The following is a 57671-nucleotide window of genomic DNA, read 5'->3' on the forward strand; positions in this document are numbered from 1 at the left end:
GCACGCCGACGTTTGGGGCATTGCGGGCGAATCCCGGGCCGGCCCGGCGGAAATCGAGGCAATGGGACCAAGCGGCTGAAATAGCTGACCTTTCTTTCGACTAAGGACGAAGGGGCCGGACCACGGCGTTAAGACGGCGTCCATCTTCATTCTGCATAGTTTTGCATCAATTTTATACGACCGCGCTCTCCGGCCACTGCCGGCCATTGGGGCCTCTGAAAAGCATGACAACCGACCGTTCTGGGAATGCCACGGGGGTGGCAGGCCGTTTCACGCTTGCGATCAAGCTCTACGCGATCTTCGCGCTGTTCGCGCTGCTCACGGCGGCGATCGCGCTGCTGTCCGACTACAACAGCCGCCGCAGCGCCGAGTTGACGAGCGCGATCGAGACGGCGAACGCCGCAGCGCTCAATGTCGAGCGGGTCAACTCGCTGGTCTACGCGGTCGTGATGGAATCGCGCGGCGTCTACATGTCGACCGAACCGGCCGTCGTGAAGAAATACGGCGAAGGCCTGCTCAAGTTCAACGCCCAGATCCTCGACGTCGTGAAGCGCTGGGAGACCATCGTCAAAGCCGACGATGCCGAGCAGTTCGCCACCTTCAAGAAGCGCATCGAGCAGTTCGTCGAATTCCGCAAGGAGTTGGTGCGCCGCGGCGTCGAGATCAATGCGGCCGCGGGCCGCGAATGGGGCGACAACGACGCCAATCGCGCCGTGCGCTCGGCGCTGAACAAGGATCTCGAGGCGCTGTCCAAGGTTTATGCCGAGCGCGCCAGGCAGATCGCGCACGAGACCGAGACCAATCGCACCCTCTCCTTCGTGCTGACCTGCCTCGGCGGCGTGGCGCTGGCCCTCGTCGTGATCGGCATCGTCATCATCGCCCGCTCGATCGCCCGCCCCCTCTCCGCCATCACCGCGACCATCGAGCAGGTCGCGGACGGCGCCGAGAATGTCGTGGTGCCGCACTCTGACCGCGCCGACGAGATCGGCGCGCTGGCACGCGCCATCCAGATCTTCCAGGACGCGATGGGCCGCAACCGCAATCTCGCCTCGCAGGTCTCGCAGGACTCCGCCGCGCGCGAGCAGCGCGCCCGCCACATCGAGCAATCCGTCGACGCGTTTCGCGAGGCGATCGGCGCGATCATGCGCGGCCTCAGCGACAACGCCTCCGTCATGCGCGAGACGGCACAGACCATCACCCGCGTCACAGCGGATGCCAACAGCCGCGCCGGCACCGCGGCGAACGCCACCGAGCAGGCCTCGCACAACGTCACGGCGGTGGCAGGCGCGGCCGAGGAGCTGTCCGCGTCGGTGGTGGAGATCGGCCGCCAGGTCCGGCAGTCCGCAGGCGCGGTCGAGCAGACCGGCCAGCGCACCGAAAAATCGATCTCCGAGATCGAAAGCCTCGCGGCCGCCACCCAGCGCATCGACGGCGTGCTCAACCTGATCCAGGCCATCGCCGAGCAGACCAATCTGCTCGCGCTCAACGCCACCATCGAAGCCGCGCGCGCCGGTGACGCCGGCCGCGGCTTTGCCGTCGTCGCGCACGAGGTGAAGGCGCTGGCGGGTCAGACCGCCAAGGCGACCGCCGAGATCGGCGAGAACGTCTCGATGATCCAGGCGTCCACCCGCAACGCGGTCGATGTCGTGCGCGAGATCGGCGGCGCCGTGCGCGAGATCAACGACGTCACCTCGGCAATCGCCGGCGCCATCGGCCAGCAGGACGCCGCCACGCGCGAGATCTCGTCCAACGCCCAATCGGCCGCGCAGGGCAACGAGACCCTGGTCGCCAACATCACCTCGCTGCGCGACGCCATCGGCGAGACGGACACGGCGGCAGCCTCCGTGCTGACGGCGGCGAGCAGCCTGACGGAGACGGCGGACACGCTGTCGCGGGAGGTGGAAAAGTTCTTCCAGAACCTGCGTTCGGGAGCGGCGGACAGCCGTATCGCCAAAGCGGGATGATGAAGGCGAAATGATCAGGCGCACCCCGGCGCCATGAGGCCGGCGGCGGGCCTGCCAGAACCAAAAACTGAAAAACAACCCCATGCACAGTAACCGGGGCCAGCGATATCAATGGCTTGGCTTCGCGCTCGGATGATTGCTGATTTTACGAAATCGCTTTGACTCGTCGGGCAAAACACTGGCATGATGTCATCGTGGCGGCGTCAGGCGTCATGGAAGCCGGACGCCTGGGTTACCTGCGCGGCTTCAATTGCGCACGCTAAAGTCGATCGTCAATTTGAATGGCCTGGAGCCGGCGAAACTCAACATGCGGAAGGCCCAAATTGTCGTTCTGATCATCCTGTTCTCGTGTTTTGCCTACCTAGGGATCACAGGAGAGGGACGAGCCAGGATCATCGCTGTTGTGACCGCAATCGTATTTGCGGCAGTGGCTTACGGCTCCTTCTTGCAGGAGCAAATGTACCGAAAGGCTCTCAGGCCCGGAGCGTCAATTTTCTCCCTGGAGACGATGTTTCGCGCGACGTTCACGCGAGAGTTTCTCTATTCCATTGTGTTGTTTCTGGGATTGCTTGCATTCGTTGGCTTCATCATCGCCATGGATGAGCTGGGTCAGCTTCAGTAGACTTGTGTTTGCGGAAGGAGGCGCCGGAAGCTGCTACCGACGGTAAAGCAGGCCGAGCGCTTCTTCCACGCACTCCTCGAGACTGCGCCGTGCTGTGTCGACCGTAAAATGATCGCGCTCCCACGGAGCGTAGGCTCGGCCGACGACCGCATTCCAGCCCGGCAACGACAGCCCGGCAATGTCGGTCGATCTCGTCTCAATCCTGCGTCGGTGCTCGTCGGCATCGCTGCACGCCACCTCGATCCAGACGATCTCGGCGCCAGCCTTTCGCGCGGCGATTTGCCAGCCTTCCCGCGCCTCCTCGCAATCATTGACGCAGTCGGCAATCACGTCCAGGCCGAGGGCGAGGTTGTCTGTCGCGACGGCCTGAGCGGCGCGATAGGTCCAGTCCAGCAGATCAGCCGGCGCGGTACCGGATGCCCAGATCGCTTGATCCATCGAATCGATCCGCAGCCAGACGGCTCCGGTACGCCGCGCCAGAACCCGGGCAATGCTTGACTTGCCGACCCCCGGCAAACCAGCAAGCGTGATGAGTCTCGCCATTGCACACCCGAATTGCGTTGGACCGGCCCCTTAGGGACGTGACGTCGGCCACCAAGCACTGCCATCGACAGCTCACATCGAGCGAGACGGGACTATCATTCCGAGCCGGATGGATCGACCAATATGCGAACGCGGCCGTCGGCATCCGCGACTTCACGATAACGGCTCAACTCCGCCTTGAGGTCGGGATCCGAATTGGCCCAGGCCAGCCAATCGAACGGCATTGAGCTCAGCAGATAGGTATCCACGAGAATCACATTCGGACGACCGGCTCGCAGGTCCGCCAACAGCAGCCGCCGCTCGAAATTGATGATGCCGTCCAGTTTCGCTCGCTCCCCCTCAGGCAGTTGCGAGCTCTTCTGTTGGAGCATTGAGCCGGCCGCCAACGCCTGCCCACACGTGTTGCCCGCCCAGGTCGCATTGATCTGACGGACGAGCGGATGCCCGAGAGCGACGTGATCGCCGATCGTGATCAGCCGCGGATGCTTTGCAAGGGCCAGGATACGCCCCTCCAGTGGCGGGAACGGCCGCACCTGAAGGGACAGACGGGAGCCGATGCACACAATCGCAGCAAGGGCGCAGATCATGACAGGCAGGCGCAACGTCTTCGTGCGAGCCTGCAGCAATGGCGCGGCACTCGCAAACATGCAAAGCGCAAATGCCGTGTAGGTCCAGCCCTTGCCCTGGATGATGAAACTCGCCGCTCCGCCAACCGCTGCGGCCAGCCACGGCGTTGCGCCGCCTTCCCATTTGAAGTCCTGCGGCGCCAACAGGCGCACGAGGCCGACGGAAGCGACCAGCATAACGGCCGGGAAAAAAAGCAGATCGCTGAAATCCATCCTCAATGGCACATAAGCGGCAGTGACCATCGGGGCGAAGGTCAACAGATAAGCCGGAAAGAAGATGGCGAGCACCGCTCCGTAGCCGATGACGACAGCAGCGGCCGCACACGCTTCGGGGGTGAACAAGGGTCTGATGGAGCGTTGACGGAGGACGCAGAGGATGATCGGCAGGCCGACCACGAGGGTAAGGTAGGGCTTGAGGCTCATGCCCAACCCGGCACCCAGTCCCGCCAGGATCGCAACCGGTCCGGGCGCAAGCCCGCGCCAGCGGATCGCAGCGATGGCGACGAAAGGCGTCATCGCAATGACGGCGATGTGTTCACGCTGTCCGAATACGGCGCTGGGAAAAATTGCGAACAGGAATGCGAGCACGCACGCCGTAATGCTCCTCTCGTCGGCTTCCAGCTTTGCCGCCGCAGCGGCGCGATCGATGATGACGAGTGCGGCAACGATCTCGATCATCACCAGGATGATCACGATGATCTCGGGGGCAATGCCGGTGATGCGCGCAAGCTGCAACGCCGGCATGTACAAATAGACCGACAGCGGCGGATTCAGTTCGAAGACGTCGACGCCGAGCTTTCCGCCATCGAGAACTTTCTCGCCTTCGGTCAGCAGGCAGCTCAAATCCGCGTTGAGAACGACAGGCATTTGAACGAGCAAGGCCATCAGCAGGATCGCCGACACGATGATCCAGCGGTAGCTCATGCTAACGTGCTTCCTGACATGGCCAGGGGCGTGACCGCCTCTTTTGACGCCGGCAAAGGCCCTCTCCTCGAACGGAAGCGGTCTGTTCTCTCTCACCCGTGCGCGAACCTGCCGCAGCGCGTACTCAGCGCCACTTTCAATCGAGAGTCGTTACTATTGTGCTACAATGATCTGAAACAATGCGGTAACGACCTGAAACAGTGCCGTTTCATGGTTAAATGTCAGGTCGAATGACGAGACGCCGGGGTTGCGCGCGGCATCCTGCGCGCCGCTATGAGCGTTCATCCCACATCAAGGTGCACGCGCTCCTGGAGAGGGTCAGGCCCTACCCCATCACTCCGCCGCGCTTGATCAGCTCCTTGCCGACCGCTGCAAGGTGCACCTGGTCGGGGCCGTCGCCGATGCGGATGAAGCGGGCGTAGACATAGGCGCGGGCGAGGAAGGTGTCCTGCGAGACGCCGGCGGCGCCGTGGATCTGGATGGCGCGGTCGATGACGCGGGCGGCCATGCTGGGCACCACGATCTTGGCGGCGGCGATCAGGTCGCGCGCTGACTTGTTGCCTTCGCGGTCCATCTTGTCGGCAGCTTGCAAAGTGAGCAGCCGCGCCTGCGCGATCTCGCAGAAGGAGTTGGCGATGTCCTCGCGCACCGAGCCCTGGTCTGCGAGCGGCTTGCCGAAGGCTGTGCGCGACACGGATCGCCGGCACATCAATTCGAGCGCGCGCTGGGCGCAGCCGATCAGGCGCATGCAGTGGTGGATGCGGCCGGGGCCGAGCCGGCCTTGCGCGATCTCGAAGCCGCGGCCCTCGCCGAGCAGGATGTTCTCGGCCGGCACACGGACATTCTCGTAGACGATCTCGGGATGGCCGACCGGCGCGTCGTCGTAGCCGTAGGTCAGCATATCGCGGACGATGCGTACGCCGGGCGTCGCCTTCGGCACCAGGATCATGGATTGCTGGCGATGGCGGTCGGGATCGTCGGGCGCGGTCTTGCCCATCACGATCAGGATCTCGCAATCCTCGTTCATCGCGCCTGACGTGAACCATTTGCGGCCGTTGATGACGTAGTCGCCGCCGTCGCGCTTGATCTCGCACTGGATGTTGGTGGCATCGCTGGAGGCGACCTGCGGCTCCGTCATCGAAAAGCCGGAGCGGATGCGCCCCTCCAGCAGCGGCTTCAGCCAACGCTCCTGCTGCGCCGGCGTGCCGTAATTTGCCAGCACCTCCATGTTGCCAACATCGGGCGCCGAACAGTTGAAGACTTCGGGCGCCCAGAGGATGCGGCCCATGATCTCTTTCACGGGGGCGTATTCGAGATTGGTCAGGCCTGGACCGTGCTCGCCGGAGAGGAACAGGTTCCAAAGCCCCTGCTCGCGCGCCAACCGCTTCAAGTCCTGCAGCACCTGCGGCGTCTTGTAACGCGCGGCTTCCGGCTTCACCTGCTCGTAATAGAGCTCCTCGACCGGCTCGACTTGCGTCCGCATGAACTGGCGAACGCGCTCCTGCAGCTCCAGCGAACGGGCAGAGTGTTGAAAGTCCATGGTGGTCTCCTATTCGCTGCGCTTAGCTCTTCCCTTCTCCCCTTGTGGGAGAGGTGGCGCGAAGCGCCGGATGAGGGGTTGTATCCGCGAGTTCAAATGTAGAGACGACTCGCGGAGAGAGACCCCTCACCCGGCTCGCCGCTCCGCGGCGATCCACCCWCTCCCGCAAGGGGAGAGGGTGCACCGTTCGTGCGGCCGGTCGACCAGTTACGCCTCACGTCCCGCGCAGCAGTTCGCTCGCCACGATCCAGTCGTTGCCGTCGAACTGGAGCATGTAGCCGTCCTTGATGGGGCGGAAATCCTGCGGCGTGGTGTTGAGCGTGATGCCGGGCATCAACAGCGACAGCGGCACGTTCTTGAGGTTCGCCGCCTGCGCCATGATGTTCTCTCGCGTCAAATTGTCCTTGCACTGCTTGAGCAGGACGACCAGCGCCTCGGCGACGGTGTAGCCGTAGAGGCCGGCGACGTTGTTGATATCGGCATTGGGCAGGCGCTTCTTCATGAACTCGATATAGGCCGTCATCGCCGGATCGTCCTTCGGCTGCTCGACAAACGGCTTGAGCGAGCCGAGCGACAGCACGCCCTTGCCGGCATCGAGGCCCGCAGGGACCATGACGGTTGCCTTGTTGGCGCAGCCGGAGGCGAGGAAGCGCGTCGGCTGCCAGCCGACTTCATGGGCCTTGCGGATCGCCTGCGCGCAGGCGCGCGGCGTCACCGAATAGATCATGAAGACGTCGGCCTTGGTGTTGGCCAGCGTCAGCACCTGGGAATCGACGGTGGGATCGGTGACCTCGAAGCTCGAGGCCATCGCGAGCGCCTTGTCGGCGTCGGCACCAAGCGCTTCCTTGACGCCGCGAAAATATTCCTTGCCGGCGTCGTCGTTCTGATAGAGCACCGCAAAGCGCGCGTTCGGGTTCTTGGCGCGGGCATAGGCGATGTCGATCGCGGCCTCGCTGGTGTAGTTCGGTGCCCAGGGCAGCGCCATCGACCACGGCATATTGGCGGGATCGTTCCACTTCGAGGCCGAGCTGATCAGGAACAGCTGCGGCACCTTGTTGCTGTTGAGGTATTTTGCGATCGCCGAGCTCGGCGCCGTGCCCATGGTCGCGAAGATGAAGGCGACGCCGTCGCCCTCGACCAAGCGTCGCGCGGCTTCCATGGTCTTCGGCGGCGAGAACGCGTCGTCGAGCGACAACAGGTTGAGCTTGCGGCCGTTGACGCCACCCTTCTCGTTGACCTCGTCGAAATAGGCCGAAATGACCCTGCCGGTGATGCCGAGCGGCGATGCGGGGCCGCTATAAGGCATGGTGTTGCCGATCTTGATCTCGGTGTCACTGACACCGGGACCGTAGGACTTTTGCGCGGAGACGGGCGTGGACAGGCAGGCGGCAGCCAGCGCTGCGGCCAGGACCAAAGCGGCTCTCATGGTTTCTCCCCGGTGATGATCGTCCACGCGAGGCGACCGCGCGGCGTGCTGCTTTTTGCCAGCACGTCAGATCAGCGGAGTTCCGCAAGATGGTCTTGCGTCGAGTTGCTGGTTCATTCGACGTCTCGTTTCGAACCTGCGTATGAACGCCGCAGCAGGGCGAACAGGCTGCCGCCGGTCGCGGCTCCAACGAGATAGACAACGAGGGTTTGGAGCGCGAGCGGCAGACTGAGATTCATCTTGAAGAAGGAGATCGTGACCGTGTCGAGATTCTGCACGGCGAAGACGATGGTCGCTGCGGCGAAAAACACGATCACGGCGAGATGAAACCAGCGCATGACAATCCCTCAGCGTCGCCCGACGCGCGATGAAATCTGGATGAACCGTCATCGCGCTCTTGGGCGACCACGGTCCTTCTCCGGATCAAGCCTTAATGGCGCCGCCGCAGGCTAAAGCCCAGACTGACCCAGCCGGCGCCGGCCATGATCAGGTCGATGCCGAGGAACAGGCCGAGGATATAGACGCTGTTGACCGGCCAGCGCGCCAGGATCAAGAGCCCGAGCAGCAGGGTGATGACCGCAGACAGCGCCACCCACACCCACGGGCTTTCCCTTTTCATGCTGAAGGCGAGAAACAGCCTGACGGCGCCCGAGGCCAGCAGCGACGCGCCGAGGAACAAGGTGAGCAGCACCGCGGCGAACAACGGGTTCTCGAAGGTCAGGAAGCCCGCAACGATATAGAGCACGCCGAGCAAGGCCCAGATCAGGAACTTGCCCCAGCTCTTCATCTGGAACGCGCCGATCACCTCGGTGACCCCGGCGATGATCATCATCACACCAACCACGAGCACGCTCGCCACCGTCGCCATCATCATGCTGCCGAGCGCGATGAAGCCGGTGATGAGATAGACGACGCCGAGGGCGACGATCCAGCCCCACTTGGCGTGCAGCGCAGCAATGCCGGACCCAAGACCCAAGTTTGGAGACGTATCCGAAGCACTTGTCATGACGGCTACTCCTGCATGCGAAGTCCCAAGGCACATCTCAGGATAGCACGAGCCGCGCCGGGACAACAGCCAGTAGAGCAGCCCCGCGGGAGCCCCCATTGACTTAAGTCAAGAGCGGACGGGGCGCCTCACGCGCGCGAGCGCTCCATGTCGAGCTCGGCCTTGAGACTATCGAGATCGCGATAGATCGAAGCAACCGCCAGCACGCGCCCGCCCTTGCGATACTTCAGCAGGCAGTCCCTGCCGTCGATGCTGCCGTCGATCGCGATGTCGTCGAAGCTCTCGGCATGGCCGACATAGTTGATCGGAACATCGTAGTGCTGCGACCAGAAGAACGGCACGGCGTCGAAACGTTCGCGCCTGCCGAGCATGTTGCGCGCGGCGGCCTGGCCCTGCCGCTCCGCTACCACCCAGTGCTCGACGCGAATGTTCTGGCCCGAATGCGGATCGGGCCAGCGCGCGATATCGCCCGCCGCGAAGATACCTGATGCGCTGGTCTCGAGATACTCGTTCACGCTGACGCCGCGATCGATGGCGAGCCCCGCCTGCTCCGCGAGCACAAGGCGCGGCCTGACGCCGATCCCGACCACGACCAGATCGGCCTCGATCACGCCGCCGCTCTTCAGTGTGGCGCGTTTGCCGTCGAGCTTTTCCACGGTGTCCTCGAGGTGAAAGTGGACGCCGCTCTCTTCATGCAGCGCGCGGACGAAATCGCCCATCTCGGGGCCGAGCACACGCTGCATCGGCCGCTCCTCGGGGGCAACCACATGCACCTCCAGCTTGCGCGCCCGCAAGGAGGCCGCGACTTCGAGGCCAATGAAGCTGGCGCCGATCACCAGCGCGCGCTTCGCGCTGCCCGCCGCCTTGATGATGGCACGGCTGTCGGCAACGGTCCGCAAGGTGTGCACGTGTGGCTGGTCCGCGCCCGGAATCTGCAATTTGACCGGCTCGGCGCCGGTCGCGAGCAGCAGCCGGTCGAACGGCAGCTTGTCGCCATTGCCGAGCGTGATGGTGCGCGCCTTCGGATCGATCGCTGCGACGTTCGTGTTGAGCCTGAGATCGATGCCCGCGTCCTGATAATAGTCCTCGCCCCGCAGCGGCAGCCAATCCTCGGGTGCACTGCCGGCGAGGTAATCCTTGGAGAGGTTCGGCCGGTCGACCGGCATCGCGGCGTCGTCGCTGAGCATGGTGATGGCGCCGGCAAAGCCCTCGCGCCGAAGCGTCTCGCCGGCCGCAAAGCCGGCCGCACCGCCGCCGACGATGACGAATTTTTCCGGCGTCGGCGCGCTGCGATGTGACGCTGCAGGCTGCGGCATCTCGCGCTTGCGCTGAACGGAGATCCTGTCCTGGTCGCGCGTGACCTCCCAGACCGCCAGCGCGTTCAGCGCGGGCGGGCGGGTGGCCTCGCCGGTGCGCAAGGAGAAGCAGGCGTGATGCCAGGGGCAGCGGATCGTGTCGCCGACGACCAGCCCTTCGGCGAGCGGGCCGTGGTAGTGGCTGCAGGACGGCTCGATCGCGAAGACCTCGCCGCCGGCTTGCACCAGCAAGACGTCTTCCTCGCCGACATGGCCGAGCAGCTTGCCGTCCTCGAACGCGGTCAGCAACACGCCCTTGGTGAGGTCGAGGTCCGGCCCGCTCGGCGTCTTGTGCTCGGTCATGGTGTCGTCTCCTTCAGCTCGGCCCGCGCGGATCACGCGTCCGAATTGGCCAGCCCCAACAGCTCCTGGCGCGTCAACGCGTTGTCACGGAACACGCCCAGCATGCGGCTGGTGACGAGATCGGTCCCGGGCTTGTGCGCGCCACGCGTGGTCATGCAGTGATGCGTCGCCTTGATGATGACGCCGACGCCTTCCGGCTTCAACACATCGTTGATCGTATTGGCGATCTGCGCGGTCATCTTCTCCTGGATCTGGAGGCGTTTTGCGTAGATGTCCACCACCCGCGCAAGCTTGCTGATGCCGACGACGCGACCCTGCGGGATATAGGCCACCCAGGCGCGGCCCACGATCGGCGCCATGTGGTGCTCGCAATGGCTTTCGAAGCGAACGCCGCGCAGGACGATCATCTCGTCATAGCCTTCGATCTCCTCAAAGGTCTTTTGCAGGATTTCGGTCGGATCCTGCGCATAGCCGGAAAAATACTCTGCGAAGGCGCGCGCAACCCGGTCCGGCGTGTCGTGCAGGCCGTCGCGGGCGGGATCGTCGCCCGCCCAGCGGATCATGGTCCGGACCGCCTGCTCGACCTCGGCCCTGCCAGGCCGTTCGCCCGGCAGCTGCGCCACCGCGACGCCCTCCAACCTGCGCGCATGTGAATTCATCAATAGCCTCCCTGCAATGAGCCGCGCACATCTGGCGGTCCCTCAGCTTGGACGGCTGCAATCGGAAAAGGTTCCCGAAGTCGCGAAAAATCGGGCGTCCGGGCGGCAGGGCGGGAAAGCCGGGCTTTACGAGGCAGCTTTCCGCACGTCGAGCACGGCGCGCGCCCATTCGGCAGGCCGCTCCTGCGGCAGGTTGTGGCCGGCTCCAGCGAAGACACGCCGTTCGAAGACGCCTTCGAACCTGGGCGCATGATGGGCGGTGCCGGGATTGACGCCGTCGCTGTCGCCGTCGACCGCGATCGTCGGGACACGGATCGGCGGCTGCGCGACGAGCTTGGCCTCGATCGCGGCGTAGGCGGGATCCCCTTCGACCAGCCCATAGCGGTGACGGTAGGAATGGATCACGACATCGACGAAGTCAGGATTGTCGAGCGACACCGCACTTGCCTCGAACGTGGCGTCGTCGAAGCCCCATTTCGGCGACCACATCGCCCAGAGCTGGCGCGCAAAGCCGCGCCTGTTGCGCTCCAGCGCGCGCCGGCCGCGCTCGTTGTGGAAGAGATATTGATACCAGAGCGCCGCCTCCTCCGGCGGCGAAGCCGGCTCCATCGCGCGCGCGATGTTCTGGATGTTGTAGGAATTGCCGGAGACCAGGGCGATCACGCGCTCAGGATGCAGCACCGAGACCACGCAGGCCGCGCGCCCGCCCCAATCGTAACCGCCGACGACCGCGCGTTCGATGCGAAGCGCATCCATGAAAGCCAGCAGGTCGGCGCCGAGCGCCGCCTGCTCGCCGGAGCGCAGCGTCGCGGCGGACCGGAACCGCGTCGGCCCGTAGCCGCGCAGCCAGGGCACAAGCACCCGCGCACCCGCTTCCGCGATCAGAGGCGCGGCCTCGGCATAGGCGTTCACATCATAGGGAAAGCCGTGACCCATGATGCAGGGCCAGCCATCCGGTGCGCCGTATTCGAGATAGGCGATGTCGAGGATATCCGTGGCGATGGTTTTTTGTTGCATGATTTGCTCACGGAGTTGAGAGGCCGTAGCCTGGATGGAGCGCAGCGCAATCCGGGATTCGCGGATGCAGGCGTCCCCGCATTCCGCTTCGCTCCATGCGGGCTACGGGGGCTATTTCTGCGGGCCAGACAGCGAGATCTCGCGTTCGGCGCGGAACACGTTGCTGTAGAGATTGGCGATCCACTGCCGGCCGATCTCGGTCTTGTTGAGATAGCCGATCTCGGTCTGGATGTGCGGTGCGACGCTGTTCCAGTAGAATTGTGGATAGCGGTTCACGATGTCGGCAGGCGAGTCGTAGCCGAGCTGGCGGTTGATGCCGACCTCTTCGAATTCGTAATAGAGCGCGTTGGCCTTGCGCAGATAGTTGGGATCGCCGAGCTGGCCGATGAAGTCCGCGGCGCGCAGGATCGAGGCTTCGTCGTCATACTCCTGGCCTTCACGGGCCGGGAAGCGGGTGCCCTCGATGGCGCGGGCGACGCGCTCACTGTCGATACCGCGGATCGGTGGCAGCCGCCGCCGCACGAAAAGCATCGAACGATCAACGTGATACATCATCAGACTGGCATCCGACGCGCCGCGCGGCAGCGACACCTTGGTGCCGGCCTCGTCGACCACGAAACCGTCTTCGTCGTCCTCCGGAAACAGCCCGCGAACATAGCCGATGTCGTGCGCAAGGCAGGCGATCAGGATATGGATGTAGTCCTCGGCATCTAGGTGCGTGTGCAGATTGCGGCCAAGCATGATCGCCTGGGCCGCCAGCGTCACCAGCATCGTATGCTCGATATTGTGATAGAGCGCATCGCTGTTGCCGATGCATTCCATCGCGGTGCGCGTCGAGGCCTCCACCACCCTGGCATAGGAATCGTCGTATCTGCGACGCATGAACGAGCCCAGCAACTTCTCCAGGGATTCAGCCGCCAGTCTCGGTAACGTCATCATGGATGCAGCCCCGCTTGTCGGTGGTGTCCCACGCCAGCTCCCGACCTCTCATTCGTGTCCTCGACGCAACGGCCAGCATAGCCCATCTTGGGCCAAGTGACCAAACGCCGGGACGAATTTACGGAAATATGTTGCTGTTGTGCCCTGCGACATCACGGTTGCGGTCGGGCCGCGACACAGCCTGGCCGGGCCCGTCAAGACCGCTTTTATTCCACCAGCAGCACGTCCACGGCGACGCCGAGCTTCTGTTTCGGCGAGCCGACGATGATGCCATCGACCGGCGAGACGTCGGAAAAGTCGCGGCCGACCGCGAGCACGATGTGATCGTTGGCGACCAGCAAATCATTGGTCGGATCGAAATCGACCCAGCCAAGCTCAGCCCCACACCACAGCGACACCCAGGCATGGGTGGCATCGGCGCCCTGCAAACGCGGCTGGCCCGGCGGCGGAATGGTACGGAGATAGCCGCTGACATAGGCTGCCGGAAGGCCGAGCCCGCGCAGCCCTGCGATCATCACATGGGCAAAGTCCTGACAAACGCCGTGGCGCTTGTCGAAGACCTCGCCAAGCGGCGTCGAGATCACCGTCGCCTTCGGATCGTAGCGGAATTCGGTGCGGATGCGGTGCATGAGATCGGTCGCACCGGCGAGGATCCCTGCGCCGGGCGCAAAGCTCGTGGCCGCATAGGCGCTGACGGGGTGCAGCACCGGCACCAGCGGGCTTGCGAAGACGTAGCCGACCGGCGAGGACGGCCCGAGGCTCGTTGCTTCAAACGCGATGTCGCGGATGCTCTCCCAGGGTGGGCTGACGGCATCGCGCGCCGGCGGTTTGCGCGAGACGGACACGCGCGAGCGCGAGTCGATGCGCAAGTTTCGGTGCGCGGCTTCGATCACCACGCTCTCGGTGAGCGTGCCGAAGAAGTCGCGGCGGACGTGGCGCTCGGACGGGCGCGGCCGGATCTCGACCCTGTGCGAGATCAGCTCCTGACCGTCGCCGCTCTTCGGCTCCAGCCGCAGCGTGCAGCGGGCGAAGCTGACCGCACTCTCGTATTCGTAAGTCGTGACGTGACGGATGTCGTAGATCACGCCAGCCCCGTCAGCTTTTCCGGCCGGCTGGCATTGGGGCCGTGCGGGAAGTAGTGCAGCCCGATCGCCTCGGCGAGGCCGAGCAGGTCCTGTTCCAGCGAGAACAGGGTCTTGACCTCGAGCTTCTCGGCCTCGGCGGTCGCCAGCATCGCCTGCACCGCCACCGCGAGCCGCTGCGGCTGCTCGATCAGGCCGTGCTCCTTCAGGCTCGGGAGCGAAGCGATGTGCTCGTTCAGCGTCGTCACCTGGAACGCGACCGAACGCGGATTGTAGCTGTCGAGCACCGCGAGGTCGCGCACCGGCGCCAGGATCGGCGCCAGCAGATAGCGCGAGCGGTAGGTGATCTGGGAATCCACCAGCGTCAGCAGGATATCGAGATCCTCGTCGCAGGCCTCGTCATAGGCGAACTGGCGCGCGAAGCGCGTCGTGTTGATGGCGCGCTCGGTGCGGCGGCCGATATCGAGGAAGCGCCAGCCGGCGGCGCGGTTCATGTTCTCCTGCGCCAGTCCTGCTAAGCTCGCAAGCTCCTGCAAGGTCAGCTCGGCCGCGCTCAGCACATCGTCGTCGTCCTCGACCTCGTAGGCGAGGCGATCGGCCATCTCGGTGATGACCTGCCAGGCGTCGGGCGACAGCCGCTCGCGCAATGATGTCGCCGTGCGCTGCGCCGCGCGCACCAGCGACAGCGCCGAGCCGAAACGCTCCGGGCTCTGCAGCGCTTCGGCGACGATGCGCCCCGGCGCAGTGCGCGAGGCCTGCGAGATCGCGCCCCAGGCCACCAGCAGGCGCTGGATGCGGTCGGCCGATTGCAGCGAGGCCGCGGTGCCCTTGTTGGGACCGCTCGGCGAGCCCAGCGCGCGCACCAGCCGCAGCGTTGCCTCGGCGCGTTCGAGATAGCGGCCGAGCCAGAACAGATTGTCCGCAGCACGGCTCGGCAGCACACCGGCGATGCGGCGGATCCGCACCTTGTCGGTCGCGGGCAGCAGCGTCGCGATCGAGACCTTCTTGTCCGAGACCACCCAGACGTCGGCGGCGCGCGCGCCGTCGCCCATCGACACCGCGCGCGCATCCGCCTGCTCGGCGATCCGGCAGAAGCCGCCGGGCATGATGGCCCAGCCGTCGGGCGTCGCGGCCGCAAACACGCGCAGCACGAAGGGACGCGGCGTGAGCTGGCCCTGCTCCCATACCGGCATGGTCGAAAGCCGCACCACCTCCTGGCCGACATAGTCCATGCCGCGCGTGCTGATGGCGTCGATAAGACGCTGGCGCCCAGATGCGTCAAGCTCGCTCGCGAGCACCGGGCCGTTGCTGTCGAAGCCGGGAACGCCGCGGCGGTAGGCGCCCTCGATCGCGACCTCGTCGAGCCGTGACAACACCTCGTCGCGCGCGTTGCGCTGGCCGCACCACCAGGTCGCGATATGCGGCATCTTGAGCTCTTGCCCGAGCAGGCGGCGGCTCAGGGCCGGCAGGAAGCCGAGCAGCGCGCGCGCCTCCAGCACGCCCGAGCCCGGCATGTTGGCGACGACGACGCCGTCCTTGCGCAGCACGTCGATCAGGCCGGCCACGCCGAGATGCGAGGACGCATCGAGCTCGAGCGGATCGAGCGAGTTGGAATCGACCCGGCGCAAGAGCACGTCGAGCCGCTTCAGGCCGGCGACGGTGCGGATGTGGATGCGGTTGTCGCTGACGGCGAGATCGTCGCCCTCGACCAGCAGGAAGCCGAGATAGCGCGCCAGCGTCGCGTGCTCGAAATAGGTCTCGCTGAAGCTGCCCGGCGTGAGCACGCCGATGCGCGGCTCGTCGCGATCGGCGCGCGCGCGCAGGCTGTCGCGAAACGCCTCGAAGAACGGCGCGACGCGCGGCACGTTCATCGACTTGTAGAGATCGGAGAACGCGCGCGAGAGCACCAGGCGGTTCTCCAGCGCATAGCCCGCGCCCGATGGCGCCTGCGTGCGGTCGCCGAGCACCCACCAGCGCCCGTCCGGCCCGCGGCCGACATCGGCGGCGTAGAGCGAGAGATAGCGCCCGCCCGGCGGCGGCACGCCGCAGACGGGGCGGAGATATTCGGGGCTGCCGGCGATCGCGGCGGCCGGCAGCGCGCCTTCCGCGACCAGCCGCCCCTCGCCATAGATGTCGCGCAGCACGAGCTCGAGCAGCTCGGCGCGCTGGGTGATGCCGGCGGACAGCTGCTTCCAGTCGGCCTCGTCGATCAGCAGCGGCAGATGGCTGATCGACCACGGCCGGTCGGCGCTGTCGCCGGGCGCACGGTAGGTGACGCCGGCCTCGCGCAAATGGCGGTCGGCCATGCCGAACCGCCGTTCGATCTCGTCGGGCGCGAGCGCGCCGAAGGCGTCGAAGAAGCGGCTCCAGACCGCGCGGGGGGCGCCGTCGGGCCCCAGGAACTCGTCGGGGATGCCGGGCAGACGACTATAGTCGCGGACCCATTGCGCGAGGCGGCGCTGGCCTTCGCGCTGACCTTGCGCGTTACCCGTCTTGTCGTCCTGTTCGGCTGCGCCCTCGCCCATGCGCCTCTCCCTGCCCCACCATCTTTCTCATTGCAGGAGCGGGGTCCGCAAGTCGAGGGTCAGCGGAAACTCATTTGTGCGTTCCTCGGGCGGGGGCTGCATCGGACCCGGCGTATGGCCGTGGTCCTGGAAGCGCGCCAGCCGCCGCGCCTCGGCCTCGTAGGTGTTGACGGGCTTGGTGTCGTAGCTGCGGCCGCCGGGATGGGCGACGTGATAGACGCAGCCGCCCAGCGAGCGGCCGTTCCAGGTGTCGATCAGGTCGAAGGTCAGGGGCGCGTGGACGGGGATGGTCGGGTGCAGGCCAGAGGCCGGCTGCCAGGCCTTGAAGCGGACGCCGGCCACGGCCTCCCCGGAGCGTCCGGTCGAGGTCATCGGCAAGCGGCGGCCGTTGCAGGTCACGATGTGGCGGCCCTCGACAAACCCCTCAGCTTTCACTTGAAGTCGTTCGACCGAACTGTCGACGTAGCGCACCGTGCCGCCGGCCGAGCCCTCCTCGCCCAGCACGTGCCAGGGCTCCAGCGCCTGACGCAATTCCAGCGTCACGCCGCCATGATGGACGCGGCCGAAGGCGGGGAAGCGGAATTCGAGCTGGGCCAGATACCATTCTGGCTCAAAGGGATAGCCGGACTGCTTCAACTCAGAAAGCACGTCAAGAAAATCCTGCCAGATGAAGTGAGGCAGCATGAAGCGATCATGCAGCGCAGTGCCCCAGCGCACGAACTTGCCTTGTTGCGGCTCGCGCCAGAATTTTGCGATCAGCGCGCGGATCAGCAACTGCTGCGCCAGCGACATGCGCGGATCGGGCGGCATTTCGAGCGCGCGGAATTCGACGAGGCCGAGCCGGCCCGTGGAGCCATCCGGCGAATAGAGCTTGTCGATGCAGATTTCGGCGCGATGGGTGTTGCCGGTGATGTCGACGAGCAGATGGCGGAACAGCCGGTCCACCAGCCACAGCGGCGTCTGGTAGCCCGGCGGCGGCACATGCGAGAGCGCGATCTCGAGCTCGTAGATGCTGTCGTGGCGCGCTTCGTCGATGCGCGGCGCCTGGCTGGTCGGGCCGATGAACAGGCCGGAGAAGAAATAGGACAGTGACGGATGCCGCTGCCAGTACAGCACGAGGCTCTTCAAGAGATCAGGCCGGCGCAGGAACGGCGAGTCCTGCGGGCTGGAGCCGCCTACCACGACGTGGTTGCCGCCACCGGTGCCAGTGTGGCGGCCGTCGACCAGGAAGCGGTTGGCGCCGAGGCGTGTCTTGCCGGCGTCCTCATAGAGCCCGACGGTGATGTCGACCGCCTCGCGCCAGCTCTTTGCCGGCTGGATGTTGACCTCGATGACACCAGGGTCGGGCGTCACCTTGATCACCTCGATGCGCGGATCGAACGGCGGCGGATAGCCTTCGACGTGAACCTGGATCTGCATCTCCTCGGCGGTCGCTTCGAGGGCCGCGACCAGCTCGAGATAATCCTCGATGCGCTCCACCGGCGGCATGAAGGCGCAGAGCACGCCGTCGCGGACTTCGACCGACATCGCGGTGCGGACGGGGACGGACGTGTTGAGATGCTCGGGCGCGACCTGCGGCGGCGATTCCGGGCGCGCGGCGAGGGTGAACACCGGCAGCTTGCCCCGCGGCTCCAACGGATCCTGCTCGACGATGTAAGGATATTGGTTGGGCGGGATGTAGCCGAGCGAGCCGATCGGCAGGCGCAAGCCCAGCGGTGAATCACCCGGCATCAGGAACAGATGATTGCGCCGGAGTTGCCAGCGCTCGCTGCGCCAGCGTGGCGGCGCGTTCCAGCGTTGCACCGGCAGCACGAAGCCACGCGGCGTGTTGAGGCCCTCGTCGAACACGCGCGCCATCCGCGCGCGGGCTTCGGGATCGGATAATTTGGAGTCGGACGGATCGACGTTGAGGGGAAGCTCGGCTTCCTTCTGGAGCCAGTACGCGGTGTCCTCATAGGCTGGGATGATGTAGCCGGGATCAAGTCCGAGCCGCGCCGCCGCGCCCTCCACGAATTCCTGGGCGTCCTTGACCTCGACGCGCCGCGGATTCTCGATCCTGGCGATCAGATCGGCATTCTTCCAGATCGGTACGCCGTCCTTGCGCCAGTACAGGCCAAAGGCCCAGCGCGGCAGGCTTTCACCGGGATACCATTTGCCCTCGCCGAAGTGCAGCAGGCCACCCGGCCCGAAGCGCGTGTGCAAGCGGCGGATCAGATCGTCGGCGAGCGCGCGCTTGGTCGGGCCGACGGCCTCGGTGTTCCATTCCGCCGCTTCGAGATCGTCGACGGAGACGAAGGTCGGCTCGCCGCCCATGGTCAGCCGGACATCCTGCGCGGCGAGATCGCCGTCGACCTGCTCGCCGAGGTCATTGAGCCGCGTCCAGGATTCGTCGGAGAACGGCTTTGTAATGCGCGGCGCCTCGCGGATGCGCTTCACGCTCATGTCGAACTCGAACTCGACCTCGGCAAAGCCGGCGCCGCCGGAGATCGGCGCCGCCGAACGATAATGCGGCGTGGCCGCAACCGGGATGTGCCCCTCGCCCGCGAGCATACCCGAGGTCGCGTCGAAGCCGATCCAGCCCGCGCCGGGCAAATAGACTTCGGCCCAGGCATGCAGGTCGGTAAAATCGTTCTCGACCTCTGGCGGTCCCGCGATCGGATCGATGTCGGGGCGTATCTGAATGAGATAACCGGAGACGAAACGGGCCGCGAGACCGAGATGACGGAAGGTCTGGATCAGGAGCCAGGCGGAGTCGCGGCACGATCCGGCACCGGAGGAGAGCGTCTCCTCCGGAGTCTGCACGCCGGGCTCCATGCGGATGATGTAACGGACGTGCTTTTGAAGCTCGCGATTGAGATCGACCAGGAAGTTGACGGTGTTCGGGGCTTCAGGCGGGATCGCGTCGAGAAATTTTGCGAACAGGCGATCGGGCTTGATGGTCTCGAGATACGGCGCGAGCTCGGTCTTCAGATCCTTCGAATATTCGAACGGAAAGCTGTCGGCATAAGGCTCGACGAAGAAGTCGAACGGGTTGACCACGGTCATCTGCGCCGTGAAGTCGACCTCGAATTTCAGCTCGGTCGTCTTCTCCGGAAAGACGTAGCGCGCCAGCCAATTGCCCTGCGGATCCTGCTGCCAGTTCACGAAATGATTGGCCGGAGTGACCTTGAGCGAATAGCTCAGGACCGGCGTGCGCGTATGCGGCGCCGGCCGCAGCCGGATCGTCTGCGGGCCAAGATCGATCGGGCGGTCGTATTTGTAGTGCGTGACGTGGTGTAATGCGACGTAGATCGACACGGGGTGCGGTGCTCCAGCAGCTTTTTTGAGCAGAACACCGGTTCCGGGTGGGATCAAGCACTAACAACGGGCACGGGTTGCCTACGCCGCGGGCTGATCTGCGAGTTACACTTGCCGAAGTGATCTACCTATGATCGAATGAACCATTGCCTGCACAAGCCGCGCCCGACGCGCCKCTTTGCGCATGATGGACTCTCCCGTTCGTAATGGTTGCCGCGCAACGTATCGACGCGTGGCGCGGCCTGAAAGAGGAGATGTGTCCGATGAGCTTTCTGGTCAGATTCCCGCGGGCTTCCTATCGCGCCGACGCGCTCGATGGTTTCACGGTCACGCCAGGTTTCACACCGGGAAACGCGCAAGCCATGATGTGGTTGTCGCAGCTCGCCTACGAGACCGACGACCGCGACAAGGTAGACAATATCCTGACGGCACTGGGGCTAGAGATGCGCGGCTTCGGTGCCGACACTCCCGCTACAGGTTTGGTACCGCCAAAAGCCCGCTTCATTGTCGCCGTCGGACGCGGCGCGACTTTCGTCACACTCTCCGGCACCGATCCGCTCAGTATCAAGGATTGGATCACCGACTTCACCCTCGCACCAAGTCAAAATGTTCTTCACAAGGGATTTGCCGAAGCCGTCGATGCAGTCCGATCAGACATCGAAGTCGCGATCAGGAGTGGCGGCGCCGGACAGCCGCTCTTCTTTACTGGACACAGCATGGGCGGCGCCTTGGCAAATATCTCGGCACTGCGGGCGTTGGATGCTGGCCTGCGGGCAACCGCCATTTACACGTTTGGCGGGCCGCGAACCGGCGGTCAGGATTTCTTTGAAGCCTACGAGCCTCTCAGCGAAAGCACGTTCCGGCTCGTCAACGGTAACGACATCGTCCCGGCCGTTCCACCCAGCCTGCGAGGCAACTTCCGCCACGTCGGCCGAATGCTGCGTTGCGCGTCTGGCTCGACCTTCGCAGGTCAGGTGCCGGCGTCGAAAGAGGGAAACGACCCCAGCTTCAACCTAGTCGGGCTTGGTACCCTTCTTACCGGAGGCAATTTCCACCTGAAGATCCCAAGCATCGAGGAACTCCGCAACATCGACCCGCGGACGCTCGACCAATCCGACGTACTGCCCGGCTTCGTGCGCGACCATGTTCCGGCAAGCTACTTCCGGGCGTTGTCGGTCACCATTCCGTAACTGCCGCGTAGCCTCACATCGTCGCCCCGAGCACCCAGGGCGCGAATTCGGCACCGCCGAAATCGAAGCTTTCGCTCTTGGTCGGCTGTCCGGACGCCGTCTTCAGGATGAGCTCGAAGATGCGCTGGCCGCATTGCTCGACGCTCTCCTCGCCTTCGAGGATGGTGCCGCAATTGACGTCCATGTCCTCCTCCATGCGCTTGTACATGGGCGTGTTGGTGGCAAGCTTGATCGAGGGCGCCGGCTTGCAGCCGAACACGCTGCCGCGGCCGGTGGTGAAGCAGACCAGATTGGCACCGCCGGCGACCTGGCCGGTCGCCGCGACCGGATCGTAGCCGGGCGTGTCCATGAAGATGAAACCCTTCTTGGTGATGGGCTCGGCATAGCGCAGCACGTCGACGAGATTGGTGGTGCCGGCCTTGGCCATCGCGCCGAGCGATTTCTCCAAAATGGTGGTGAGGCCGCCGGCCTTGTTGCCGGGGCTCGGATTGGCGTTCATCTCGGCGCCCTCGCGCTCGGTATACGCGTCCCACCAGCGCATGAGATCGACCAGCTTCTCGCCGACCTCGCGGCTGACGGCGCGGCGCGTGAGCAGGTGCTCGGCGCCGTAGGTCTCCGGCGTCTCCGACAGGATCACGGTGCCGCCGTGACGGACGATGAGATCGCTGGCAGCCCCAAGCGCCGGATTGGCGGATACGCCGGAATAGCCGTCCGAGCCGCCGCATTGCAGGGCCACGGTGAGTTCGCTGACGGGCACGGATTCGCGCTTGACCTTGTTGGAGTCCGCGAGAGCTTCACGCACGAAGGCAATACCCGCTTCGACAGTCTTGCGGGTGCCGCCGACCTCCTGGATGTCCATCGCGCGCAGGCGGCCGGCGAGCTTCTGCTCCTCCATCAGGCCGCCGATCTGGTTCACCTCGCAGCCCAGCCCAAGCACGATGACGTGGGAGAAATTGACGTGACGCGCATAGCCGCCGAGCGTGCGGCGGAGCAGCGCCAAGGGCTCGTTCTGCGTCATGCCGCAGCCGGTCTTGTGGGTCAGCGCGACCACGCCGTCGACATTGGGGAAGTCGGCGAGCGGATTGTCGCCGGTGAACGGATTCTTCTTGAAGACGTCGGCGACGAGGCTTGCGACATGCGCGCTGCAATTCACCGAGGTGAGGATGCCGATATAGTTGCGCGTGGCGACGCGGCCATCCGGGCGGCGGATGCCCTCGAAGGTCGCCGGCAGATCGAAGTTCGGCGTCGGCTTGACGTCGGCGCAATAGGCATAGTCCTTGGAAAAATCGCCCATGCCGCAGTTCTGCGTATGCACGTGCTGGCCCGGCGCGATCGGCACCGTCGCAAAGCCGATGATCTGTCCGTAGCGCCTGACCGGCTCGCCCACTGCGATCGGCTTGATCGCGACCTTGTGGCCGGAGGGAATGCGCTCGACCGTGGTCACGCCGTCGGCAACCAATGTTCCCGGCGGCAGGCTCGCGCGCGCGATCAGCACGCCATCATCGGGATGGAGGCGAATGACGGGGCTGATGGTCATGGCAGGTCTCCTGTATCAAAACTATCGTGCCCCGGACGCAGCGCAGCGTGAAACGGTGCGCTGCTGAGCCGGGGCCCCATGTGTCGTTTCTTTCGCAAGCAACCGGGTCCCGGCTCTGCGAAGCGGCGCTAGGCGCCGCATCGCGTCCGGGACACGAGATCAGGCCTTCCCGGCCGAATCCTTGCGGGTCGCGTTGACCTGCATCTTGGCGTAGGTCGTCATCAGGCCGACTTCGTTGGACAACGTCACCAGCTTGAAGCCCATGTTGATCGCACGCGCCGCGCCTTCCGCGCCGCTGCAATGGATGCCCGGGTTGAGGCCGCGCTTGGCGCATTCCTTGATGATCTTGTCGTAGATCGCGAGGATCTCGGGCTCGCTGCGGTCGAGCTTCGGCTCGAGGCCGTAGGAGAAGCCGAGGTCGGACGGGCCGATATAGACGCCGTCGATGCCCTCGACGTCGAGGATCGCTTCCATGTTCTCGACCGCGGTCCTGGTCTCCATCATCGGCAGCAGGATGGTGTCGGCATTCGCGCTCTTCTGGTAGGAGCCCGCGGTGCCGTACATGCCGGCGCGGATCGGGCCGTTGGAGCGGACGCCCTGCGGCGGATACTTGGAATACGAGACGAGGTTCTTGGCCTCCTGCGCCGTGTTCACCATCGGGCAGATCACGCCGTAGGCGCCGCCATCGAGCACCTTGCCGATGATGCCGGGCTCGTTCCAGGGCACGCGGACCATCGGGGTCACGGGATGCTTGTCCATCGCCTGGAAGCACTGCACCATCGAGAGATAGTCCTGCACGCCGTGCTGCATGTCGACGGTGACGCTGTCGAAGCCGCATTGCGCGATCATCTCGGCCGAGAAGCCGGAGGGAATCGCGAGCCACGCGTTGACCACGGCCTTGCCCGACTTCCAGATTTCCTTGACCTTGTTCGCCACGTTGCCTTCCTTCTTTTGTTGCTTGGACCGTTGTTTGGACCTTCGTCACCATGACGAGCGCCGCGACAGCACGGCTCTGCTGTTACCGCGAACCGGGGCTCCGCGCTACGCTCGCAATGACGCAAGACCTATGCGGTCGCCCGCTGGATGCTGACTTCGCTGACGCCGACCTCGCGGGCGGTGCTCACTATTGCCGCCCAGGTGTCATCCGGCAAGGGGATGCCGTTCTTGGTGCGCTCAGCCCGGGTTTTCCGCTCGGGATCGCCGGGAATCAGCACCTGATCGACCCCCGCCATCGGCTTGGTGGCACGGATGAAGTCCGTATAGCGCGATACCTCTGCGTCGAACACATGGGAGGTATCGACGACCTTCGGATCGATATAGAACGCCAGCATGCCGTTGGCAAAGCGCCGCTCGCCCGAGGTGGCTCCAGTTCCGGTCAGCGCGCCGCCGAGCAGCTCGCACATGAAGGCGAGGCCCGATCCCTTGTGGTCGCCGAAGGCGCGGATCGCGCCGGTGCCCTTGGTGTGATCGCGCGGCCCTTCCGGCGTGAAGGGCCCGTAGAGCACGGTCGGGTCCTCGCTCAGGGTCCCGTCGGCATTGACCAGTGCGCCCTTCGGCAGCTTCTTGCCGCCGCGGCTTGCGACCAGCACCTTGCCTTCGGCGACGACCGAGGTGGCGAAATCCAGCACGATCGGATCCTGGCCCTCGCGGGGGATGCCGACGCAATAAGGCGCGGTCGAGAGCCGCTTCTCGACGCCGCCGAACGGCGCCACCAGCAGCGAGCCAGCGGCATTGACGAAATGCACGGAGACCAACCCATCGGCGGCGGCCATCTCGGCCCAGTCGCCGACGCGGCCGATATGGCCGGCATTGCGCAACGCAACAGCGGCAAGGCCCGCCTTCTTGCACTTCTCGATGCCGATCCTGACCGCTTGCGGCGTTACGGTCTGGCCGTAGCCGAACTTGCCGTCGACCACCGCGAGCGAGGGCGTGTCGACAACCACCTCTGCGGTCTGGTTCGGGACCACGAAGCCGGTCTTCAGCCAGCGGATGTAGACGGGCACGCGGATCACGCCGTGGCTGTCATGGCCAGTGAGATTGGCCGTGGTGAGATAGGTCGCGATCCGCTTCGCCTCCTCCGGCGAGGAGTCTGCGTGACCAAACACCTCGCCGACGAAATCGATGAGGTTCTGGACCTGGATCGTGACCATCAAGAAACTCCCCGGTTAAGCATTCACCTTGGCATGGCCGCCGAGATAGGCGGCGCGGATCGCTTCGTTGCCCCAGAGCGCGTCGGGCTTGCCGCCGAGCACGATGCGGCCGGTTTCGAGCACGTAGCCGTAATCGGCCACCGACAGGCCCATGCGCGCATTCTGCTCGACGAGCAGCACCGTCGTGTTGCGCCGGATCTCCGAGATGATCTTGAACACCGCCTGCACGATGACGGGCGCAAGACCGAGCGAGGGCTCGTCGAGCAACAACAGCCGCGGCTTGGCCATCAAGCCGCGCGCGACCGCCACCATCTGCAACTGGCCGCCGGACAGCGTCCAGCCGAGCGCGTTGGTGAACTTCCGGATGTCAGGGAACAGGTCGAACATCGCGTCCGCCTCCCGCGAAATCTCCGAGGTCGGCGCCCGGCGATTGGACGCGCCGAGCATGATGTTCTCTTTCACGGTGAGACCCGGGAACACCCTGCGGCCTTCCGGCACGTGCGAGATACCCATGCGGACGATCGCTTCCGGACCAAGACCTGCGATCGACTTACCGTCGAAAAGGATGTCGCCGGAGGTCGGCTTGGCGAGGCCGGAGATGGCACGCAAGGTCGTGGACTTGCCGGCGCCGTTGGCCCCGAGCAGCGTCACCACCTGCCCCTGCTCCACCGCGCAGGTCACCCCGCGCAGCGCTTCGATCTCGCCGTAGCGCACCACCAGATTGCGGATTTCGAGCAACGGCATCATTCGCTCCCGAGATAGGCGGAGACGACGTCGGGATGACGCAGCACGGCCAGAGATTCGCCGTCCGCGATACGGCGTCCGAAGTTGAGCACGGTGATGTGCTGGGCCGCTTCCGAGACCAGCGTCATGTCGTGATCGATGATCAGGATGGTCAGGCCCTGCGCCGCGATGCGCTTGAGCAGCTCGTGCAGCTCCAGCTTCTCGGTCGAGTTGAGGCCGGCCGCGGGCTCGTCGAGCAGCAGCAGCGTCGGGTTCGACGCGAGCGCACGAGCGATCTCGATCAGCCGCTGATGGCCGTAGGAGAAGCTCGATATCAGCTCGTTGGCGCGGCTGCCGAGCCCGACGAAGGTCAGTGCCTCCATCGCCCGCTCGGTCAGGGCGTCGTCGCCCTTCCCGACCATGGTGTTACCGGGCCGTTCCGCGCCGATCTCGACGTTCTCCAGCGCCGTCATCGAGCGGAACAGGCGGATGTTCTGGAAGGTGCGCCCGAGACCCGACGCCGTGCGCTGATGCGGCGGCATGTGGGTGATGTCGGTGCCGTCGAGCACGATCTTGCCTGCGGTGGCCACATAGAGCCCTGAGAGCACGTTGAGCGTCGTGGTCTTGCCCGAGCCGTTCGGCCCGATCAGCGCATGCACACCGCCGCGCTTCACAGCGATGTCGACACCGTCGACCGCCTTCAGGCCACCGAAATGCTTCGACAGGCCGGTGACTTCCAGCACCGTGTCGCCGCCGATCGTCGCCGGCTTCAATTGCAGGGCAGCCGCTGCCGGCGGCGCCTTGATCTTGGCGCGCCAGCGCGTGAAGGCGTCCGCAACAAAGCCCCATATGCCGTCAGGCATGAAGCGAATGATCAGGATCACGAACAGGCCGTAGATCGCGAGATAAAGGCCCGGCACGCTCTTGAGGAAGCGCAGCCATTCCGGGATCAGGATCAACAGACCCGTGCCGATGGCAGAACCGATCGGCGAGGCCACGCCGCCGAGCAGCGACATGGTCAGGAACACGATCGATTCCGCAAAGGAGAACTGATCGGGGCTGACATAGGCGAAGCCGCCGGCGAACAATCCGCCCGCGAGTCCGCCGAGCAGCGCACAGAGCGCGAAGGCGTAGATCTTGGTGCGGAACACGTCGATGCCGTTGACACCAGCCGCAAGCTCGTTGTCGCGGACAGCGCGCATGGCACGACCGAGCTTGGTGTCGGAGAGATGCCAGACCAGATAACCGACGATCGCCAGCATCGCGACGCAGAAGGCGAGATAGCTTTGCGACGACTGGAACAGCTCGGGACGCTTGATGTTGGGGACGCCGTCGGGACCGCGCGTGAGCCAGATCGCGTTGATCATCACCAGCGTGACGATCTGCTGGAACGAGATCGTCACCATCGCGAGATAATGACCGCCGAGCCGCAGCGTGGACATGCCGAGGAACGCGCCCGCGAGCAGCGAGATCACGCAGCCGCCGACGAGACACAGCCAGAAGCTGAGCTGCAGATCCGTCGTGCCCATGCCGACCGCATAGGCGCCGAGCCCGAAGAACGCGGCCTGCGCCAGATTGATCTGGCCGCACAGGCCGAGCACCACCGAGAGCCCGAACACCGCGATCGAGAACGTGGTGGCCTGAAGCAGGATGTTATGGACGTATCCGTCGAAGCGCATGTTGGCCGCGAGCGCGACCAGGATCGCCGCGCCGATGAAGTACGGCAGGTGCCGGATCACGAGCGGTTTCGAACGGATGGCGGGCGCCGGGATCGGCATGTTGTCGCTGGGGGCGCTCATGCCTTTTCCGCCACGCGTTCGCCGAAGATGCCTTGCGGCCGGAAGATCAGGAAGGCGACCAGCACCAGGAAGGCGAAGCCGTCCTTGTAGGGCACCGAGATATAGGCCGCACCAAAGGTCTCGATCACGCCGAGCGCGAGACCGCCGATGATGGCGCCGGCAACGTCGCCAAAGCCGCCGATGATGGTGGCCGCGAACGCCTTCAGCGCGATCGTCGAGCCCATCTGGATCGAGACGAACAGCACGGGCGCGACGAGGATGCCGGCAAGGCCGCCAAGCACCGCCGAATAGATGAAGGTGATCATGATCATGGTGGAGACGGAAATGCCGAGCAGCGAGGCCATTTCCTTGTCCTGCGAGGTCGCCTGCAGCTTCTTGCCGAGCAGCGTCTTCTCGAAGAACCAGAAATTGAAGATCACGAGACAGATGGTGACGCCGATGATCAGCAGATACTGGCTGTCGAGATAGACCGGGCCGACCTGAATGCCCGGCGTCTCAAACCAGCCTTCCAGCACCTGCGGCTGCGGGCCGTAGATCGCGAGCACCGAATTCGCCATCAGGATCGAGGCGCCGATGGTGGCGATGATCACAGGCAGATAGGTGCGGTGACGCAGCGGATAATAGACGCCGAGATTGAAGATGACACCGAGCAGCGCCATGCCGAGCAGCGCGACGATGAAGGCCGCCCAATAGGGCAGACCGGCTTCGACCGCGACGACCATCAGATAGGCCGCGACCATGGAGAATTCGCCCTGGGCGAAATTCACCACATTGGTGGCACGGAAGATCAGCACGAAGCCGAGCGCGACGAGCGCGTAGACGGCGCCGATACCGATGCCGGTAAAAAGGAGTTGTAGGGCGAGATCCATGACAAGCTTCTGTTGGAGGTCGGATGCGTTCGCCGAAAGACGGTTCGACCTCCCCGATTCCATCGGGGAGGCCGTTTCAACGTCAGTCGTTGAACTCGATGTGCTTGTCGAAGACGATGTTGCCCTTCTCGTTCTTCACGATGTTGTAGCCGTGGAGACCATCGCCGTTCGGGTCGAAATTGTATTCGCCCTCGGCACCCGGGAACTTCTTGATCGCGAGGATGGCTTCGCGGACCTTGGCCGGATCGGTCGTGCCGGCCTTGTTGATGGCCGCCGACAAGACGCTGATGGCGTCGAAGGTCCAGGAGCTCTGGTTGTCGGGCGCGACCTTGACCGCATCACGGTAGATCTTGCCGAACGCCTTCGAGCCTTCGCTGGAATTCTCGGCATAATCGGCAACGCCATATGTATTGTACAGCGCGGGACCCGCGAGTTTCAACGCGGTGATGTTGACGATCGAGGGCGAGCCGACCCAGGGAATGTTCACGCCGAGCTGACGGAGCTGCCGGGCGAAGATGCCGAGATCGTTCTCGAAGGTGAAGTAGGAGCCGAGAATGTCGGCACCCGACTGCTTGATCGCGAGCACGACCGGGGTGAAGTCCTGGCTCTGGTTGGCGTAGCCTTGGTCGAGCACCGAGGGGGCACCGAGCTTTTCGAGCGCGGCGGTCAACGCCTTGCCGCCGGCGGTGCCAAAAGCGTCGGTCGAGTGCAGCACGGCCCACTTTTTCTTGCCGAGCGTATTGACGCCGTATTCGGCGATGACGCGACCGGAATAGCTGTCATTGGGGCGGCAGCGGAACAGCCACTGATTGCCCATGTGGGTGAGGTTAGGATCGGTGCCGCCGATCATCACGGGCTTGCCAAGCTTGATCACGTCGGGCGCCATCGCGTGCACCTGGGTCGAACGGATCGAGCCGAGGAACCCGACGATGTCGGACTGCGCGGCGAGCTTGGAGAAAGCGAGCACGATGCCGGGATTGGTGGTCTGGTCGTCCTCGACGATCAACTCGCCTTGTTTTCCCAGGATACCGCCGGCTTTGTTCACAGCTTCGAGCGCGAGCTTGGCGCCCTTGATGGCGTAACCGCCGGATTCAGCGGCGGGACCGGTGACGGGCGCGCACATGCCGATCTTGATGGTGGCGCCTTGCGCATGCGCGCTCTTGATGAGGTATGGCGCGGCAATGCCGGCAGCAATTCCGGCCGCGAAGTCGCGTCTCGTCAGTCTCATTCATTCCTCCCTGGGGCCGGGCATCCTTGTCGGCCCTTCTTGGTCTTGGCTCTATCGCTGAATACAGAACCGGATGCTACTTACGAATTCTGCCGATACGAGTAAATTGATATTGCGCCAACATCGACTAACTGCGCAGAGCGCGCACCCAATAGTGATCAACACCTGCGACGGCTGTCTATTCTCAGCGATTTCTCACGGCATTTTCACGCATTTCGCGGCGATCGCGCTGCCCACGCGTTATGCAATGATGACAGTCATGCGTAGTTGGAAAGTGATCATGCAAATTTGCCGTTACGTTTCATCCGTGACGTCACTCGCGTCCGTGGAAGCGAGACACGATTCCAACTGACCGAGCATCTCCTGCAACTCGGCGAGCTTGCGCGCGCCGAAGCGTTGCGTGATCTCGGCGTAGATCGCTTCCGAGGATGGGGCGACCGCGGCCATCAGCTTCACGCCCTCTTTCGAGATCGAGACCATGCTGCGGCGCTGGTCCGCCTTCGCGGTCTTGCGCTCGATCAGATTGCGCGCCTCGAGATCGCGCAGGATGCGCGACAGGCTCGGGCCGAGGAGAAATGCCGTGCGCGCGAGCTCGGTCACCTCCGCGGCCTCGATGGCTGCCAGCGCGCGGAGGATGCGCCATTGCTGCTCGGTCAGGCCGTGCTCACGCAGCTTGGGACGAAATTGCCGCATCACCGCTTCACGTGCCCTGAGCAGCGACATCGGCAGCGAGCGCGAGAAGTCGCGCATCGGCACCTGCCGTGCGGCGGGCTCGCTTCCGTTCGCGGGATCAGCCGGTCTCTTCGTCATGACGCCCTTTCAAGCCGCAAAATGTTTGCAGTGCAGCAAACCCAAATTGTGTTTGACGCATTCACTTAACATGTTAAGTATCTCCGGGCACCACGATTTGTAAGATCACAGATGGCGCTTTCCAACGACGATATCCAAGCTTGCGCGAACCGTCTGCACCAGGCGGAGAAGACCCGCACCCAGATCCGGCAGCTCTCGCAGGATTTTCCGGGCATTACCATCGCTGACGCCTACGCGATTCAGAAGGCCTGGGTGGACCTCAAGCTCGCGGAGGGCCGGACCATCAAGGGCCACAAGATCGGCTTGACCTCGAAGGCGATGCAGAGCGCGCTCAATATCGACGAGCCGGATTCCGGCGTGCTGCTCGACGACATGTTCTTTGCCGATGGCGGCCTCGTCCCGACCGAGCGCTTCATCGCCACGCGCGTCGAGGCCGAGCTTGCCTTCGTCATGAGCAAGCGCCTCGCGGGGCCGGACAGCACGATGTTCGACGTGCTCAACGCCACCGATTTCGTCGTGCCGGCGCTGGAGATCCTGGACACGCGCATCGAACGCGTCGATCCCAAGACCAAGGCGACGCGAAAGATTTTTGACACCATCGCCGACAACGCGGCGAATGCCGGCATCGTGCTCGGCGGACGGCCGATCCGCCCGCTGGACGCCGACCTGCGCTGGATCGGCGCGCTCTGCTTCAAAAACGGCCAGCTCGAAGAGACGGGCCTTGCCGCCGGCGTGCTCAATCATCCCGCGACTGCGGTGGCCTGGCTCGCCAACAAGATCGCGCCGCTCGGCCTTGCGCTCGAGCCCGGGCAGATCGTGCTCGCCGGCTCCTTCATCCGTCCGATCGAGACCCGCAAGGGCGACACAATTCAGGCCGATTATGGCGCCTACGGCTCGGTGAGCTGCTACTTCGCTTAGACGAACAAAAAAACAGGGAGTGAAACCGCGATGCCGCATTTCACCATCGAATATTCGGCCAATCTCGACGGCCGCCTCGACATCGGCGCGGTCTGCGAGGTGGTGCGGAAGGCGGCGGTCGAGACCGGCATCTTCCCGCTCGGCGGCATCCGCGTCCGCGCCATTAGATGCCAGCATTATGCGATCGCGGACGCGCGACAGGACTACGGCTTCCTCGACATGGTCCTGCGCATCGGCGAAGGCCGCGACCTTCCCACGCGCCAGAAAGCCGGCGAGCAGGTCTTCCAGGCGCTTTCAAAACATCTCGATCCCGTCTTCGCCGCCAGCAAGTTCGCCCTGTCGTTCGACATGCAGATCAACGACAAGGATACGAGCTGGAAGCGCAACAACATCCACGACGCCCTGAAAGTGGAGGCTGCCCATGGATAAGCCCACGCCGAAAGCCGATGTGTTCCAGGCCAATCGCGACCGCGCCGCACCGCTGCTGAAGAAGCTGCGGGCCGACGGCATCGGCCACATGATCGACGGCAAGATCGTCGCCTCGATCTCCGGTGAGACATTCGAGACGAAGTCGCCGGTAGATGGCGCCACGCTTGCGAGCGTCGCGCGCGGCACCGCCGAGGACATCGACGCCGCAGCCACAGCCGCTGCGCTGGCCTTCAAGTCCTGGCGCGACATGGGGCCGGCGATGCGGAAGAAGCTGCTGCACCGGGTCGCCGATGCGATCGAGGACAATGCCGACGACATCGCCGTGCTTGAATGCATCGACACCGGCCAAGCCTATCGCTTCATGGCCAAGGCCGCGATCCGCGCCGCCGAGAATTTTCGCTTCTTCGCCGACAAATGCGCCGAGGCGCGCGATGGCCAGAACACGCCGAGCGACGAGCACTGGAACGTCTCGACCCGCGTGCCGATCGGCCCGGTCGGCGTGATCACGCCGTGGAACACGCCGTTCATGCTCTCGACCTGGAAGATCGCGCCGGCGCTGGCCGCGGGCTGCACCGTCGTGCACAAGCCGGCCGAATGGTCGCCGGTGACGGCCGCCATTCTCGCAAGGCTCGTCAAGGAAGCCGGCGTGCCCGACGGCGTGCTCAACACCGTCCATGGGTTTGGCGAGGAGGCCGGCAAGGCCCTGACCGAGCATCCCGCGATCAAGGCGATCGGCTTCGTCGGCGAGAGCGCGACGGGGTCGGCGATTATGGTTCAGGGCGCGCCGACCTTGAAGCGCGTGCATTTCGAGCTCGGCGGCAAGAACCCGGTGATCGTGTTCGACGACGCCGATCTCGACCGCGCGCTCGATGCCGTCGTGTTCATGATCTACTCGCTCAACGGCGAGCGCTGCACGTCGTCGAGCCGTCTGCTGATCCAGCAAGACATTGCCGAGACATTCATCGAGAAGCTGACCGCGCGCGTGAAGGCACTCAAGGTCGGCCATCCCCTCGATCCCGCCACCGAGATCGGGCCGCTGATCCACGAGCGGCACCTGGCCAAAGTCTGCTCCTATTTCGACGTCGCGCGGCAGGACGGCGCGACCATCGCGGTCGGCGGCAAGGCCTATGACGGCCCGGGCGGCGGACACTATGTCGAGCCGACCTTGGTGACCGGCGCAACCGGCAGGATGCGCGTGGCGCAGGAGGAAGTGTTCGGCCCCTTCCTCACCGTGCTGCCCTTCAAGGACGAGGCCGACGCCATCGAGATCGCCAACGACATCCGCTACGGCCTGACCGGTTACGTCTGGACCAACGATGTCGGCCGCGCACTGCGCGTTGCCGATGCGCTGGAGGCCGGCATGATCTGGCTGAACTCGGAGAACGTCCGCCATCTGCCGACGCCGTTCGGCGGCATGAAGGCCTCAGGCATCGGCCGCGACGGCGGCGACTACTCGTTCGACTTCTACATGGAAACCAAGCACGTCTCGCTGGCGCGGGGCACGCACAAGATTCAGAAATTGGGAATCTGACGCTCGTCGAGCCGAGGGGAAACGCCGATGCCCGTACCGCAACACATCTTCGAACCGCCGTTCAACATCATCCGCTCCAGCCACGTCGTGCTCGACGTGACCGACCTGAAGCTGAGCCGCGAATTCTACGAGACCACCGTCGGGCTGCATGTCGAGGATGCCGACGACAAGGTCGTCTATCTGCGCGCAGCCGAGGAGCACCAGCATCACTCGCTGGTGCTGCGCAAGACGGCGGTGCCCGCCTGCGCCCGGCTCGGCTTCAAGGTCGGCAACGACAAAGACCTCGACAAGGCCGCCTCCTTCCTTTCGGAGAACGGTCTCTCTTACGCCTTCGTCGACCAGCCCTTCCAGGGCCGCACGCTGCAATTCACCGACCCCTTCGGCTTCCAGATCGAGCTCTACGCGTCGATGGACCGCCGCCCGCATCTGCTTCGCCGCTACGATCTCTACAGGGGATGCCATCCGCAGCGGCTCGATCATTTCAACGTCTTCGCCGCCGAGGTGCAGGACACCGTCGACTTCTATGCCCGGCTCGGCTTCCGTCTCACCGAATACGCCGAGGAGGACGGACCGAACGGGCGCATTGCGGCTGCCTGGATGCATCGCAAGGGCAATGTCCACGACTTTGCCATCACCAACGGCAAGGGCCCTCGCCTGCACCACTTCGCCTATTGGACGCCGACGGCGATGAACATCATCCATCTCTGCGACGTCATGGCCTCGCAAGGCTTCGTCAAGAACATCGAGCGCGGACCGGGACGCCACGGCATCTCGAATGCGTTCTTCCTCTACGTGCGCGACCCTGATGGACACCGGCTCGAGCTCTACACCAGCGACTATTTCACCGGCGATCACGACCACGAGCCGCTGCGCTGGTCGCTGCGCGATCCGCGCCGCCAGACGCTGTGGGGCGCGCCGGCGCCGCGGTCCTGGTTCGAGCAGGGCTCGCCGTTCAGCGGGCAAGCCGTGCGTGAGCCGAAGTTCGTCGCCGACGTGCTGGTGGCGGATTAATGCCGATGACAAGCAAAATAACTCTCCCCGTCGTCCCTGCGAAAGCAGGGACCCATAACCACAGGGAGGAGTTTGGCGAAGGTTGGTCGTTCGGGATTGTCATCGCACGCTATCGATAGATCACGCGGTATGGGTCCCTGCTTTCGCAGGGACGACAAGAGAGATAGATTGCCAATGAAGCTCCCTCGCCTCGCCACCTATTCCGTCAAGGGTGAAACCAAGTACGGCGCCGTCCTTGAGGGCGGCATCGTCGATCTCTCCGCACGCCACGCAAAAGACTATCCGACGCTGCGCGAAGTGATCGCCGCCGGAAAGCTCGTGGGCCTTGCCGAGGAGGCCGCCAGCCGCGCGCCGGATCACGCGCTCGGCGACATCACCTGGCTGCCGCCGGTGCCCGCGCCGGAAAAGATCATCTGCATCGGCGTCAACTATCCCGACCGCAATGCCGAGTACAAGGACGGCCAGGAGGCGCCGAAATATCCGAGCATGTTCATGCGCTCGCCCCGCTCCTTCGTCGGCCACGAGACGCCGCTGGTGCGCCCGCGCGCGTCAGCGCAGCTCGACTACGAAGGCGAGATCGTGCTTGTGATCGGCAAGGCCGGCCGGCACATCGCGGAAAGTGCCGCGCTCGACCACATCGCGGCGCTCACGCTCTGCAACGAAGGCTCGGTGCGCGACTGGCTGCGCCACGCCAAGTTCAACGTCACGCAGGGCAAGAATTTTGATTCCAGCGGCAGCTTCGGCCCGTGGCTGGTGCCCTACACCAGGGAAGCGCAGATCGCCGACATCAGGCTCACCACGCATGTCAACGGCGAGCTCAGGCAGGAGGACCGGACCAGCCGGCTGATGTTCCCGTTCCGCTATCTCATCAGCTATATCTCGACCTTCGCGACGCTCGTCCCCGGTGACATCATTGTGACGGGCACGCCGACCGGTGCCGGTGCGCGGTTCGATCCGCCGCGCTATCTGACGCCTGGCGATGTCATCGAGGTCGAAGCCGAAGGCATCGGCATGCTACGAAATGGCGTCGTCGACGAAGCCTGAACAACAATCGAAATGGAATAGTGCAATGACCACCCTCACCGGCGGCGAAGCGATCGTAAGCGGCCTTGTCGCCCACGGCGTCGACACCGTGTTCGGCCTGCCCGGCGCGCAGGTCTACGGCCTGTTCGACGCCTTCCACCAGGCCCAGCTCAACGTGATCGGCGCGCGGCACGAGCAGGCCTGCGGCTACATGGCTTTCGGCTATGCGCGCTCCAGCGGCAAGCCCGGCGTGTTCAGCGTGGTGCCCGGCCCCGGTGTGCTCAACGCCAGCGCGGCGCTGCTGACCGCCTACGGCTGCAACGAACCGGTGCTATGCGTCACCGGCCAGGTGCCGACGCAGTTTCTTGGCAAGGGCCGCGGCCATCTGCACGAGATGCCGGACCAGCTCGCCACCTTGCGCACCTATGTCAAATGGGCCGACCGCATCGAAACGCCCGGCAACGCGCCGACGACCGTATCGCGCGCCTTCCAGGAAATGACGTCCGGCCGTCGCGGCCCCGCCTCGGTCGAGATGCCCTGGGACGTCTTCACCCAGCGCGCGGACACCTGTGCCGCAAAGGTGCTGGAGCCGCTGCCCGCGCCACTGCCCGATCCTGATCTGATCACGCAGGCGGCCGCGGTGATCAGGAGCAGCAAGGCGCCGATGATCTTTGTCGGCAGCGGCGCGATCGAGGCGCGCGACGAAATCCTCGAGCTCGCCGAAATGATCGATGCACCCGTCGTCGCCTTCCGCAGCGGGCGCGGCATCGTCTCCAACGCCCATGAGCTGGGGCTCACGATGGCTGCCGCCTACAAGCTGTGGCCGAAGACCGATCTCATGATCGGCATCGGCTCGCGGCTGGAGCTGCCGACCATGTCGCGCTGGCCGTATCGGCCCGACGGGTTGAAGAGCATCCGCATCGACATCGATCCCGTCGAGATGCGGCGCTTCATCTCCGACACCGCCATCGTCGCCGATGCCAAGACCGCGACCGCCGATCTGATCGGAGCGGTCAGCAAGGCCGGCTACAGCAAGACCGCCGGCCGCCGCGCCGCGATCCGCGAGGCCACCGCGACCGCGCTGGCAGAGATCCAGAGCATCCAGCCGCAGATGGCGTATCTCAACATCCTGCGCGAGGTGTTGCCTGCCAACGCGATCGTGACCGATGAATTGTCGCAGTTCGGCTTCGCGTCCTGGTACGGCTTTCCGATCTACGAGCCGCGCACCTTCATCACGTCAGGCTATCAGGGCACGCTCGGCTCGGGCTTCCCGACCGCGCTCGGTGCCAAGGTCGCCAATCCCGACAAGCCGGTGGTGGCGATCACCGGCGACGGCGGCTTCATGTTCGGCGTGCAGGAGCTTGCCACCGCCGTACAGTTCAACATCGGCGTGGTGACGCTGGTGTTCAACAACAACGCCTATGGCAATGTCCGCCGCGACCAGCGCGAGCGCTTTAACGGCCGCGTGGTGGCGTCCGATCTGGTCAATCCGGATTTCGTCAAGCTCGCGGAGTCCTTTGGTGTGGCTGCTGCGCGCGTCACCGCGCCGGACCAGTTCAAGGCGGCGATGGAAAAGGCGCTGGCCCATGGCGGGCCATATCTGATTTCGGTGGAAGTGACGCGGGATTCGGAAGTCAGCCCCTGGGCGTTCATTCATCCGCCGAAGCCGTAAACGAAGCATCGTCGTTCCGGGACTCTTCCCTTCTCCCCTTGTGGGAGAAGGTGCCTTCCCGAAGGGAAGGCGGATGAGGGGTCTTTATCCGCGGAGACAGACCCCTCATCCGTCTCGCTGCCGCTTCGCGTCAGCGATCCACCTTCTCCCACAAGGGGAGAAGGAAGGTCAGCGCGTTCTGCGAAACGTCAGATTGATCCGCTTCCTTCCCAGCAGCGCGTGCTCGCCATCGGCGAGCGGCGCAACGCCATGATAGGCGAGCCTGCTCGCCCCGCCCCAGACGACCACGTCGCCATGGACGAGCCGGAAGCGGCGTGGCTTGTCGCTGCGCGCCAGGCCGCCGAACAGGAAGGTGGCGGGCAGCCCGAGCGAGACCGAGACGATCGGGGCCGAATAGTCCAGCTCGTCCTTGTCCTGATGCAGCGACAGCCGCGTGCCGGGCTCGTAGCGATTGACGAGGCAGGCATCGGGCGCAAAGCCGGCAAAGCCGCCCTGCTCCGCGGCGCGCCGGGCCAGGTCGCGCAACACCGCCGGCATCGCGGGCCAAGGCGCGCCGGTTCGCGGATCGATGGGATCGTAGCGATAGCCGGTGTGATCGGTGATCCAGCCGCGCTCGCCGCAATTGGTCATCGCCACCGACATCAGGTGACCGCCGGGCGTGGTCATGCGGCGGAACGGCGACTGCGCCACGATCGCGCGCACGGCGGCAATCAGCTCGCTCTCGATCGGCCTGACGAATCCGCGCAGCAACACGGCGCCGTCGGCGATCTCCTCACGCGACGGCTGTGCCTCGGCGGCCGTGTCGAACAGATCACCCGTCAATCGCAGCGCTCATTTCGCATCATGGAAGATCACACCCAGCGTGTGACGCTGACCGGAGCGAATCCGGCTGACGCCATGGCGCAGGTTAACCCGGTAGGTGCCGCGCGTCCCCTGCACCGGGCGATGATGCACGGCAAAAGCCACCGCATCGCCCTGCGCCAGCGGCACGACCTCGGCCCGGGACTGCATGCGCGGGCGCTGCTCGGTCAGCACGAATTCGCCGCCAGTGAAATCGCGCCCGGGTTCGGAGAGCAGGATCGCGACCTGCAGCGGAAACACGTGCTCGCCATAGAGGTCCTGGTGCAGGCAATTGAAGTCGCCCGCCTCGTATTGTAGCAGCAGCGGCGTCGGTCGCGCCTGGCCTGCCTCGTGGCAGCGCTTGAGGAACGCGGCATGCGCGGCCGGGTAACGGATGTCGATCCCCATCGCCTCGTTCCAGCGATTGGCGATGCCCTGAAGATGCGCATACAGCGCCGGGCGAAGCTGCGCGATGAGATCGGGCAGCGGGTAGGAGAAATATTTGTACTCGCCACGGCCAAAGCCGTGGCGGCCCATGACGATGCGGCTGCGGAAGCCTGCATCATCAGGATAGAGCGCGGCGATGGCGCGGCATTGGTCCGGCGTCAGCAGATCCTTCAGGACGGCGCTGCCCTGGGAGTCGAGCTCGGCGGTGATTTGAGGCCAGTCGAGGGCGTCGACGTGGGTGGCGAGGTCGACTGAGGGCTTAGGGGGTGATTTGCGTGCCGTTGCTGTCATGACTGCCACCTTCGCAAGACCGGCCCGCCCTTTGCCACCCGATTCCCGACTATCTCCTCGTCATTGCGAGCGCAGCGAAGCAATCCAGAGTCTTTCCGCAGAGGGATCCTGGATTGCTTCGTCGCAAGGGCTCCTCGCAACGACGGCGGAGAGGTATCAGCCCAACACCGGCAGCGTCGCCACGTCATACCCGTGCTTGATCGTGCGCTTCAGCACGGGGTCCTCGAGCTCGAACTCGAAGCGATCGGCGGGGCGGATGCCGCCCTTGGCCGCAAAGGTGCCGCCGAACATGGCGCAGCCGTCGGGGAACTTGCTACCCTCAAAGCCGCGCGCGATGAGGTCGGCGACCGGCAGCATCGCGTCGAGCGTGCCCTCCTGGTAGAGCACGCGCTCGCCCTTGATGGTGGCATAGGAGCGCAGGATCATCCTGTCCCAATGGCCGATGACGTCCTCGAGCTCCCAGAGCGTGGATGCGACCGGCTTGTCGCACATCTGCTTGGAGACCGTGACGTTGTAGGCCTCGACCTTGCGGTCGGTATGGTCGGAGCCGCAGCCGACGAAGATGCGACCCTGCCAGCCGATCAGCACGAATTCGACCTCGCCGGAGGAATCGCCGCCGCAGCATTCGATGCGGTCTTCTTGGGTCAGCCGCCGCGCCGAGGCGCGGTAGTAGATCGGCGTCGAGGCCGGCGGGGCGATGCCCATCTCTTGCAGCTCGGCGATGTGCTTGTCGCGCGCGACGGGATCGCGCCCGGTCCAGCCGGCAATGACCATCTGGTCGATCGCCAATGTCAGCGGCGTGATGGTGTCCTGGGCGTCAACGGTGAAAGTCAGGTCAAACACGAATTACGGCCTCCATGCCGGCAGCAAGCTCGAAAATACGACGGTCCGATCCGCCCGCGCCCGCCAGCATCAGGCCGACGGGAATTTCGCCCTCGCGATGCGCGGGCAGCGAGATGGCGCAACCGTCGATCATGTTGATGAGGGTGCAATTGCGCAGCGCCCGCAGGTTTTCCCTGGTGAACGCCTTGTCATCGGCGAGATCGGAAATCTTCGGCGGGGTGTTGGCGGTGGTGGGCAGCACCAGCGCGTCATAGGGCGCGATGCGCGCATTGACGCGGGCGATCAGCGAGCGGCGTTCGTTGAGGAGATCGATGTAATCGGCCGCGCTCTGCGCCTCGCCGCGCATGATGCGCACGGAGACCCGGGGGTCGTAGACGTCGCCCTTGGCCGTGATGAGGTAGCGATGCCAGGCATAGCTTTCGGACGCCGCAAAGCCGCCCTTGGCGTTCATCGGGCCGATGTCGTGAAATTCGGCCATCTCGATGCGCTCGATGATCGCACCGTGATCGGCGAGGCTCTTGAGCGCGCGCTCGAACGTCGAGGCCACGTCCGCGTCGAGATCATCGAGCGCAATCGTGGTCGGCACTGCGAGCCGCATGCCCTTTACCGGCCGCGGCTTCAGCGGGACGATCGGCTCGTTCGCGAGCACGGCATCGAGAATGGCACAGCAGCTGACCGACCGCGCCAGCGGCCCGATGCTGTCGAGCGAGAAGGACAGCGGCACGGAGCCGTCCAGCGGCACGCGGCGCTGCGTCGGCTTGTAGCCGACGATGCCGTTGAAGGCGGCCGGAATCCGGCAGGAGCCGCCGGTGTCGGTGCCGAGCGCGCCATGCGCCATGCCGTCAAGCACGGACACCGCGGCGCCCGAGGACGAGCCGCCGGGCACGTGTCCCTCGGCCCGGTTCCAGGCGCCCTTCGGCGTGCCGTAGTGCGGATTGATGCCGATGCCGGAATAGGCGAACTCGGTCATGTTGGTCCGCCCGATCACGACGAAGCCGGCCTTGCGCAGCCGCGCCACCGTCGCGGCGTCCTGATCGGCCGGCGCAGAATCGTCGAGCGCGCGGGAACCGGCGCGCGTGACCTGGCCCTTGATGTCGAAGAGATCCTTGATCGAGACCGGGATACCGGCATAGCGCGACGGCGCCGCCTTGACCTTCCGCAAGCCGTCCATCGCATCCGCGGCTGCGAGCGCGGCATCCTTGTCGACGTGGATGAAAGTGCGCTGGCCCTCGCCAGCCGGGTCGGCGATCCTGGCGAGGCATGCCTCGACCAGCTTGCGGGAGGTCGTGCGGCCGCTTTCGAGGTCGTCGGCGAGTTTCGCCAGTGTCGGAAAATCGGGCATGTCTGTCTCACGGAATATTGCGCGCGCAATCTATAGCGCCGCCTCGGTTCGACACAAGCATTGTGCGCATGATGGCATGCATGCGCATTGCTGGACCGTTGACGCGCGATGGTCGATTGTCGCATCAAGATCGAAACAGCCAGGCGTGAAGCCCAGGCCTTAGCAAGAATTGCCTTTGGGAGGGTTTTCCGACATGGCCGAACCGCAGCGCGCGCGCCCGAAACCGACGCCGGAGACCCAGCATTTCTGGGACGGCACGAAAGCGGGCGAATTGCGTTTGCAGCGCTGCGACGCCTGCGCGCATGTCTATTTCCCGCCGCGCCCGTTCTGCCCGTCCTGCGCCTCGCGCAAGGTCAGCATCTTCAAGGCGAGTGGCAAGGGTTTCCTCTACAGCTACGTGATCAATCATCGTCCCGCCGCGCCCGGCTTCACGCCGCCTTATGCGATCGCGGTGGTCGAGCTTGCCGAAGGACCGCGGATGATGAGCAACATCATCGATTGTCCGCAGACGCCGGAGGCGCTCGAGCTCGACATGAAGCTCGAAGTTGCCTTCGAGGCGCTCGACGACAAGATCACCCTCCCCGTGTTCCGTCCGGCGAAGGGATAGGCCATGCGCAGCAACCAGGTTGCCGTCGTCGGCGCGGCCGAGACCACCGAACTCGGTGTCATCCCCAATATGTCGCAGCTCCAGCTCCACGCGGATGCGGCGCTCAACGCCATCGCGGATGCCGGGCTGAAACTCTCCGACATCGACGGCTTTGCCACCGCGGTCGAAACGCCGCAGCAGGTCTGCCATTATCTCGGCATCAAGCCTACCTGGGTGGACGGCACCTCGGTCGGCGGCTGCTCGTTCATGCTGCACGTTCGCCATGCGGCGGCGGCCATCGAGGCTGGCCTGTGCAATACCGTGCTGATCACGCATGCCGAGAGCGGCAAGTCGATGATCGGCAAGGCGCCGCGCTCGATCCCCGCCGACAGCCTGCAAGGGCAGTTCGAAGCGCCGTTCGGCGTCTACGGGCCACCCAGCATGTTCCCGATCCCCGTGCTGCGCTTCATGAAGACCTACGGCATCACGCATGAGCAGCTCGCCTCAGTGGCGGTGGTGCAGCGCGAGTGGGCGGCAAAGAATCCGCGCGCGATGATGAAGGACCCGATCACGATCGCTGATGTCCTCAACTCGCGCATGATCGCCTATCCGTTCCGGCTGCTGCAGTGCTGCCTCGTCACCGACGGCGGCGGCGCGCTGATCTTGACCTCGGCCGACCGCGCCAAGGATTTTCCGAGGAAGCCGGTCTACATCATGGGCACTGGCGAGAGCGTGGAAACGCCGATGGTCAGCCAGATGGAGACGTTCAATTCCTCGCGCGCGTTCAAGACCGCGGGGCCGCTGGCCTTCAGGGAAGCCGGCATCGCGCACGGGGATGTCGATCATCTCATGATCTACGATGCCTTCGCGCATCTGCCGCTGTTCGGCCTCGGCGATCTCGGCTTCATGCCGCACGAGGAAACGGGCAAGTTCATCGCCGACGGCAACACGCGGCCCGGCGGGAAACTGCCGCTCAACACCAATGGCGGCGGATTGAGCTACATGCATTCGGGCATGTACGGCATGTACGCACTCCAGGAGAGCGTGCGCCAGATGCGCGGGATTGCGCCGGCACAGGTGCCGAATGCGAAGATTTCGGTGTGCCACGGCGTCGGCGGCATGTTCGCGGCATCAGGCACGATCGTGTTTACGAACGAGAGGTAACGACTGTCATTCCGGGGCGTCGCGTCAGCGACGAGCCCGGAATCCATAACCACGATCGGGAGTATGGATTCCGGGCCTGCGCCTTGCGGCGCATCCCGGAATGACGGCGGAAATTGGAACGGCTAGCGGAGAACTCACATGACAAAATCACTGCAAGACAAGGTCATCATCGTCACCGGCGCGGGCCGCGGCATCGGGCGCGAGATCGCGCTGCTCTGCGCGGCGGAGGGCGCCAAGGTCGTCGTCAATGACCCCGGTGTTGCCGCCGACGGCGCCGGTTCCAGCGCTTCGCCCGCCGAGGAGGTGGTCGACGAGATCAAGAAGCGTGGCGGCATCGCGGTCCCCAACTTCGAGTCGGTGGCGGAAGCCGTTCCCGCCAGCAAGATTGTGAAGACAGCGACCGATCATTTCGGCAAGCTCGACGGCGTCGTCAACAATGCCGGCATCTTGCGCGACATGATCTTCCACAAGATGAGCGTGGAAGCGTTCGAGGCCGTCATCAAGGTTCACCTGATGGGCTCGTTCTACGTCAGCCACGCCGCGGCGCGGATCTTTCGCGAGCAGGAGAGCGGCTCCTTCGTGCACTTCACCTCGACCTCCGGACTGATCGGCAATTTTGGCCAAGCTAACTACGCCGCGGCCAAGCTCGGGATCATCGGCCTGTCAAAGTCGATCGCGCTCGACATGGGCCGCTTCAACGTCCGCTCCAACTGCGTCTCGCCGTTTGCCTGGACCCGCATGATCGGCACCATCCCGACCGAGACCGAAGCCGAGAAGGCGCGCGTCGAGAAGATCAAGCAGATGGGACCGGAGAAGATCGCGCCGATCTGCGCCTATCTGCTCTCCGATGCCGCCAAGGACGTCTCCGGGCAGATCTTCGGCGCACGCATGAACGAGCTGTTCCTGTTCAGCCAGAACCGCCCGCTGCGCTCGGTTCATCGCAGCGAGGGCTGGACGCCGCAAACGATCGCGGAACACGGCATGCCGGCACTGAAGGGCTCGTTCTACAAGCTCGACCGTTCCGCCGACATCTTCCCCTGGGATCCCGTCTAGCCGTTTTCCCAGCAATTGTTGCGTTGCGATCTCCGGTTGTCCGACCGGAGATCGCCCGCATTACGCCCGATTGCGGGCGAATGGTTTCCTTCCAACAAAAAACGGGAGGCGACTATGACAAAATCACTGACCAATTCTGCCGAAACTGACGAGCCTTGCCTTGGACGCCGCACCCTCTTGAAGGGCGCGGCAGCGGCGGTAGCCGCGACGGGCGTCACCATGAACGCAGCCCTGGCCGCCTCCGTTACGCCGTTCGGCCAGACCGCTACTCCGACGAGGTCGACGGCGCCATTGCCCTTGGGACCTCTGCCCGGCAGCCGCTACCCGGACTCCCGTCTGGAATCCGCGAAGAAGGGGCCGCCAACGTTCGGGCCTGCCGACTTCCCGGCCTTCGCCGGCACCATGGCGGTCGAGCGTGTTGCAACCGGCTTCCGATGGGCCGAGGGTCCCGTGTATTTCGCGGCCGGACGATACCTGCTGTTCAGCGACATCCCCAACAACCGCATCATGCGCTTCTCGGAGGATGACGGTCACGTCAGCGTCTACCGTCAGCCCTCGATGAATTCGAACGGCAACACCATCGATCGCGAAGGACGCCTGATCACATGCGAGCATAGCGGTCGGCGCGTGACACGGACCGAACTCGACGGCTCGATCACCATCATTGCTGACAAATTCAATGGCAAACGACTGAACTCGCCGAACGATGCGGTCGTTACCGCCGATGGCGCGATCTGGTTCACCGATCCGGCCTACGGCATCGGTGGCTTCTATGAGGGCATCAAGGCCGACCCCGAGCAGGAGAAGAAGAACGTCTACCGCGTCGACCCGAAAACCGGCGACGTCAAGGTCGTCATCGACGATTTTGTGGAGCCCAACGGGATCACCATCTCGCCCGACGAGAAGAAGCTCTACATCTGCGAGACCGGATTCACGGACGGACCGGACAACCCATCGCATATCCGCGTGTTCGACCTCGACGTGGCGGCGGGGAAGGTGTCGAACAGCAAGGTCTTCGCCGAGATGCCAAAGCCGAGCATCACCGACGGCGTCCGCTGTGACACCGAAGGACGGGTCTGGTGTTCGGTGGGCTGGGGCGATCCGAACGAAGACGGCGTGCGCTGCTATACGGCCAACGGCCAACTGCTTGGCAAAATTCACATCCCGGAAACCGTCGCCAACCTGAGCTTCGGCGGGCAGCAGCGAAACAGACTCTATATCTGTGGCTCGACATCGCTCTATGCTGTGTACACCGGTGTGCAGGGCGCACTAAAGCCGTGAACATCAACGAATAGCGAATGGTGAGTAGCGAATAGTCGGCAGCGGCACGCCTTCTGTTCGCTACTCGCCCTACTACCCCGTATTCCGCAATCCGGCCGAAATGCCGTTGATCGTCAGCTGAATCCCGCGCAGCACCTGCTCGTCCGGGTTCTGCGCGCGATGCTCTTTCAGCAATTCGACCTGCACGTGGTTGAGCGGATCGAGATAAGGGAAGCGGTGGCGCACCGAGCGCTCCAGCAGCGGGTTGCCCTGGAGCAGCCGGTCCTGGCCCATGATGTCGAGCAGCGTCTCGATGCAGGAATGCCATTCGCGGCGGATCCGGCCGAAGATCTTTTCGCGCAAGGCTTCGTCCGGCACGAGCTCGGCATAGCGCGAGGCGATCGCGATCGAGCTTTTGGCGAGCACCATGTCCATGTTCGACAGCAGCATGCGGAAGAACGGCCATTCCCTGTAGAGCTCTTTCAGGAACGGCATGCCCTTGTCGGGATGCTCCGCGATCCACTGCTCGACCGCACTGCCAAAGCCGTACCAGCCCGGCAGCATCAGGCGGCACTGCGCCCAGGAGAACACCCAGGGAATGGCGCGCAGATCCTCGATCGCGCGGGTCTTCTTGCGCGAGGCCGGACGGCTGCCGATGTTCAGCGTCGCGATCTCGTTGATGACGGTGGAGGCCCAGAAATAATCGACGAAACCGTCGGTCTCGTAGACGAGGCCGCGATAGGCCTTGAAAGCCAAATTTGAAAGCTCGTCCATCGCGGTGAGATATTCGCGGCGCGGCGCGCTCTGGCGCGGATGCAACAGGCTCGCCTCCAGCGTCGCGGCGGCGAGGATCTCCAGATTGTTGCGGCCGACTTCGGCGTTGGAATATTTCGACGAGATGATCTCGCCCTGCTCGGTGATGCGGATCTGCCCGTTCACCGCGCCGCCGGGCTGGGCGATGATGGCGTCATAGCTCGGACCGCCGCCGCGGCCGACCGAGCCGCCGCGGCCGTGGAACAGGCGCAAGCGCACGCCATGGCGCTCGAACACGTCGACGAGGCCGATCTCGGCCTTGTAGAGCTCCCAGCCCGAGGTGACGAAGCCGCCATCCTTGTTCGAGTCGGAATAGCCGAGCATGACCTCCTGCACGCTGCCGCGGCTGTCGACGAGGCGGCGGTAATCGTGCAGCGACAGCATGCGATCCATGATGGCGCTGGAGGCCTGCAAATCCTCGATGGTTTCGAACAGCGGCACGATGTTGATGGCGCTGCGGCCGGAGGGATGGACGAGGCCGACCTCCTTGAGCAGCACGGCCACTTCGAGCATGTCGGACATGCCCTTGCACATCGAGATGATGCATTGGGGAATCGCGTCCGAGCCGAACTTCGCATGCGCCTCCGCGGCGGAATGGAAGACGTTGAGCTCGCCCATGGTCTCGTCGCTGTATTTGACGAATGGCGAGACCAGCGAGCGCGTGCTGCGCAATTCGTTGGTGAGCAGCGAGATGCGCGCGTCCTCGCCGAGCGCGAGATAGGACATGCCGGGGTTCGCGGCATCCATCAGCTCGGCGATGGTGCGTTCGTGGACGGCAGAATTCTGGCGGATGTCGAGCCGCGCCAAATGGAAGCCGAAGCAATCCACCGCACGCCGCAGCAGCCGCAGCCGGCCGCGGGCGATGACGCGGGCATTGTTGGAGATCAGCGAGCGGTGCAGCACGTCGAGATCGGCTTGCAGCTCCCTGACGGTCTCGTAAGGCCTGCCCTTGCCGACCGGCCGGCGCGTGATCTCGACCTCGAGCTTTTCGGCCGTCGCCGTCAGGCGCGCATAAATGCCGGAGACCGCGAGACGATAAGGCTCGCCGCTCCGGTGCGGCGAGGTGTCGGGCGAGCGTTCCGCCAGCGTCCGCAGCTCCTCGGAGACGTCGGCGAGGTGCGCCGCGATCGACAGCTCCGAGCCGAGCACATGCAGCTCGTTGAGATAGAATTGCATCACCCGGCTCGACTGCAGCCGCAGCGTCCCGCGCATCACGTCGGCGGTGACGAAGGGATTGCCGTCGCGGTCGCCGCCGATCCAGCTGCCCATGCGCAGGAACGAGGCGAGCTCGCTTGCAGCCGCCTCGCCAGCCTCCTCCAGCCGGTCTTCGAGCACATTGACCAGCCGCGGTACCTCGCGCAGGAAGGTGTAGTCGTAGAACGACAGGCCATTGGCGACCTCGTCGAGCACCGTGAGCTTGGTCCGGCGCAAGAGATTGGTCTGCCACAGCGTCAGCACCTCGCGGCGAAGCTGCTCGTCGCTGGCGGCGGCCTCGTCCGCGGTCAGCGCAACGCGCTCGCGGCGGTCCAGCAGGCTGGCGACCTCCATCTCCCGATCCATGGTGCTCTTGCGGCGGACCTCGGTCGGGTGCGCGGTCAGGACCGGGCTGACCAGCGCGGTCTTGAAGAAATTGCGCAGCACGTCGGAGCTGATCCCGGCGTCCCTGGCATGGGCCAGCGTCTCTGCCAGCACGCCGGAACCGGTGCTCTGGGCGGCACTGCGGGCGCGCATCTGGCGAATGTTGTTCTGGTCCTCGGCGATGTTGGCGAGGTGAGAGAAATAGCTGAAGGCGCGGACGATCCGCACCGTCTCGGAGGTCGACATGCTGTCGAGGATCTGCTCGAGCTCGCGGCGGGCGAGCCGGTCCTCGTCGCGGTGGAACCGGATCGAGGTCTGGCGGATGCGCTCGACCAGGTCGAACAACTCCGCGCCTTCCTGGTCGCGCACGGTGTCGCCCAGGATGCGTCCGAGCAGGCGGATGTCGTCACGCAGCCGCGCATCCGCCTCCAGCGCCTGGGCGTCCTCAGCGCGGTTCGCGCGGTTGTCAATGGCGTCGGGTGGCACGGTCTGGAGGGACATGGCTCGCTTCCTTGTTCGAGCTCGCTTCGCTGCCCGGCTCAGCCGAGTGTGCAAGTTTTTTGCCGCAGCGCAAGATGAAGTTGGGGGCGGCGCACACTGGCCGGCGCCGGGCTGGAATGGCGCCGCAGGGGCTTAAGCCGGCACAATCACCTTGCCGATCGGCCAGAGTGCGATGCCCGCGAGCTTCAGATGGGCCCAGGCAAAGGGAATGCCGATGATGGTGATGGCGAAGATCACGGCCGTCAGCACGTGGCCGAGTGCCAGCCACCAGCCGGCCAGCACGAACCAGATAATGTTCCCGATCACCCCGAGCGGGCCGGTGCCGATATCGCCCATACCGGTGACCTCGTCGCGGTTGACCGCGCGCGAGCCGAACGGCAGCAGGGCGTAGACCGCGATGTTGAACGCCGCCCGCGCCCAGGGAAGGCCGATGATGGTAATGGCCATGATGACGGAAGCCACCAGCCAGCCGAATGCCATCCAGGCACCGCCGATGAGAATCCAGATCACGTTGAGCAGAATGGAAACGGGGGCCATTAGATTTAGGAACCTTGGGATGATCCGGGGTCAATGAGCGCTCTTATAGCACGACCTCCGCGGTCATAGTCCATGACGCCGGCTGCGTTCGGCACGCAGCGATGTGCCGACAAATCCGACATCCTCGATCCCGCGCGAAATTTCCCTTGCGCAGAGCCACAGCGTCACCGCGGCGGCACCGATCGCGGCCAGCCCCGAGATCAGAACAGGATTGGGACAGAATATGACGAGAAGATTATCGAGTGGAACGGACCCGGTTGGCCAGCGCGGACTGCAAGAAGATGCCAGAGCCAAACCGCACAGCAGGATGGTGACAGCATTCGCTCCAGCCAGGGCGACCACGACGATCGCAAGACCCTTCTTCATGGAGAGGACGAGATCAACCACCTTCACGACCGCACAGCATGCGACCACGACAACGATGGCCAGGCCCCATCCGGAAATCCCGGCGGCGATGGCCTGACCGCTCCAGGCCCACGCAGCAGCAACACAGGCCAACAGAGTGAGATTGACCTTCACGCCTTCGGGAAACTTGCAACGAAGCGCGTAAGGATTCGCCTTCTCGATGAGGTCCAGCAATGCGCAGGCGATCAATCCGGCCGCAAAGCCGCCGAGATGGACGCCCCAGTCGATCCGCGAATTGCCGAGCGCAAACGCGATGTTCAATCCGATGTTGATGGCGAAGAAGTCGAACCTGACGTCGAGCTTGCCGAGGATCCACAGGCAGAGCAGCGCACCCAAAATGCCCGACGTGGCGCCGGACGCGCCGACGGTCAAATAGGGCGTGGAATGGATGCCATTGCCGATGACGGCGCCGAACACCATCGCGCAGAGATAGATGATGAGGAAATAGGCCGGTCCCACTCGCCGCTCGAGATGTCCGCCCCACAGCACGAGGCACAACATGTTCATGGTGAGGTGGACGAAGTTGACATGCAGGAAGCCATAGGCGAGCAGGCGCCAGTACTCATGCCGCGCGATTGCGCCCGAATACATGCCGCCATAGCGATACAGCAACTCTGCCGGCGCCGCCGGACTGCCTGCCTGGATGAAGCAGAATCCCGACGCCAGGACGGTCACCGTCATCAGCGCGTAAAGGGCCGCATGAGGAACTTCGAAGAAGCTGGCGCGGTATGAGGGCATCGGCGATCGCAAGCGGTTGGCGTGGGAACGTCAACCTAGCCGAGCCGATTACTGATTGCTACTCCAGCGTGCGCGATCAGGCGGCGCCTACCGCCCCTCGAACTTCGGCTCACGCTTCTCCATGAACGCCTTCATGCCCTCGGCCATGTCCTGTGTCTTGAACAGCGGCAGAAGCTGGAGGTAGACGTGGTGAACGTGATCGGAGAAGTTCTCGTTGAGGCCCATCCGCATCATGCGCTTGGTGGCCTGCACCGCGAGCGGCGCGTTGGCTGCGATTTCGCGGGCGATGGCGCGGGCGCGGCCCATCAAGTCGGCATCCGGCACGACCTCGTTGGCGAGGCCCCATTCCAGACACTCGCGGGCGCTGAGCGTCCGGCCGGTGAAGATCAGCTCGGAAGCCTTGGCCCAGCCGAGCATCCGAGGCAGCAGCCAGGTGCCGCCGGATTCCGGCACGACGCCGCGCTTGACGAAGGCCGCCGCAAGCTTCGAGGACTCCGCCATGATGCGGATATCGCAGCCGAGCGCGGTGTCCATGCCGTAACCGGCGGCGCCGCCGTTGACGGCGCAGATGGTCGGCTTGTCCATCGCCTGAAGCACGGTCGGCGGCGTGTTGCGCAGATTGATCGTGGTCGGCGAAGACGCGGCGCTGAGGCCATTGCCGTCGCGCTCCCGACGCAAATCGAGGCCGGCGCAGAATGCCCGCCCCTTGCCGGTGAGGATCACGACCCGGACGTTGCGGTCCTCATTGGCCTCGGTCAGCAGCCGCGCCAGATCGTTCAGCATCGGGCCGGAGATCGTGTTCATGCGCTCCGGCGCATTCAGCGTGATCACCGCGATGTGGTCGGCGACTTCGTAGAGGACTTCGTTTGCGGCGTCGGTCATGATCATTCGTTCCTGTGTTCGTAGCCCGGATGGAGCGAAGCGAAATCCGGGGTCTTTTTGACGCGAGCACCGCCCCGGATTGCGCTTCGCTCCATCCGGGCTACAAGGCCCTCAAATCTTCCGCCCCGCCTGCTCCCAATAGGGATCGCGGAGCCGGCGTTTGAAGATCTTTCCGGAGTCTTCGCGCGGCAGCCCAGCGCGGATCTCGATATGCTTCGGCACCTTGTAGTCGGCGAGCGACGTCTTCAGCCTTGCACGGACATCGGACGCATCGAGCGTGACACCCGGTTGCGGTTCGACCACGGCCATCAGCGCCTCGCCGAACTCGGCATCGGGGATGCCGAACACGGCGCAATCATGCACGCCGGGCACAGCGTGGAGCACGGATTCGATCTCGGCCGGATAGATGTTGACCCCGCCTGAGATCACCATGTCGCGCTTGCGGTCGCAGATGAAGACGTAGCCGTTTTCGTCGATATAGCCGACGTCGCCGGAGGTGATGAAACCGTCGCGATCGATCTCGGCGCGCTTCTCCGGCTTGTTGTGGTAAGTGAAGTCAGCCATTTCGGCCATGCGGGAATAGATTTCACCGATTTCGCCCACGCCCAGCACGCGGCCGTCATCGCCGATGAAGCGCAGTTCGGCGCCGGGCGAAATCCTGCCGACGGTGCCGGGCTTCTTGAGTGCGTCCTCTGACGTCGCAAAGGTGACGGCGCTGGATTCAGTCGAGCCGTAGAACTCGTAGATCACCGGCCCCCACCATTCGATCATGGCGCGCTTGACGTCGGCCGGACATGGCGCGGCGGCATGGATGATGTGGCGCAGCGACGAGACATCGTATTTCTTGCGGACCACCTCCGGCAGCTTCATCAGGCGAATGAACATGGTCGGGACCATGAAGATGGTGTCGATCTTGTATCGTTCGATCAGGTCCAGGAACTCCTCGGCCTCGAAGCGCGGCATCAGCACCAGCGCGCCGTCGAGCTTGCCGGCGCGAATGCCGAACGAGTTCGGCGCGGAGTGATAGAGCGGGCCCGGCAGGATCGCGCGGGCGCCGGGCTTGAGCCCATAGATCATCGCACGCATGCGCTCGCCGGCCGCCGCCTGTTCCGGCGTCGGCGCATTGCGCCGCACGCCCTTTGGATGGCCGGTCGTCCCTGACGTGTAGATCATGTTCATGGGCTGCGGCACGACCGGGCCGTCGTAGGGCGGGTACTGTGCGAGCCAGGATTCGAAATCGATCGCGAAGTCCGGCGCCTTCAGGTGATCGGGGTCGATCTTGTAGTTGGACAGGATCTCCAGCGGGGTCGGCACGCTGAGCACGGTGACGCCTTTCGGAATGGCATCGCGCAGGGCGTGCAGCATGTCGGCATGTCCAATCAGCACGGACGTGCCGGTATCCCCGAGGATGTAGTTGATCTCCTCCGGCTTGAAGTGCCAGTTGATCGGCACGCCATAGGCCCCGAGCCGCATCGCGGCGTAGGCGGCTTCGAGGAAGGCGATGTCGTTGCGCATCAGCATGCAGACGCAATCGCCCTGCTTGACGCCGATTTTGGCGAGGCCGCTCGCGATGCGATCCGCGCGGTTGGCGACTTCGGCGTGGGTACGGCGGCGCTCGCCGGAGACGATGCCGAGGAATGGGGACGTTTCGCTCATTTGTTGCTTTTTCCGATCTTTCGTCGGTTCAAAACTGTAGCTACACCCGCGATCGTCATTCCGGGATGCGCCGAAGGCGCAGGCTACGATGCGCAATTGCGCATCTGAGAATCCGTACTCCCGATCGTGGTTATGGATTCCGGGCTCGATGCTTCGCATCGCCCCGGAATGACAGAGTATCAATCCACATACCTCGCCGCGCGCTTCTCCAGATTGGAGCGCACCGCTTCGGTCTGGTTCGCACTGCCGATCAGCTTCTGCTGCTCGACGGACTCGGCGAGCAGTGCCGGGCCCGGATCGACCGAGAGATTGTTGAGCAGGCGCTTTGCGGCGCGGATCGCGTCGGGGCTCTTGCCGGCAATTTCGCGTGCGACTTCGAGAGCCGTGGCGCGCGGGTCGTCGCAGATGCGCGTCGCGAGGCCGTAGCTCATCGCTTCCTGTGCGGAGAAGATGCGGCCGGTGTAGGTGAGATCGCGCAGGATGTCGTCGCGCACGAGCGAGGCCAGGATCGGCGTGCCGGCCATGTCGGGCACGAGGCCCCATTTGATCTCCATCACCGACATCCGCGCATCGGCCGAGAGAAAGCGCATGTCGGCACCGAGCGAGAGCTGGAACCCACCGCCGAAAGCGACGCCGTGCACGGCCGCGATCACCGGAACCGGCAACTGGCGCCAGCCCCACACCGCCTGTTGCGGAAAGTTCGCCTGGCCATGCGTCCGCTTGGTGAGATCGCGATTTTCGCCACCCGGAATTCCGTTGCCGCCCTTCTCCTTCATGGCGGCAAAACGCCCCATGTCGAGACCGGCGCAGAAGGCGCGGCCTTCGCCCGAGAGCACGACGACACGCACGCCCTTTTCCTTCGAAAGCCGGTCGGTTGCGGCAACAAGGGCTTCGAACATCGCCTGATCGAGCGCATTCATCTTGTCCGCGCGCACCAGGCGCACGTCGGCGACGCCTTCCGAGATCGAGATCGAGACGCGCTCTTCCATGGATGAATTCTCCCCTGTTCTTGTTCAGTGCCGCTTTACAGGAAGCCGGCGGCCGGATTTAGTCAATCGACCAATTAACTGACAATGCCTGCGGAGGAAACAGCCATGTTCAAGGAAAATCTTCTGGCCGGCCGGAACATCCTTGTCACCGGTGGCGGCACCGGGCTCGGCAAGTCGATGGCGGCGCGCTTCCTCCAGCTTGGAGCAGAGGTGCACATCTGCGGCCGGCGCAAGATCGTGTGCGACGAGACCGCGACCGAGCTGATGGCCGAGTATGGTGGCCGCGTCACCAGCCACGGCGTCGACATCCGCAACGCGCTCGCGGTCGAAGAGATGATCGAGACGATCTTTCGTGACGCTCCCCTCACCGATCTCATCAACAACGCGGCCGGCAATTTCATCTCGCGCAGCGAAGAGCTCTCGCCGCGCGGCTTCGATGCCGTCGCCAACATCGTGATGCACGGCACGTTCTACGTGACCCATGCGGTCGGCAAGCGCTGGATCGCCTTGAAGCAGCCCGGCAATGTCGTTTCCATCACCACGACCTGGGTGCGCAACGGCTCGCCTTACGTGGTGCCGTCCGCGATGAGCAAGTCGGCGATCCACGCCATGACGATGTCGCTCGCGACCGAATGGGGCCGGTACGGCATCCGCCTCAACACCATCGCGCCGGGCGAGATCCCGACCGAGGGCATGAGCAAGCGCATCAAGCCCGGCGACGAAGCCGGCGCCCGCACCAAGGCGATGAACCCGATGGGCCGCGTCGGCACCATGGAGGAATTGCAGAACCTCGCGGTGTTCCTGATCTCCGGCGGCTGCGACTGGATCAGCGGCGAGACCATCGCCATGGACGGCGCGCAGGCGCTGGCGATGGGCGGCAATTTCTACCAGCTCCGCGACTGGAGCGACGACGACTGGAAAACCGCGCGCGAGAGCATCATGGCGCAGAACGAGAAGGACCGGGCGAAGCGGGGGTGATGCTCTCTCGTGCCCCGGACGCAGCGCAGCGCGCCGCCTTCGGCGTGATGCGCTGCAGAGCCGGGGCCCAGCCTTCTTGCACGTGGATAGAATGGGTCCCGGCTCTGCGCAGCAGCGCAAGCGCTGCAGCGCGTCCGGGACGCGAGACCGTCGATTGCCTCTCCCATCTTGTCTTCACCCGCGGATGACGCCACACTCCCAGGTATAAAAACAAGACGCCACGGGAGAGACATGTTCACCACACAGCCATTGGCGAATCTCGCCGACATGGTGCGCGAGCGCGCGACGAGCCGCGGCAACGCGACCGCCTACGAGTTCGAGGGCCGCGTCACCAGCTTTGCCGAGTTTAACGTCAAGACCAACAAGGTCGCCAACGCGTTGATCGCGATGGGCGTGAAGAAGGGCGACCGCATCGCCTATCTCGGCAAGAACAGCGACCTCTATTTCGAGCTGCTGATGGGCGCGATGAAGGCCGGCGTGGTGATGGCGCCGGTGAACTGGCGGCTTGCCGGGCCCGAGGTCGCGTTCATCGTCGCGGATTGCAAGGCGCCGGTGCTGTTCGTCGGGCCGGAGTTCATCGCGCAGGTCCGCCAGATCAAGGACCAGTTGCCTGGCGTGCGCACTGTCATCACCACCGAAGGCGGCGCGCCGGAATGGCAGGATTTTACGGCCTGGCGCGATGCGCAGAAGGGCGACGATCCGAGGATGCCGATCGATACCAGGGACATCGCAATCCAGCTTTATACGTCGGGCACCACAGGCAAGCCCAAGGGCGCGATGCTGTCGCATGCGAACTTCCTCAACCTCGTACAAACCGGCAATGCCGAGGACAAGCCGGAGTGGAACCGGTGGTCCACCGACGACGTGTCGCTGGTGGCGATGCCGATCTTCCACATCGGCGGCTCCGGCTGGGGCGTGATGGGACTCTATCACGGCGCCCGCGGCGTGATCGCGCGCGAGTTCGATCCGACCAAGGTGCTGGATTTCTTCGAGCAGTCGGGCATCACCAAGCTGTTCATGGTGCCGGCGGCGATGCAGTTCGTGGTACGGCAGCCGCGCGCGAAGACGGTCGATTTCTCGCGGCTGAAATACATGCTGTATGGCGCCTCGCCCATTCCGGCGGCGCTGCTGAAGGAATGCATCGAGATCTTCAAATGCGGCTTCGTGCAGATGTACGGCATGACCGAGACGACAGGCACCATCGTCGCGCTGCCGCCGGAGGATCACGTCGAGGGCCTCGAGCGGATGCGCTCGGCCGGCAAGGCGCTGCCGGGCGTCGAGATCGCGATTCTGGATGCGGACGGCAAGCCGCTGCCGCCGCGCGAGGTCGGCGAGATCGCGACGCGCTCGGGCTCCAACATGGCCGGCTATTGGAATTTGCCGGAGGCGACTGCGGCGACGCTGCGCGGCGATGGCTGGCTGCGCACCGGTGACGCCGGCTACATGGACGAGGACGGCTATCTCTACATCCACGACCGCATCAAGGACATGATCATCTCCGGCGGCGAGAACATCTACCCCGCCGAGGTCGAGAGCGCGCTGTGCGATCATCCCGATGTCGCGGAAGCCGCCGTGATCGGCGTGCCCGACGACAAATGGGGCGAGGCCGTGAAGGCCGTCGTGGTGATGAAGCCCGGCAAGCAGGCGACCGCCACCGACATCATCAACTTCACCCGCGAACGCATTGCCGGGTTCAAGACTCCGAAGAGCGTGGAGTTCCTGCCGGCGCTGCCGAGGAACCCGTCAGGCAAGATCTTGCGGCGGCAATTGCGCGAGCCGTATTGGGCGGGGAAGGATAGAAGGGTGAATTGATCCCACGGTGCCGTAGGGTGGGCAAAGGCGCAAAGCGCCGTGCCCACCATTCTTCGTTTGCAACAAGAACGGTGGGCACGCTCCGCTTTGCCCACCCTACGGCAGCGATGCTTCGCAGCAACCGCTCAATGCTTTCCCGGCCCCATATACCCGAACAGGAATCCGGCCACCTTCCGCATCTGGATCTCCTCGCTGCCTTCGGTGATCCGGTAGCGCCTGTGGTGGCGGTAGATGTGCTCGAACGGCTTGTGGCGTGAATAGCCCATGCCGCCGTGGACTTGCATGGCGCGGTCGGCGGATTCGCAGCAGAGGCGGTTTGCCCAGTAATTGCACATGGAGACGCGGTCGGAGAGCGTGCGCTCGATCTGCTCCTCGTTGAGCTGGTCCATCTCCCAGGCGGTCTTGCGGATCAACAGGCGCAGCATTTCGGCTTGCGTCGCGAGCTCGACCAGCGGGAACTGGATCGCCTGGTTCTCGGCGAGCGCCCTGCCGAACGGCTTTCGCTCGCGCGCATACTTGACGCTCTCGTTGATGCAGTAGACGGCGGCGCCGAGCGAGCTCGCGGCCTGGCGGATGCGGTTCTGGTGGACAAAGCACTGCGCCAGCGACAGGCCGCGGCCGACTTCGCCGAACAGCGCGTCCTCAGGCACGAACACGTCCGTAAAGCTGACGCGGGGATGGTCGGTCGGCATGTTGAAGGTCCACATGTACTCCTCGACCTTCACGCCATCGCTCTTGGCCGGCACCAGGAAGCAGGTGATGCCGCGGGCATCGCCGTCATTGCCCGAGGTGCGCGCGAACAGCGCGCAATGCGTGGCGACGTGCATGCCGGTCGTCCACATCTTCTCGCCGTTGATGATCCAGCCCTTGACGTTGTCGCGGGTCGCGGGCACCGCGCGCGTCTCCATGTGGGTGGCGTCCGAGCCGTGATGCGGCTCCGTCAATCCAAAGGTGATGCGGTACTTGCCCTTGATCGAACCGTCGATCATCGCCTTCTGGTCGTCGCGGCCATAGCGATCGAGCATGGTGACAACGGGGAAATTGCCGACGATGGAGTGCTCGTTCTGGAGATCGTTGTGCAGGCCGAGACCCTTGGCGGCAAAGTGCTCGCGGATCACGGCCATCCAGAGGTTGGAGCCGTCCTTGCCGCCATATTGCTTCGGCACCGGAAAGCGCAGATGGCCGGCGGCATCCGCGAGATCCTTGGCCCTGCGCAGCAGCGCTTCCCACTCATGGCGCGGCAGGCCGCCATTGTCGAAATCGGTGCGCGCCCATTCGCGGCGATGGTCGAAGAAGCGAATGTTGTCGTCGGCTTGTTCGAGCGGCTTGATCTCGCGTTCGATGAATCGATCGAGCTCTCCGAGATAGGCGACGAGATCGGCAGGCAATGAGAAATCCACGGCTCTCTCCCGGATTGATTTTGTTGTTTTGCGTTAAGGCGCTACCGCGCTTTTCGCTTCGCGCGATTAAGGTGAGAAGTGCGCGCGCAAGTCAAGCAAGGCAAGGCGTGTGACAGGCGCAAGGCGCGCCCGCGCAATTCGATGGTGTCGCGGCGCTGACGCGCGCTAGTATGTCCGCAATATTCCTTCACGAGAAAATGCGGGAGCGCGCGATGGATCTGAAATTCTCAAAGGTGGAACGCAAGGGGCCGATCACGATCATCACGCTGTTGCGGCCCGAGGTCTACAACGCGCTGCACATCGATGCGCATTTCGAGCTCAACAAGGTGTTTGACGACTTCTCCGCCGACCCCGAGCAGTGGGTCGCGGTCGTCACCGGCGCCGGCGACAAGGCGTTCTGCGCCGGCAACGATCTGAAATGGCAGGCGGCGGGCGGCAAGCGCGGCTGGGACAAGGGCGGCTTTGCCGGCCTCACCTCGCGATTCGATTGCGACAAGCCGATCATCGCCGCGGTCAACGGCGTCGCCATGGGCGGCGGCTTCGAGATCGCGCTCGCCTGCGACCTGATCATCGCGTCCGAGAACGCAACCTTCGCCCTGCCCGAGCCACGCGTTGGCCTCGCCGCACTCGCCGGCGGCCTGCATCGCCTGCCGCGCCAGATCGGCCTGAAGCGCGCCATGGGCATGATCCTCACCGCGCGCCATGTCAGCGCCAAGGAGGGCCATGAGCTCGGCTTCGTCAACGAGGTGGTGCCGCAAGGCGAGGCCCTGTCGGGCGCGCTGCGCTGGGCCGAGATGATCACCAAGAACTCGCCGATGTCGATCCGGGCGTCGAAGCA

General features: G+C 64.6%; 48 protein-coding genes (1 of these 48 cut by a window edge). 16 read left to right on the forward strand and 32 right to left on the reverse strand.

Annotation, left to right across the window (positions count from 1 at the left end):
* The first annotated feature begins 224 nt into the window (after nucleotides 1–224).
* Both AC1DW2_RS08580 and AC1DW2_RS08585 read left to right on the forward strand, forming a co-directional pair.
* Complete coding sequence (locus AC1DW2_RS08580) at nucleotides 225–1964, forward strand: methyl-accepting chemotaxis protein (RefSeq protein WP_477005717.1); 1740 nt, start codon at nucleotides 225–227, stop codon at nucleotides 1962–1964.
* A 250-nt stretch (nucleotides 1965–2214) separates the two neighbouring features.
* Nucleotides 2215–2586, forward strand: a complete 372-nt coding sequence (locus AC1DW2_RS08585; RefSeq protein WP_477005718.1) for a hypothetical protein — start codon at nucleotides 2215–2217, stop codon at nucleotides 2584–2586.
* Nucleotides 2587–2619: 33 nt separating this feature from the next.
* Here AC1DW2_RS08585 and AC1DW2_RS08590 read toward each other — a convergent pair whose 3' ends face one another.
* The 13 genes from AC1DW2_RS08590 to AC1DW2_RS08650 form a co-directional block, all read right to left on the reverse strand.
* Nucleotides 2620–3129: a P-loop nucleotide/nucleoside kinase family protein gene (locus AC1DW2_RS08590; protein WP_477005719.1), complete on the reverse strand. Its 510-nt coding sequence runs from the start codon at nucleotides 3127–3129 to the stop codon at nucleotides 2620–2622.
* A 95-nt stretch (nucleotides 3130–3224) separates the two neighbouring features.
* Nucleotides 3225–4679: a hypothetical protein gene (locus tag AC1DW2_RS08595; RefSeq protein ID WP_477005720.1), complete on the reverse strand. Its 1455-nt coding sequence runs from the start codon at nucleotides 4677–4679 to the stop codon at nucleotides 3225–3227.
* Between the two features lie 325 nt (nucleotides 4680–5004).
* Nucleotides 5005–6219, reverse strand: coding sequence for an acyl-CoA dehydrogenase family protein (locus AC1DW2_RS08600; protein WP_477005721.1), 1215 nt, complete (start codon nucleotides 6217–6219; stop codon nucleotides 5005–5007).
* Nucleotides 6220–6433: 214 nt separating this feature from the next.
* The gene (locus AC1DW2_RS08605; protein WP_477005722.1) at nucleotides 6434–7645 is read right to left on the reverse strand and encodes an ABC transporter substrate-binding protein; all 1212 of its coding nucleotides are present in this window, start codon (nucleotides 7643–7645) and stop codon (nucleotides 6434–6436) included.
* A gap of 113 nt (nucleotides 7646–7758) precedes the next feature.
* Complete coding sequence (locus tag AC1DW2_RS08610; RefSeq protein WP_014496835.1) at nucleotides 7759–7983, reverse strand: LapA family protein; 225 nt, start codon at nucleotides 7981–7983, stop codon at nucleotides 7759–7761.
* 92 nt (nucleotides 7984–8075) lie between these two features.
* Complete coding sequence (locus AC1DW2_RS08615; RefSeq protein ID WP_014496836.1) at nucleotides 8076–8651, reverse strand: HdeD family acid-resistance protein; 576 nt, start codon at nucleotides 8649–8651, stop codon at nucleotides 8076–8078.
* A gap of 128 nt (nucleotides 8652–8779) precedes the next feature.
* Nucleotides 8780–10309: an FAD-dependent oxidoreductase gene (locus AC1DW2_RS08620; protein ID WP_477005723.1), complete on the reverse strand. Its 1530-nt coding sequence runs from the start codon at nucleotides 10307–10309 to the stop codon at nucleotides 8780–8782.
* Between the two features lie 32 nt (nucleotides 10310–10341).
* The gene (gene folE / locus AC1DW2_RS08625; protein ID WP_071915711.1) at nucleotides 10342–10968 is read right to left on the reverse strand and encodes a GTP cyclohydrolase I FolE; all 627 of its coding nucleotides are present in this window, start codon (nucleotides 10966–10968) and stop codon (nucleotides 10342–10344) included.
* A 126-nt stretch (nucleotides 10969–11094) separates the two neighbouring features.
* Nucleotides 11095–11985 carry an alpha/beta fold hydrolase gene (locus AC1DW2_RS08630; protein WP_477005724.1) on the reverse strand — a complete coding sequence of 297 codons (891 nt, stop codon included), beginning with the start codon at nucleotides 11983–11985 and terminating at the stop codon, nucleotides 11095–11097.
* A 111-nt stretch (nucleotides 11986–12096) separates the two neighbouring features.
* On the reverse strand, nucleotides 12097–12924 hold the full coding sequence (locus AC1DW2_RS08635; RefSeq protein WP_028146934.1) for an HD domain-containing protein: 828 nt from the start codon (nucleotides 12922–12924) through the stop codon (nucleotides 12097–12099).
* 206 nt (nucleotides 12925–13130) lie between these two features.
* On the reverse strand, nucleotides 13131–14009 hold the full coding sequence (locus AC1DW2_RS08640; RefSeq protein WP_477005725.1) for a transglutaminase family protein: 879 nt from the start codon (nucleotides 14007–14009) through the stop codon (nucleotides 13131–13133).
* A complete protein-coding gene (locus AC1DW2_RS08645) occupies nucleotides 14006–16531 on the reverse strand; it encodes a circularly permuted type 2 ATP-grasp protein (RefSeq protein WP_477005726.1) in 2526 nt (841 codons plus the stop codon). Before AC1DW2_RS08645 ends, AC1DW2_RS08640 begins: the two co-directional genes overlap by 4 nt.
* A gap of 27 nt (nucleotides 16532–16558) precedes the next feature.
* On the reverse strand, nucleotides 16559–19828 hold the full coding sequence (locus tag AC1DW2_RS08650) for a transglutaminase family protein (protein WP_477005727.1): 3270 nt from the start codon (nucleotides 19826–19828) through the stop codon (nucleotides 16559–16561).
* Nucleotides 19829–20091: 263 nt separating this feature from the next.
* On the opposite strand from AC1DW2_RS08650, the gene AC1DW2_RS08655 reads away from it, so the two are divergent.
* The gene (locus tag AC1DW2_RS08655) at nucleotides 20092–21018 is read left to right on the forward strand and encodes a lipase family protein (RefSeq protein ID WP_476076181.1); all 927 of its coding nucleotides are present in this window, start codon (nucleotides 20092–20094) and stop codon (nucleotides 21016–21018) included.
* 13 nt (nucleotides 21019–21031) lie between these two features.
* On the opposite strand, the gene AC1DW2_RS08660 is transcribed toward AC1DW2_RS08655, so the two are convergent.
* From AC1DW2_RS08660 to hpaR, 8 genes are all read right to left on the reverse strand, one after another.
* Nucleotides 21032–22555 (reverse strand): UxaA family hydrolase, encoded by a 1524-nt coding sequence (locus tag AC1DW2_RS08660; protein ID WP_071915717.1) that lies wholly within the window; start codon nucleotides 22553–22555, stop codon nucleotides 21032–21034.
* A gap of 159 nt (nucleotides 22556–22714) precedes the next feature.
* The gene (locus tag AC1DW2_RS08665) at nucleotides 22715–23491 is read right to left on the reverse strand and encodes an HpcH/HpaI aldolase family protein (protein WP_477005728.1); all 777 of its coding nucleotides are present in this window, start codon (nucleotides 23489–23491) and stop codon (nucleotides 22715–22717) included.
* 128 nt (nucleotides 23492–23619) lie between these two features.
* Nucleotides 23620–24705, reverse strand: a complete 1086-nt coding sequence (locus tag AC1DW2_RS08670) for a malate/lactate/ureidoglycolate dehydrogenase (RefSeq protein ID WP_477005729.1) — start codon at nucleotides 24703–24705, stop codon at nucleotides 23620–23622.
* A gap of 15 nt (nucleotides 24706–24720) precedes the next feature.
* Nucleotides 24721–25449 carry an ABC transporter ATP-binding protein gene (locus tag AC1DW2_RS08675; protein WP_063986556.1) on the reverse strand — a complete coding sequence of 243 codons (729 nt, stop codon included), beginning with the start codon at nucleotides 25447–25449 and terminating at the stop codon, nucleotides 24721–24723.
* The gene (locus AC1DW2_RS08680; protein WP_063984661.1) at nucleotides 25449–27227 is read right to left on the reverse strand and encodes a branched-chain amino acid ABC transporter ATP-binding protein/permease; all 1779 of its coding nucleotides are present in this window, start codon (nucleotides 27225–27227) and stop codon (nucleotides 25449–25451) included. Before AC1DW2_RS08680 ends, AC1DW2_RS08675 begins: the two co-directional genes overlap by 1 nt.
* Nucleotides 27224–28096, reverse strand: coding sequence for a branched-chain amino acid ABC transporter permease (locus tag AC1DW2_RS08685; RefSeq protein ID WP_063984662.1), 873 nt, complete (start codon nucleotides 28094–28096; stop codon nucleotides 27224–27226). The genes AC1DW2_RS08680 and AC1DW2_RS08685 overlap by 4 nt, the downstream gene beginning before the upstream one ends.
* Before the next feature lie 82 nt (nucleotides 28097–28178).
* Nucleotides 28179–29324, reverse strand: a complete 1146-nt coding sequence (locus tag AC1DW2_RS08690; RefSeq protein WP_477005730.1) for an ABC transporter substrate-binding protein — start codon at nucleotides 29322–29324, stop codon at nucleotides 28179–28181.
* A gap of 294 nt (nucleotides 29325–29618) precedes the next feature.
* Nucleotides 29619–30134 carry a homoprotocatechuate degradation operon regulator HpaR gene (gene hpaR, locus AC1DW2_RS08695; protein WP_354174659.1) on the reverse strand — a complete coding sequence of 172 codons (516 nt, stop codon included), beginning with the start codon at nucleotides 30132–30134 and terminating at the stop codon, nucleotides 29619–29621.
* Nucleotides 30135–30245: 111 nt separating this feature from the next.
* Between hpaR and hpaH the strand changes: the two genes are divergently transcribed.
* From hpaH to AC1DW2_RS08725, 6 genes are all read left to right on the forward strand, one after another.
* Nucleotides 30246–31052 carry a 2-oxo-hept-4-ene-1,7-dioate hydratase gene (hpaH, locus tag AC1DW2_RS08700; RefSeq protein WP_477005731.1) on the forward strand — a complete coding sequence of 269 codons (807 nt, stop codon included), beginning with the start codon at nucleotides 30246–30248 and terminating at the stop codon, nucleotides 31050–31052.
* 30 nt (nucleotides 31053–31082) lie between these two features.
* Nucleotides 31083–31481, forward strand: coding sequence for a 5-carboxymethyl-2-hydroxymuconate isomerase (locus AC1DW2_RS08705; RefSeq protein WP_477005732.1), 399 nt, complete (start codon nucleotides 31083–31085; stop codon nucleotides 31479–31481).
* The gene (gene hpaE / locus AC1DW2_RS08710; RefSeq protein WP_477005733.1) at nucleotides 31474–33012 is read left to right on the forward strand and encodes a 5-carboxymethyl-2-hydroxymuconate semialdehyde dehydrogenase; all 1539 of its coding nucleotides are present in this window, start codon (nucleotides 31474–31476) and stop codon (nucleotides 33010–33012) included. Before AC1DW2_RS08705 ends, hpaE begins: the two co-directional genes overlap by 8 nt.
* A 27-nt stretch (nucleotides 33013–33039) precedes the next feature.
* Nucleotides 33040–34023: a 3,4-dihydroxyphenylacetate 2,3-dioxygenase gene (hpaD, locus tag AC1DW2_RS08715; RefSeq protein ID WP_477005734.1), complete on the forward strand. Its 984-nt coding sequence runs from the start codon at nucleotides 33040–33042 to the stop codon at nucleotides 34021–34023.
* A 174-nt stretch (nucleotides 34024–34197) separates the two neighbouring features.
* A complete protein-coding gene (locus tag AC1DW2_RS08720) occupies nucleotides 34198–35067 on the forward strand; it encodes a fumarylacetoacetate hydrolase family protein (protein WP_477005735.1) in 870 nt (289 codons plus the stop codon).
* Nucleotides 35068–35092: 25 nt separating this feature from the next.
* Nucleotides 35093–36718 carry a thiamine pyrophosphate-dependent enzyme gene (locus AC1DW2_RS08725; protein ID WP_476076189.1) on the forward strand — a complete coding sequence of 542 codons (1626 nt, stop codon included), beginning with the start codon at nucleotides 35093–35095 and terminating at the stop codon, nucleotides 36716–36718.
* A gap of 168 nt (nucleotides 36719–36886) precedes the next feature.
* Here the strand turns inward: AC1DW2_RS08725 and alkB are convergent, their stop codons facing one another.
* The 4 genes from alkB to AC1DW2_RS08745 all read right to left on the reverse strand — a co-directional run bounded on the left by alkB (nucleotide 36887) and on the right by AC1DW2_RS08745 (nucleotide 40481).
* Nucleotides 36887–37540: a DNA oxidative demethylase AlkB gene (alkB, locus tag AC1DW2_RS08730; RefSeq protein WP_354119565.1), complete on the reverse strand. Its 654-nt coding sequence runs from the start codon at nucleotides 37538–37540 to the stop codon at nucleotides 36887–36889.
* 9 nt (nucleotides 37541–37549) lie between these two features.
* Nucleotides 37550–38296, reverse strand: a complete 747-nt coding sequence (locus AC1DW2_RS08735; protein ID WP_476076190.1) for a 2OG-Fe(II) oxygenase — start codon at nucleotides 38294–38296, stop codon at nucleotides 37550–37552.
* A gap of 156 nt (nucleotides 38297–38452) precedes the next feature.
* On the reverse strand, nucleotides 38453–39139 hold the full coding sequence (locus AC1DW2_RS08740; protein WP_476076191.1) for a DUF2848 family protein: 687 nt from the start codon (nucleotides 39137–39139) through the stop codon (nucleotides 38453–38455).
* Entirely contained in the window at nucleotides 39132–40481 is a 1350-nt protein-coding gene (locus tag AC1DW2_RS08745) for an amidase (protein WP_477005736.1), read from the reverse strand. The genes AC1DW2_RS08740 and AC1DW2_RS08745 overlap by 8 nt, the downstream gene beginning before the upstream one ends.
* Before the next feature lie 193 nt (nucleotides 40482–40674).
* Here AC1DW2_RS08745 and AC1DW2_RS08750 point away from each other — a divergent pair, with 193 nt between their 5' ends.
* The 4 genes from AC1DW2_RS08750 (at nucleotide 40675) to AC1DW2_RS08765 (ending at nucleotide 44565) form a co-directional block, all read left to right on the forward strand.
* A complete protein-coding gene (locus tag AC1DW2_RS08750; protein WP_027568974.1) occupies nucleotides 40675–41088 on the forward strand; it encodes a Zn-ribbon domain-containing OB-fold protein in 414 nt (137 codons plus the stop codon).
* Between the two features lie 3 nt (nucleotides 41089–41091).
* Nucleotides 41092–42231, forward strand: a complete 1140-nt coding sequence (locus AC1DW2_RS08755) for a thiolase C-terminal domain-containing protein (RefSeq protein WP_477005737.1) — start codon at nucleotides 41092–41094, stop codon at nucleotides 42229–42231.
* A 138-nt stretch (nucleotides 42232–42369) separates the two neighbouring features.
* On the forward strand, nucleotides 42370–43284 hold the full coding sequence (locus AC1DW2_RS08760; RefSeq protein ID WP_014496864.1) for an SDR family oxidoreductase: 915 nt from the start codon (nucleotides 42370–42372) through the stop codon (nucleotides 43282–43284).
* A 114-nt stretch (nucleotides 43285–43398) separates the two neighbouring features.
* Nucleotides 43399–44565 carry an SMP-30/gluconolactonase/LRE family protein gene (locus AC1DW2_RS08765; RefSeq protein WP_476077856.1) on the forward strand — a complete coding sequence of 389 codons (1167 nt, stop codon included), beginning with the start codon at nucleotides 43399–43401 and terminating at the stop codon, nucleotides 44563–44565.
* A 72-nt stretch (nucleotides 44566–44637) separates the two neighbouring features.
* On the opposite strand, the gene ppc is transcribed toward AC1DW2_RS08765, so the two are convergent.
* The 6 genes from ppc to AC1DW2_RS08795 all read right to left on the reverse strand — a co-directional run bounded on the left by ppc (nucleotide 44638) and on the right by AC1DW2_RS08795 (nucleotide 52643).
* Nucleotides 44638–47436: a phosphoenolpyruvate carboxylase gene (gene ppc, locus AC1DW2_RS08770; protein ID WP_477005738.1), complete on the reverse strand. Its 2799-nt coding sequence runs from the start codon at nucleotides 47434–47436 to the stop codon at nucleotides 44638–44640.
* A 132-nt stretch (nucleotides 47437–47568) separates the two neighbouring features.
* Nucleotides 47569–47973: a YccF domain-containing protein gene (locus AC1DW2_RS08775; RefSeq protein WP_354238283.1), complete on the reverse strand. Its 405-nt coding sequence runs from the start codon at nucleotides 47971–47973 to the stop codon at nucleotides 47569–47571.
* Nucleotides 47974–48036: 63 nt separating this feature from the next.
* Entirely contained in the window at nucleotides 48037–49116 is a 1080-nt protein-coding gene (locus tag AC1DW2_RS08780) for a rhomboid family intramembrane serine protease (protein WP_477005739.1), read from the reverse strand.
* An 87-nt stretch (nucleotides 49117–49203) separates the two neighbouring features.
* Nucleotides 49204–49998 carry an enoyl-CoA hydratase/isomerase family protein gene (locus AC1DW2_RS08785; RefSeq protein WP_477005740.1) on the reverse strand — a complete coding sequence of 265 codons (795 nt, stop codon included), beginning with the start codon at nucleotides 49996–49998 and terminating at the stop codon, nucleotides 49204–49206.
* A gap of 111 nt (nucleotides 49999–50109) precedes the next feature.
* Nucleotides 50110–51654 carry an acyl-CoA synthetase gene (locus tag AC1DW2_RS08790; protein ID WP_477005741.1) on the reverse strand — a complete coding sequence of 515 codons (1545 nt, stop codon included), beginning with the start codon at nucleotides 51652–51654 and terminating at the stop codon, nucleotides 50110–50112.
* Between the two features lie 179 nt (nucleotides 51655–51833).
* Nucleotides 51834–52643 (reverse strand): crotonase/enoyl-CoA hydratase family protein, encoded by an 810-nt coding sequence (locus AC1DW2_RS08795; protein WP_028157166.1) that lies wholly within the window; start codon nucleotides 52641–52643, stop codon nucleotides 51834–51836.
* A gap of 105 nt (nucleotides 52644–52748) precedes the next feature.
* Here AC1DW2_RS08795 and AC1DW2_RS08800 point away from each other — a divergent pair, with 105 nt between their 5' ends.
* Entirely contained in the window at nucleotides 52749–53621 is an 873-nt protein-coding gene (locus tag AC1DW2_RS08800; RefSeq protein ID WP_063986558.1) for an SDR family oxidoreductase, read from the forward strand.
* 231 nt (nucleotides 53622–53852) lie between these two features.
* The gene (locus tag AC1DW2_RS08805; protein WP_477005742.1) at nucleotides 53853–55433 is read left to right on the forward strand and encodes a fatty acid--CoA ligase; all 1581 of its coding nucleotides are present in this window, start codon (nucleotides 53853–53855) and stop codon (nucleotides 55431–55433) included.
* Nucleotides 55434–55558: 125 nt separating this feature from the next.
* Here the strand turns inward: AC1DW2_RS08805 and AC1DW2_RS08810 are convergent, their stop codons facing one another.
* On the reverse strand, nucleotides 55559–56833 hold the full coding sequence (locus AC1DW2_RS08810) for an acyl-CoA dehydrogenase family protein (RefSeq protein WP_477005743.1): 1275 nt from the start codon (nucleotides 56831–56833) through the stop codon (nucleotides 55559–55561).
* 212 nt (nucleotides 56834–57045) lie between these two features.
* Here AC1DW2_RS08810 and AC1DW2_RS08815 point away from each other — a divergent pair, with 212 nt between their 5' ends.
* A protein-coding gene (locus tag AC1DW2_RS08815) for an enoyl-CoA hydratase-related protein (RefSeq protein ID WP_477005744.1) crosses the window boundary here: on the forward strand, nucleotides 57046–57671 show its 5' portion. Its footprint extends 154 nt past the window's final position; only the first 626 of its 780 coding nucleotides appear in the window; the start codon lies at nucleotides 57046–57048; the stop codon falls past the right edge of the window.

The sequence above is a fragment of the Bradyrhizobium sp. P3_C3 genome (assembly GCF_056402655.1).

Excerpts from the sequence above, each read along its gene's own strand:
- AC1DW2_RS08790 (WP_477005741.1), bottom strand. The coding sequence starts at position 51,654 with ATGAGCGAAACGTCCCCATTCCTCGGCATCGTCTCCGGCGAGCGCCGC.
- AC1DW2_RS08645 (WP_477005726.1), bottom strand. The coding sequence starts at position 16,531 with ATGGGCGAGGGCGCAGCCGAACAGGACGACAAGACGGGTAACGCGCAA.
- hpaR (WP_354174659.1), bottom strand. The coding sequence starts at position 30,134 with ATGACGAAGAGACCGGCTGATCCCGCGAACGGAAGCGAGCCCGCCGCA.
- hpaE (WP_477005733.1), top strand. The coding sequence starts at position 31,474 with ATGGATAAGCCCACGCCGAAAGCCGATGTGTTCCAGGCCAATCGCGAC.
- hpaH (WP_477005731.1), top strand. The coding sequence starts at position 30,246 with ATGGCGCTTTCCAACGACGATATCCAAGCTTGCGCGAACCGTCTGCAC.
- AC1DW2_RS08605 (WP_477005722.1), bottom strand. The coding sequence starts at position 7,645 with ATGAGAGCCGCTTTGGTCCTGGCCGCAGCGCTGGCTGCCGCCTGCCTG.
- AC1DW2_RS08580 (WP_477005717.1), top strand. The coding sequence starts at position 225 with ATGACAACCGACCGTTCTGGGAATGCCACGGGGGTGGCAGGCCGTTTC.
- AC1DW2_RS08745 (WP_477005736.1), bottom strand. The coding sequence starts at position 40,481 with ATGCCCGATTTTCCGACACTGGCGAAACTCGCCGACGACCTCGAAAGC.
- AC1DW2_RS08685 (WP_063984662.1), bottom strand. The coding sequence starts at position 28,096 with ATGGATCTCGCCCTACAACTCCTTTTTACCGGCATCGGTATCGGCGCC.
- AC1DW2_RS08595 (WP_477005720.1), bottom strand. The coding sequence starts at position 4,679 with ATGAGCTACCGCTGGATCATCGTGTCGGCGATCCTGCTGATGGCCTTG.
- AC1DW2_RS08760 (WP_014496864.1), top strand. The coding sequence starts at position 42,370 with ATGACAAAATCACTGCAAGACAAGGTCATCATCGTCACCGGCGCGGGC.
- AC1DW2_RS08800 (WP_063986558.1), top strand. The coding sequence starts at position 52,749 with ATGTTCAAGGAAAATCTTCTGGCCGGCCGGAACATCCTTGTCACCGGT.
- hpaD (WP_477005734.1), top strand. The coding sequence starts at position 33,040 with ATGCCCGTACCGCAACACATCTTCGAACCGCCGTTCAACATCATCCGC.
- AC1DW2_RS08690 (WP_477005730.1), bottom strand. The coding sequence starts at position 29,324 with ATGAGACTGACGAGACGCGACTTCGCGGCCGGAATTGCTGCCGGCATT.
- AC1DW2_RS08805 (WP_477005742.1), top strand. The coding sequence starts at position 53,853 with ATGTTCACCACACAGCCATTGGCGAATCTCGCCGACATGGTGCGCGAG.
- AC1DW2_RS08720 (WP_477005735.1), top strand. The coding sequence starts at position 34,198 with ATGAAGCTCCCTCGCCTCGCCACCTATTCCGTCAAGGGTGAAACCAAG.
- AC1DW2_RS08725 (WP_476076189.1), top strand. The coding sequence starts at position 35,093 with ATGACCACCCTCACCGGCGGCGAAGCGATCGTAAGCGGCCTTGTCGCC.
- folE (WP_071915711.1), bottom strand. The coding sequence starts at position 10,968 with ATGAATTCACATGCGCGCAGGTTGGAGGGCGTCGCGGTGGCGCAGCTG.
- AC1DW2_RS08735 (WP_476076190.1), bottom strand. The coding sequence starts at position 38,296 with ATGACAGCAACGGCACGCAAATCACCCCCTAAGCCCTCAGTCGACCTC.
- AC1DW2_RS08675 (WP_063986556.1), bottom strand. The coding sequence starts at position 25,449 with ATGCCGTTGCTCGAAATCCGCAATCTGGTGGTGCGCTACGGCGAGATC.
- AC1DW2_RS08590 (WP_477005719.1), bottom strand. The coding sequence starts at position 3,129 with ATGGCGAGACTCATCACGCTTGCTGGTTTGCCGGGGGTCGGCAAGTCA.
- ppc (WP_477005738.1), bottom strand. The coding sequence starts at position 47,436 with ATGTCCCTCCAGACCGTGCCACCCGACGCCATTGACAACCGCGCGAAC.
- AC1DW2_RS08670 (WP_477005729.1), bottom strand. The coding sequence starts at position 24,705 with ATGGTCACGATCCAGGTCCAGAACCTCATCGATTTCGTCGGCGAGGTG.
- AC1DW2_RS08660 (WP_071915717.1), bottom strand. The coding sequence starts at position 22,555 with ATGACCATCAGCCCCGTCATTCGCCTCCATCCCGATGATGGCGTGCTG.
- AC1DW2_RS08705 (WP_477005732.1), top strand. The coding sequence starts at position 31,083 with ATGCCGCATTTCACCATCGAATATTCGGCCAATCTCGACGGCCGCCTC.
- AC1DW2_RS08615 (WP_014496836.1), bottom strand. The coding sequence starts at position 8,651 with ATGACAAGTGCTTCGGATACGTCTCCAAACTTGGGTCTTGGGTCCGGC.
- AC1DW2_RS08795 (WP_028157166.1), bottom strand. The coding sequence starts at position 52,643 with ATGGAAGAGCGCGTCTCGATCTCGATCTCGGAAGGCGTCGCCGACGTG.
- AC1DW2_RS08635 (WP_028146934.1), bottom strand. The coding sequence starts at position 12,924 with ATGATGACGTTACCGAGACTGGCGGCTGAATCCCTGGAGAAGTTGCTG.
- AC1DW2_RS08655 (WP_476076181.1), top strand. The coding sequence starts at position 20,092 with ATGAGCTTTCTGGTCAGATTCCCGCGGGCTTCCTATCGCGCCGACGCG.
- AC1DW2_RS08680 (WP_063984661.1), bottom strand. The coding sequence starts at position 27,227 with ATGAGCGCCCCCAGCGACAACATGCCGATCCCGGCGCCCGCCATCCGT.
- AC1DW2_RS08755 (WP_477005737.1), top strand. The coding sequence starts at position 41,092 with ATGCGCAGCAACCAGGTTGCCGTCGTCGGCGCGGCCGAGACCACCGAA.
- AC1DW2_RS08620 (WP_477005723.1), bottom strand. The coding sequence starts at position 10,309 with ATGACCGAGCACAAGACGCCGAGCGGGCCGGACCTCGACCTCACCAAG.
- AC1DW2_RS08785 (WP_477005740.1), bottom strand. The coding sequence starts at position 49,998 with ATGACCGACGCCGCAAACGAAGTCCTCTACGAAGTCGCCGACCACATC.
- AC1DW2_RS08600 (WP_477005721.1), bottom strand. The coding sequence starts at position 6,219 with ATGGACTTTCAACACTCTGCCCGTTCGCTGGAGCTGCAGGAGCGCGTT.
- AC1DW2_RS08610 (WP_014496835.1), bottom strand. The coding sequence starts at position 7,983 with ATGCGCTGGTTTCATCTCGCCGTGATCGTGTTTTTCGCCGCAGCGACC.
- AC1DW2_RS08775 (WP_354238283.1), bottom strand. The coding sequence starts at position 47,973 with ATGGCCCCCGTTTCCATTCTGCTCAACGTGATCTGGATTCTCATCGGC.
- AC1DW2_RS08780 (WP_477005739.1), bottom strand. The coding sequence starts at position 49,116 with ATGCCCTCATACCGCGCCAGCTTCTTCGAAGTTCCTCATGCGGCCCTT.
- AC1DW2_RS08630 (WP_477005724.1), bottom strand. The coding sequence starts at position 11,985 with ATGCAACAAAAAACCATCGCCACGGATATCCTCGACATCGCCTATCTC.
- AC1DW2_RS08765 (WP_476077856.1), top strand. The coding sequence starts at position 43,399 with ATGACAAAATCACTGACCAATTCTGCCGAAACTGACGAGCCTTGCCTT.
- AC1DW2_RS08750 (WP_027568974.1), top strand. The coding sequence starts at position 40,675 with ATGGCCGAACCGCAGCGCGCGCGCCCGAAACCGACGCCGGAGACCCAG.